The sequence below is a fragment of the Cytobacillus firmus genome, from assembly GCF_023715565.1.
Classification (GTDB): domain Bacteria; phylum Bacillota; class Bacilli; order Bacillales; family Cytobacillaceae; genus Cytobacillus; species Cytobacillus firmus_C.
Genome location: NZ_JAMBOJ010000037.1, coordinates 1 through 46,063 on the forward strand (window position 1 = coordinate 1; position 46,063 = coordinate 46,063).

Here is a 46,063-nt window from a genome sequence, read left to right on the forward strand (position 1 = left end):
TGATCGAGGAATATAACCAGCATCGTTATCAATGGGGCTTAAATAAAATGACCCCGGTGCAATACTGGGGCCATTTACTAGCCGCATAGGCGCTTTTTAAACTGTCCGTAAATCGGGGCACAGTTCACATAACAAAGGGAGGCTCTTTCTTATTATTTTTTTCGCTTTTTTGTCAATCTGCCTAATAGGAAAGCCCCTGCTGCTACACCAATCACAGTATTGGTTTTCTTAGTAAATACCTGCTTGGCCACAAGGTTTAAGTTCTGCGGCCGTTCTGCCAGGCGTCTCATGAAGTAGCCATACCAGTCATGTCCAAAAGGAACATATGTGCAGAAATTATAGCCTTCGCCAGCAAGCTTCATCTGCATATCCTTACGGAAGCCATAGAGCATTTGGAATTCAAATTTATCTTTAGGGATATTGTTAGCCCTTACAAAATCTTTTACATGATTAATTACATTATGGTCATGTGTTGCAATTGAAGTAAATTTGCCATTCACGAGATGCCACTCTATTAATTTTATAAAGTTAGCGTCAATGTCATTTTTGTCCTGATAAGCAATTTCTTCAGGCTCTTTGTAAGCACCCTTAACAATCCGCAGCCGGAAGTTCTGATATTTCTTCAGATCTTCTTCAGCACCCAGGAAATATGCCTGAATAACTGTACCGATGTTATTGTATTCTTTGGATACTTCATCCAAAATGTCAAAGGAAGGCTGCAAGCGCTTGGAGTCTTCCATATCCATGTTCACAAAAATACCATAATGACTTGCTCTTTCTACTATATCCCTGACATTTTCAAGACAGAAAGAGTAGTCAATATCAAGACCTAATTGAGAAGGCTTTAAAGAGATATGTGCATCCACCTGATTTTCATGAATGGCCTCTATCACTTCTATAATTTGTTTTTTCGCTTCTGCCGCCTCTTCCTTTTTATAGACGAATTCACCGAGGTTATCGACAGTACAAGAGATGCCATGAGCATTTAGCTCTTTTATGCTGTGAATTGCTTCATCTAGATTGGTCCCGGCAACTACATTCTGCGCGCCCAGTTTCAATCCATATTTCTTTGCGGCACTATTCAGAAATTCGTTTTGGGAAAGGCCTATAAACAGATCTTTCAACATAGAAATATCCCCTAACTCTTGTAATTTCACAATAAAATTATAGCATAGATTTTCAATAAAAATTATTTTGCGAATATTAATATTTTATCGATTCCCTATCACTATTTGGTTAAAACCTCACGGGAAATCCGGCTCAACAATGAGGATCTCCCGGGATACAAAAAAAACGCCTGGCATTAACAGCCAAGCGCTTTAAGTATGATTCCGACTGGGTTCGAACCAGCGACCTCTACCCTGTCAAGGTAGCGCTCTCCCAGCTGAGCTACGGAATCGTTATGTATATTTCCCTGTAAAGGGGACAATATAAAATATACATCTTTTAGACATAAAAGTCAATACCAATATTTCATCCAAAACTATCAGGTTAGGAACTTTGTAACCAGATTACATTCCCTTTACAAATTAGGCTTTTAAACCTTATAGGTATCTTTTTAAGATTATATGCTTTATAATCCCCACTATATGATTCTTTTGTTAGTTGAATCAAACTATACAGGGTTACGGAAGGAGAATTTTAATGAAGAAACTAATGTACCCCTTTTTACTAGTATTACTATCAGCCGTTTTAGCTGCTTGTGGAGCTGATGATGAAAGCAAGAAGGCCGATAAAAAAGAAGAAACAAAAACAGCTGAAACCGATAAGCAGGATCAGCAAAAGCAAATGGAAGAAATGCAAAAGAAAATGGATAAGCAAAAGCTTGATGAAAACAAAACAGTTGCCATTGTGAATGATCAGAAAATTCTTGGACGCGAGTATAACAGTGTGCTTACTTCATCACAAATGATGTATCAGCAAATGGGACAAGACCCTACTGCAAAAGATGCTGCAGAGAAAATTAAGAAACAGACACTTGACAGTCTAGTGGGACAGACCCTGCTTCTCCAGCAGGCTGATAAAAAAGGCTATAAAGCTTCTGATGAAGAAGTCAAAAAGCAGCTCGAAGAAACAAAAGGACAATTCAAGAATGATAAAGAATTTGAAACAGCAATGAAACAGGCTGGTCTTAATCCCGATTCATTAGAGACGGAAATTGCCAACAATATTAAATATACGAAATACATCGAAGGCGAGATTAAGCCTGAAGAAGTTACAGATGCTGAAATTCAGAAATTCTATGAAGAATACGCCAGCCAGGGTGGTGCTGAAGGACAGGAGCCCCCTAAATTGGAAGAAGTAAAGCCTCAGATCAAACAGCAGCTCGAACAGCAAAAACAGCAGGAAAAGCTTGTTAAGCATGTAGAAGAGTTGAAGAAAAGTTCAAAAATTGATATTAAGGTTTAAAAATATTTGAACAGCTCCTATATCGGGAGCTGTTTTTATGTGGAAATAGAAATTAATGGATGTAATCTTCCCCTTGAGGAATCATTTAAATGCTGTAATATGTATTGGGGAGGATCAACATGATAAAACATACTACATTCATTCAAATATTTGCAGGTTATTTAATACTCACTCTCGGTATCTCATTAATCATCTTATCCGATCTTGGTGCAGGTGCCTGGGACACTGTCTATGTTGGACTTTTTAATCAGTTCGGCCTGACCATCGGAACCTGGTCATTTTTGGTCACTGCATCCCTTATATTTTTCAATGCCTTACTTACCTGGGAAAAACCGCAGTTTAAATCATTCATTGGAACCATATTAGCGAGTATGGGGATTGATTTTTGGATGGAAATTGTTTTTAGCGACTTCACAGTTACACAATTTCCCTATCAGATATTTGCCTTCTTCACCGGCATTATTCTTCTGGGCTTCGGGGTATCAATCTATATCCGCCCGCAATTATTCAGCGGCCCAATTGACGGTTTAATGATCGCCACTGCCAAAAGGCTCAATATCAGCATTAAGTCAGCTCGTATCATTAATGAATTTCTGGCATTGGCCTTTGGCCTTCTTTTAGGCGGACCTGTAGGATTAGGTACATTAATTGTAGCCATATTTTTAGGCTATGCCATACAATATGGAACTGCTTTTCTAAATCACTTAAAAGATAAGGGATTAAAGATTATTTAAAGGCCGTTTGTTGCTATTGGTATACTATTTGCTGAGATGATCGGAGCGGAAGGTCCGAGACTACTGCGTCGAGGAGGCTCATCGCCCGCCCCGCGGAAAGCGGGCAACCTGGAGCTGAAATCAACGGACAACATTAATAGGTGAAAAACAACATGTTATACGAAAAGAACCTATTTCAAAGACTTCATTTATGGAGTCTTTTTTTATGCGAACAAATTTTCGCGTCCCTCTTGATTAAGAACGCACGTTCGTTTACAATGTAAATAAAAGTAAGGAGGGATTTCTCTATGAAAGGAATTCTTTATCGAGCTATGGAAGAGAGAAAGCCTGTGGAAATCATTTACCACTCCAAACGCAATTCATTTACACAAAGAAAAATATTAATCAAAGAACTTCGAGGCAGCACGATTTTAGCCTATTGTTTATATAGAAAACAGATGCGAATCTTTAATTTAAATCATATCATGTCCATTTTACCTGAAAAGCAGGCTCGCCAGATCAGCTAAAGACAATTCCATATATACACCAAGGCTGTATTTCACAGAAGAAGTACGGCTTTTTATTATGCCTCCTTCCCGATTATCCTGCTCCCTTTGGGGTATATATTCTCTAACTGGGATTGGACCCTAAAGTTCTGCATATTTGGGAAAGGATGGATTTTATGAAATCAAAATCATTAATCACTGGTTTGTTTGCATGCAGCCTTTTGCTGGCAGGCTGCAATCAGACTGAAGAGCAAATAGTAGAGAAGGAAGACAACAACAATCCTTCTACTGAAGAACAGCGGGCAGAAACGAAGGAAGCACCGAGAGAAAACAAAAGAATTACTGAAGAAGTTGGCTTAGGAGACACTCGGGAACTTTTTACAGGGGCTTATGGCGAAAATAAAAACAACAAGGAGATAGCACGCTTTAATGGAGACAGTATGCTGGTAGAATTTCAAACCCATCGTGCAGTTAATATGGAACTGCAATTCGAGGATATGGAAAAAGAAATGAATAATGAAGAGGTTCTTGCATTTATCGAAAAAAGGATTCCGAAAGATGCTGAGGAAGTTAACAGAGTTAAAGATGATAGCAATCACAGTGAAATCATTGAGTATAAAAGCGAACTGTTAAAGGAAACCCTTAGTGAAGAAGTCTATGAAGGAGATGAACCAGGTACCTTCACTGTCCTATTAACGAGCAGCGAAGAAAATTACGTCAGTGCCACACTTTCTATCGGCCATAGCGACCAGGGTGCCTGACTGACCAATACCAGAAGTAAAGAGGAAGGAGCTCATAGTAGCATCCTTCCTTTTTGCTATAATATTATTTTAAATTTGGTACTGCCCGGCTCCAGTCTTTAGCTTTTTTTAAGTTAAGCTGTTTGTGGCTTGGCCTGATCATCTTTTTTTATGAAAACCTGCAATGCAATCAACAGGATAAAGATACCTAAACCTACAATATCAGAAACCCCTTCAGGGTAAATAAGCAACAGCCCCCCTGCAATTCCAAGCAGTCTTTCAAGAATATTCAGCTTTCGCAGCCAGTAGCCTATTACACCGGCACCTATGGCCATCATACCTGCCAAAGCGGTGAATACTACCCAAATTAAGTAATACCAGGTGGTATCAATCATCAATAACTCCGGTGAAAGGACAAACATATATGGAATAATAAAAGCCCCGATGGCAAGCTTGGAGGCTGTTACTCCAGTCTTTATCGGATCTCCACCGGATACACCAGCCGCCGCAAATGCCGCCAGAGCAACTGGAGGTGTGACATCTGCTATAATACCGAAGTAGAAAACAAATAAGTGAGCGGATAAATCTGGTACGCCCAGTAGAATAATTGCCGGGGCGGCTATTGTTGATGTAATAACATAGTTTGCCGTTGTAGGCGAACCCATTCCAAGAATAATTGCTGCAATCATTGTCAGCATCAAAGTCGGGATTAACAGCCCGCCGGAAAGATCAAGCAGGCCATTCGCCATCTTTAATCCAAGACCTGTCTTTACAACTACCCCAACAATAATACCTGCTGCAGCTGTGGCTGCAGCAACGCCCAAAGCCGTACGTGCACCATCAACTAAAGCATCGATAGCATCTCTGAATCCAATACGTGTTTCCTTGCTGATCATACTCACTGCAACCGTAATGACAATTGACCAGAGTGCAGCTCGTATTACACTCATTCCGCTCATAAGCAGGAAGATAACTGCCAAAATAGGCAGCAGCAGATAAATCTTTTTCATTACTTCTTTACGGTTAGGCATCTCTTCATCTTTCAGACCTCTAAGTCCTACACGCTTTGCTTCGAAGTGAGTCATGATCCAGACCCCTGCAAAATACAGAAGCGCAGGAATTGCAGCAGCCTTAGCAATATCCCAATATGTAATACCGCCGCCAATAAACTCAACCATCAGGAATGCAGCAGCACCCATGATCGGTGGCATTATCTGGCCGCCGGTGGATGCAGTTGCTTCAACTGCGCCAGCGAATTCCTTCTTATAGCCAAGCTTTTTCATCATCGGGATGGTAAAAGAGCCTGATGTTACTACGTTAGCTACAGAACTTCCGCTAATTGTTCCCTGTAGTGCACTTGAGAAAATGGCCACCTTCGCCGGTCCGCCAGTTCTCTTTCCAGCGATAGAAACAGCCAAATCATTAAAATACTGCCCTACCCCGGTTTTTACAAGGAATGATCCAAATAACAAGAATAAAAATATAAATGTAGAAGATACACCTAAAGGGGTACCCAGGATTCCCTCCGTTGTAAAGAACATGGTCTGAACCAATCTCTCTAAATCCAGACCGCGGTGCGCCAAAAATGCCGGCATATATGGCCCAAAAATCGCATAGGCAAGAAAAACAACAGCAATAATGGTTATTGGAAGTCCAACCGCTCGCCTGGTCGCTTCCAATACTAAAAGCACTGCTGCTAATCCTACATAAAAATCTATTTCAGTCAAACGCCCTGCCCTCATGACTATTTCATCAATAAAAAGCGGCCAATAAGCGCCTACCGCAACACCCAGTATAGCTAAAACTATGTCGTACCAGGCAACTTTATGATTTCGGCCTCTGTCTTTTTTTCTTGCAGGGAATAATAGAAATATTAGGGCCAAAGCAAAACCTAAATGAATCGAACGCTGCAGCTGAGCTGTAAGCATCCCGAATACACCGGTATATAAATGGAACAGAGAAAATGCCAGAAGCCCCAAAAAGACAATCCAGCCCAATAATCCTCCTAATTTCCTTGTACCTGCCTCAGGATCATATTTTTCAAGTAATTTTTGCTGTTCCTCGAGAGATAATGTTTCCCCTTTATGTTCCAAGGATATTCACTCCTTTCACACCTTCGAATAAGTTTATTTTTTTTGCCTTAATTCGTACCCATGTGCCGGGTTCAATATAATTGGAAAGGACGTATTCTTTGTCTTTGAAAATTAACCTGTGATTTGCCCTCACCTTCCCCAGCCTTAAATCAAATGAAGGAAGTACCCTTTTCATATTCTTAATATAATATTTGCCATCCTTTTGCTCGAATATCTCTCCTTCTGAAGCATTCTCAGGCATGCCGATCGAAAAATCTTCATACACGAGTTCAAACAAATTAATATTGCCATCCTCAGTTATCGTATAGCTTTCTACAACATCTGAAAGGTGGATGGAATGGGTATACTTTATTTTAAAAACACTTCCTTCATTAAGCGGAAAGTAAGCAATCACATTTCCTTTGTTTTGATACTCGAAAACAACTGCCTGCTTAATGGGAATGAAAAAAATGATTGCGATGGTAATGGCTATAAGGATTACCAGGCTCAGTATTCTAATCCCCCGCTTTTGAAAACACATGGAAACTCCACCTAAAAAGTATTGACAGTTTTTACATGTCAACGCTGTTTGATATTAAAATTAATTGACCGGCGCAATAACCCTAACAGGTTTTACAGCCGGCCAAATTTCATCCTTTGATTATGTTAGTGAAACATTATTCAGCTTTAAAGCCTTTTTCGTCAAAGTACTTTTTAGCACCTGGATGCAGTTCAATTCCAGTACCTTTTACGGCATTTTCAGCCTTAATCATTTTTCCTTTGGCATGAGTAACTTTATCAAGGTTCTCAAAAATTGCTTTCGTAACATCGTAAACTACATCCTCTGAAAGGTCATTTGAAACAACAAGCATTGCCTGCACTGCCACTGTCGGCGCAGCTTCTGCAAGCTTATACGTTCCAGATGGCACTTCATCCTGTACATAGTATGGATATTTTTCAATTAATGCATCGATTTTATCCTGTTCAAGCGGGACGATTACTACATCTTCAGTTGCAGAAAGTCCTTCAACAGCACCTGTAGGAGTTCCTGCTGTAACGAATGCAGCATCAATATTGCCATCCTGGATTCCGGCAGTTGACTCATCAAAAGAAAGATCCTGCTTTTTAATGTCTGCCAATTTGATGCCATGTACCTCAAGGATCTGTTCTGCATTCGCAGCAGTTCCTGAACCAGGTGCTCCGATTGAAACTTTTTTGCCTTTTAAGTCTTCAACAGATTTAATGCCAGATTTTGCAGTAGTAACAATCTGGATCGTTTCAGGATAAAGTGTGCCGATTGCACTAACATTATCCACAGCTTCACCTTCAAACATTAACTTTCCTTCTTGCGCATATGACGCAATATCTGTTTGAGAGAAAGCAATCTCAGCATTGCCATCTTTCAGTGTATTCATGTTCTCTGCAGATGCACCTGAAACTTCAGCATTTGTATCAATGCCTGTAGCATCTGAAATAATCTCGGCAAATGATCCACCCAGCGGATAGTATGTACCTCCTGTTCCACCAGTCACAATGCTCATATATTTAGGCTTGTCTGCGCCGCCTTCTTTATCGCCGCCGCCTTCATCCTTTCCACCGCCGCAGGCTGCAAGAACCATAGAAAGCGCTAACAGCAGAGCGGTAACCAGAAACATACTTCTCTTTTTCATCCTAATTCCCCCTTTTAATTTTAGAAAATTCTCTATTATATACTACCATAAAACTAATCAGAATTGTTAAATGATACCTAATTACCTTTTCTAAAAAAAGAAATCTACTTACACCATTAAATTGCATTCTGTCTATGAATGATAATGCAAGTAAAAAGCAATTCCTATATATATATGATAAAATCATCATGTAAACTCTTACATAAAGACTAAACGGAGGATAAGACCAATATGGATTACCCTAGAGGATCAATACAGGATATTACAATTCAAAGCAAAGAACTGGGTGAAGAAGTTGAATTGCTCATTTATTTACCCGCTTCCTTTTCACCTCTATATAAATACACTGTTGTTATCGCCCAAGACGGCAAAGACTACTTCCAGCTGGGAAGAGTCGGACGGGTTGCAGATGAATTATTAGATGGAAAAGAAATCGAAAATATCATTATTGTTGGTGTTCCCTATAAAAACGTAAAGGACAGATGGAAGAAATATCATCCGGACGGTGAACAGCATAATGCATATATTCGTTTTCTTGCACATGAATTGGTTCCATACCTTGACCGTGAATTCCCTACTTACCAAATGGGAATGGGACGAGCCCTTATGGGAGATTCCCTTGCTGCCACTGTTTCCTTAATGGCGGCCCTTCAATATCCTAATACATTCGGAAGGTTAATTCTTCAATCACCGTATGTCGATAATTCTGTTACAGAAGCAGTAGAGGAATTTACGCAGCCCCACCTTCTTAATATTTATCATGTTATCGGAAAAGGTGAGACATCTGTAAAAACTACTGGTGGCGATGAGAAAGATTTTCTTACTCCAAATCGGGAACTTTCCAACTTGTTAAAGGAAAAGCAATTTCCTTACTTCTATGAAGAATTCGATGGAGATCATACTTGGACATACTGGCAGCCGGATTTAAAAAACGCGTTAAAGTATATGTTTTAACTTTGAATTGAGTAAAAAGAACTACTCTTCTCAATTAAAAAGATTCCCTAAGCTCACTGCTTTTTATCATGAAAAAAGGTATAATTATATAATGAATTTAGAAAATTGCTATAATGGTTCAACAATGTGTTTTTCATTTATTGCTTACCCTGCCAATTATTAAAAATTAAGAAACATGGAGGTTGTTGTATGAAGACTAATTACGGCATCGTTATTTTCCCGTCAAAAAAGCTGCAGGATTTGGCCAATTCTTATAGAAAGCGGTATGATCCGCATTATGCTTTAATTTCTCCGCATATAACTTTAAGATCGCGCTTCGAAGCAACTGAAGAAGAAACAAAGCAATTGACAGAAACACTAAATGAAATAGCTAAAAAACACGAACCGTTTCAAATAAACGCATCAAAAATCAGCTCATTCCAGCCAGTCAATAATGTCATTTATTTCAAAATTGAGCCTTCAGCGCAGCTCGAGGAGTTACATGTAGAGCTGAATGATCATATTAGCGGAGAGACACCTGAATATAATTTTGTCCCTCATATTACCATTGGGCAAAAACTCTCTAATGATGAGCATTCAGATGTATATGGGAGCTTAAGAATGCAGCCTGTAAATCACGAGGAGATTGTTGACCGTTTTCATCTTCTGTATCAACTGGAAAACGGATCTTGGACCGTTTATGAAACATTCAGGCTAGGAAAGGAATAGTGTAATGGAGGTTAAGGTTGTAACATCAGAACAAGAAATGCAAGATGCCTTATCAATAAGGAAACAAGTTTTTGTCGGCGAGCAAAATGTTCCCCTGGAAGAAGAGATCGATCAATTCGAGGACGAAGCAGTCCATTTTGTACTTTATAATAATGGCACTCCCGCAGGTGCCGGAAGGTTTCGCACCGTTGATGGCAATGGCAAAGTAGAAAGAATCTGCGTATTGAAGGATCACCGCAAAAGCGGATCCGGTAAAGCAATTATGGATAAAATTGAGGAACATGCTATGAAGCAAGGATTGCCTGCCTTAAAATTAAATGCCCAGACTCAAGCCATTCCTTTTTATGAAAAGCTGGGCTATCAGGTAATCTCTGAGGAATTTATGGATGCCGGAATCCCGCATCGTACAATGAAGAAGACTATTTAGCGGAAAAGCTTCTGCCAGGCGGCAGGAGCTTTTTTCGTTTTACAATAATTTTTGGCCTTTATGTAAACACTAATCAGATAAAGTATTAGGAGGAGTGGTTTGAATGGAATATTTAAATATTATAAGCGAGCTTGTGATAGGATATATTTTATTATTCATTATGGCCAAATTGTTAGGCAAGACTCAGATCACACAGATTACTCCTTTTGATTTTATCTCTGCAATCGTCTTAGGGGAACTTATCGGAAATGCATTCTACGATAAAGAAACAGGATTACCTGAAATTTTCTTGGCAGTTACTGTCTGGGGAATTCTCATCTATTTCACAGAATACATAACCCAGAAATTTAAACGCACACGGAAGATGCTTGAAGGAGAGCCCTCCATTGTTATAAAAAAGGGGAAAATCGTTTATGAAGAACTCAAAAAGAATCATCTGGACCTTAATCAGCTCCAGCATCTCCTCCGTTCAAAGGATGTCTTTTCAATCAGCGAATGTGAATATGCAATTCTTGAAACGGATGGAACAATCAGCGCATTGAAAAAACCGGCTTACGCCATCCCTTCCAATAAGGATTTAGGAGTCCCAATTAATACCGTTGAACTTCCAGTAACTTTAATTATAGATGGAGAAGTAATTTGGGATAATCTAAAGAGCATTGGCTGGGACGATACAAAGCTAATGAACGAAATTAAAAATTACGGTGCCAGAAGTATTGAAGATGTCTTATATGCAGAATGGAAAAAAGGAGAGGCTTTGCACGTGCAAACGTACTAAGCCCCTCCTTTTTCATATACATGCACTAACAAACCGACCTTTTCCTGTCAGGTCTTCATATATATCGTCTGCTTTTTTCCCAGCTGTCCGCGTTTTGTTTTCAGTCTGTTCTTGAGTATTTGATTTAGAAAACCTTCTTTGAACATCCAGGGGAAGTGTATGATGGAAAGTTTTCGGATTAGATTGTGCGGATATCCTGGCAACTGGAATTAGCCGAAAAGGGTCATACTTTGTTCCATTCTCTCTTTCTGCATACTGATTATATTGATATGAAGTCACCGGTAAAATGTAGCCCATTATAACTTCCCCTTCCGATTAGGTACTTATCTCATTATTAAGAGAATACGAAATTTTATTGAATTTTATGTACCCGTTTCCATGAATTTTTAAACAGAAAAGCACTTTAGAATCCTTAATTGGTTTGTTATGATTAAGTCTGGCTTATATTTAAGCAGAAAAATAATATTGTTAAACTCGGCAATTTATATATAATGGGGTAGTTTTAATGAAAACAGCAAAGTTACATAATAAAACTGTGAACCTGGAACAATTGAACAGAGAAAGTTTTCAGCATATTTATGAAGAAGGTAAAAAAGGAAAGCTGCACTGCCCTGATTGTGGTGCTGCTGTCCGTTTGTATTTAGGAATTCTTGATGAACCTCATTTTTATCATATTCAGAAAAACAGCAATTCGTGCAAAGATATACCTCTTAACCTGGAACCAGTCAAGATCGAGACTGCAGAATATATAGAAAGAAACGGATTTAAAATCCCTGTATCTAGATCAATAGCTACAGCTGAAGTGATTGAAGTCCAATCAGCCTTTAAAAAAGCTCAGCAAGTAAAAAATATCCCCCCTTATATCCAAGAAAACAATGTCAGTCCTAATTTCCCTGATGAATACTTAAAGTCCCTTTCAGATGCAGGCGTCTTTTTGGATCAGCAACAGGCAGCGGCAGTGTCTCACCTGGATGGGCCACTGCTTGTTCTCGCAGGTGCAGGCAGCGGCAAAACCCGTGTGCTGACAACACGGACTGCTTTTATGCTTCGCGAGAAAAATATCGATCCTAAATCAATTATGCTTGTTACCTTTACTGCTAAGGCTGCAGCTGAAATGAAGGAGCGCCTTACGCAATACCCTGGAATGGATGCCCGAAAGGTCAGGCAAATCGTTTCAGGCACTTTTCACAGCTTATTTTATCGGATACTTTCTTTTCACAATCCGGAAAAATGGGCTTCTGGCAAGCTCCTTAATAAAGAATGGCAGCGGGAACAGATTATTAAAGAATCCAGTAGAGACTTGAAGCTTGATGAAAAGGAATTTGCATTTGACCTTGCACTCCAGCAAATCAGCTTTTGGAAAAATTCTCTTATCATACCTGGAAAAGTTCACCCAAAGAATGAATGGGAGGAACAAGCAGCGATTCTTTATCAAAGGTATGAACAAATAAAAAGAAAAAAAGAATTATTTGATTTTGATGATATGCTCACAGGCTGCCATGCCTTTTTTCTAGAAGAACCAGAGGTCTTGGAACAATATCAAAATCGCTTTCATTATTTCCTTATTGATGAGTTTCAGGATATTAATAATGTTCAATATGAGCTTATGAAAATGCTGTCTGACAAAACCAAAAATGTTTGTGCAGTTGGAGACGATGACCAATCGATATATGCCTTCAGAGGGAGTGATCCCCAATATCTTTTGGATTTCGAAAAAGACTTCCCTGGTGCTAAGGTAATAACATTGAGTCAGAACTATCGCTCTGCTCATGAGATTGTTTCAGCTGCAAATCAAATCATTTCTCAGAATAAATTTAGACGTCCCAAAAGCATGAATGCTCAATTTTCCGGTGAACAGCATCCCTTTCTCTTTTTTCCCTATGACGAGGAAGAAGAAGCAACAATGATCCTGACTGATATCCAAGAAAAAATTGAAGAAGGGTATCATCCGCGGGATTTTGCAGTATTATTCCGTACCCATACCGGCAGCAGGGCTATTTTTGAACGGCTTGCCAATTCCAGCCTTCCGTTTAAATTAGATCAGGATGCTGAATCATTTTATGACCGGTTTATTGTTCGAAGCATGCTTGCTTTTTTAAAGTTATCAGTAAATGAGGATGACCAGAATTCTTTGAAAGATGCACTTCCGTCTCTGTTTATTAAGCAATCCGTCCTACAGGATATTAAGGCCGAAAGTATCTTGCAGGATTGCTCACTGCTGGAAAGCCTGAAGTTTATAAAAACAGGCTTTGCTTTCCAGGAAAGTAAATTAAAAAAAGTGATTCCAGTGGTCCGATCAATCTCAAGGCTTAGTCCCATCATTGCAATTGAAACGGTTGAAAAAGAATTGGGATTTCAGGACTTTATAAAAAAACGGGGCAATGAAGGTAATAAAATGGATAAAGGCTCTGATGATATAAAAGATTTGAAGGTCGCAGCCCGTAATTTCGAGTCACTTAAAGAATTTCTTGAGCATACTGAGCATATGAGAGCCATGAACAAAGAGATCAAGCGCCTGAGCCGAAATAATGATAATGCTATTACATTGAGCACTATCCACCGTGCAAAAGGGCTAGAATACAATGTGGTATATGTAGCTGGCGCAGTAGAAGGAAACCTGCCGCATGATCATGCACTGGAAGCTTACCGTTCAGGAGAGTCGGCGCCGCTTGAGGAAGAACGAAGATTAATGTATGTTGCCGTAACAAGGGCAAGAAGGGTCCTGTATATATCCGTGCCAGAAAAAAGGCGTGGACGGAAGGCTTATTCATCAAGGTTTCTTGCTCCCATCACAAGAGGCGGCAGGAGCAAAGGCAAAAAATAAACAGAAGACCTGGCTTTAATCCGGCCAGGCCCTTCTGTTATTTTTTATTCATCATCTGGGAAATTGTATTAAAATCAAGCTGTTTTCCATCAGCAACGATCGATTTTACAATCTTATCTTCCATCTCTTTTGAAACGGGTTTATTTGCAATTTGCGAAACTCTCTTGATGACATTTCTCACTGTTTTTTCATCTTTGAAATTTGCATTCTGCAATGAGCCGGCCAGTTCAAATACATCCTTCATATTTACGCCTGTTTTCTTTTCGAGGTTCTTAAAAAAGTTGTTATCCATCCTGCTCAATCACGCTCCTTCATTTACTCCTTTATATCTTATGAAGCTGGGCGGAAAACGTGAAATGTATTAATTATTTATCGCAGTCTAAACCAGCAGTAGTACTCCTGCTTCCTGTGGGTCTAGACCCCCACTGATTGAAGTTCACTTTATGTACATTATATGCAAAAAAGCCGACACAAAACCTGCTGCCGGTTCTGAGTCAGCTCTTTACAATCTAGTTGTAGAAACTTGCTCCAACGATAATGAGTAAAATGAAAAGGACGACGATTAAAACAAATGTATTTCCATAGCCCCCGCCATATCCGCAGCCTCCGTAGCCATAGCCCATGCCTCTCACCTCACTTGGATTTCTCCCTACACAATATGTGATATAGAACCATGATGTATGGGCAAGCTCCCATTAGAGGCTTGGTTTATTCATCAGAAATGGATAAGGGGCTTGTTCATATTCCCTATAGTGCGGTCCCTGTATATTTCCCTATAGTCATTTAGCCTTTCGGCTTGAAAATTAATGCACCGATAAAACCGAAAATAATTGCGGCTGAAATACCGGAACTGGTAACTTCGAACATTCCGGTCAATACGCCGACAAGCCCATGCTGATCTGCTTCCTGAAGGGCTCCATGGACAAGGGAATTTCCAAAGCTGGTTATCGGTATAGTCGCGCCAGCTCCTGCAAAATCTGCAAGTGGCTCATAAAGCCCTACACCGTCCAGAACAGCTCCTATTACCACTAGAAGACTTAATGTATGGCCAGGTGTCAGCTTAAAAACATCAAACATTATTTGGCCAAAAACACAGAATAAGCCTCCAATTACAAACGCCCAGAAAAACATAGGCAGCATATAAACTCCTCCTCTAAGTCATTTCGATAGAAACAGCATGGGCAATACAGGGAATACTTTCACTCTGCTGGAATGTCAAAGGGGATAATAGCGCACCTGTTGCGACCACAAGGATTCTTCTGTATGCCCCTTGCTTCATTTGATTCAATAGATGACCGTAAAGAACAGCAGCCGAGCACCCTGCACCGCTCCCTCCTGATTGGACTGGCTGATCTTCTTTATATATCATTAATCCGCAATCTTTAAATTTCTCTCTATCTATTTTCAAGCCATTATTTTGGAGCAGCTCATAAGTGGTTTCCTGGCCAATTCTTCCCAGATCCCCTGTAACAATCAGATCATAGTGCGATGGATCGAGCTGCATATCTTTAAAGTGTGCCGTAATGGTATCTGCTGCAGCTGGCGCCATTGCCCCGCCCATATTAAAAGGATCTGTCAGGCCCATGTCGATTACCTTGCCGATTGTGGCAGATGTTGTAACCGGCAAATTGGGGCCATCTGCTTTCGCGGATACCAGAGCCGCACCTGCACCAGTTACTGTCCATTGGGCTGTTGGAGGCTTTTGGCCACCGTACTCTGTGGGATATCTAAATTGCTTTTCAACAGCGGCATTATGACTGGAAGCACCTGTCAAAACGTGATCAGCCCCATGGTAATTGACAATGAACGATGCCAGAGCAAGTCCTTCCATCGAAGTTGAACAGGCTCCAAAAACTCCAAAATATGGGATTTGAATAGTTCTTGCACTTAAACTTGAGGGAGTGATTTGATTAATTAAATCTCCTGCAATATAAAACTGAACATCTTCCTTTTGAACATTTGCCTTATTTAAGGCCGTTTGCCCCGCCTCTTCCATGAGGACCCTGTGTGCTTTCTCATAAGAATCTTCTCCCATCCATAAATCATCATGGAGAACATCAAAGTCCTCTGACAGATTGCCATTTGCCTCAAAAGGCCCTCCTGAAACACCGGCTGATGCAATGACAGGGAGATTCTGAAAAACCCAGGATTGTTTTCCCTTCAGCATTAAATAACCCCCCAAATAGTTAATAGCGTCTTTATAAGGGCTACAACAAAAGCAGAAAATACGCCAAAAAGTATAACTGATCCAGCCAGCTTGAACATGTTCCCGCCTACACCCAGAACAAAGCCTTCCGTTCTATGCTCAATAGCAGCTGAAATGACAGCATTCCCAAAGCCTGTTACCGGAACGGCACTGCCTGCTCCCGCGAACTGACCTAAACGGTCATATACTCCAAAGCCTGTCAGCAGCATGGAAATAAAAATCATAGTAGCAACAGTTGGATTACCGGCTGTCTGTTCGGTGAAATTAAAGAAATAGATATAAAAATACGTTACTGCCTGTCCAACTGTACAGATAAGACCTCCCACCCAGAAAGCACGAATACAATTTTTCAGGACCGGGCGTTTAAGCTCATGCTTTTGCTCAAGTTTCTCATATTTCATCTGTTCCGGTGTTTTATTTGCCTTATTACTCATACCCATGCTCCCTTCTATGTCATTTCATTTTTAAGTTTAATGATTTTATCAAGCTTCTTTTTAGCCTCTTTGTCTGTAAACTTGGGATCCTTCATTTTTTCCTGAAGTTCTACTGCTTCTATAAAGATTTTATAGTCGCTAGAAACAATAAAGTTTTCATCCGGGTATTTTTCTTCAAGCATTTTTGTCATCTTTTTTTCAATCTTTTTCATGTGGAATCGCTGCAAATGCTTCACTTTATAAGCAACTAGTGTATCCCCATTGCTTTTAACTACAGCAACATCATAAAGTTCTTTCATTTTTTCAACGTCATACTCAATGCTTTGGACTAAATCTAAATTTTCCTTTGTATTCTTATCAATTAATACTGCAGGTGGGTGGGTCGTTTTGAGGAGTGCAAGGTCGCTGTCCGTCACTTTACCATCACCACTGCATCCAGATAATAAGATCATGGAAATAGCATTCATTATTAGGAGTCTTTTCTTCATATTAGTCCCTTCCTATGTAGAATCTTTAATTATATTGTCCTCATAATGCTTTGGATTTATGAACATTAATATCCATCCTATTTTTACCAGAAATATCCCCAAAAAAAATAGCCGGAAAACCGGCTTCAAATCTTTTATTATTTTTTTCCGCAGCCGCACCCCTTTTTCTTTTTCTTTTTCTTCTTGACCGGCTGAGGTTTTTCCATTGGCTGATCTTTATCCTTGTTAATCATTGATGAGGCCCTCCATTAACAAAAATTTTCCTCTGAATAATTTATGCGGAGCCTCAGGAGCTTGTGTTAAACAAACGCCTAAAGAATATACAAATAGATGATTCTAATCAATCAGTTTTTGCACAAGAGTTTCTAAAATAGCCGCAAGTCCGGCAACTGCTAAGATAAGCAGCACCGGGGCCGCAAAAGACGCATAAAAGTAATAGGAGGCATATAAAAATATGGAGCTCCACACACCAGTGCACCAATAACAGCTTAATAGCTCCCCAAAAAAGCTCCGGACTCTTCCTGCTCTTACTACCCAATAAACTTCTATATCGCCATTTTCATTTTTCTCTTCCACATCTTCCAAGAAAGGCCTGCGCAAAAATTCGGTAATTTTATCAAATACAATCAGTCTGGTCAACCTGAAGGAAGCAAGAGCTAAAATCAGCAGCTCCATAGGTGTTATGTCCATCTTTTTCACCTCTATTATAAAAAAATAGCCTATTTTTTGAAAAAACAAGGCGTTTGTCCGTAACCCATAGGGCACTTCGGCAATATGTTAGTAGTGTAGACCACAAGAAACAAACAAGGAGGAAAACAAAAATGGGTTGTGGAAAAAAAGACGACTTCAAAGGCAAAAGCTGTGTATGTGAAGTACTTCGTGCTATAAAAGATATTCAAGATAATGCAGATGATACGTGCGAATGCCCTTCAAACTGTTTCCTGGAGCCGCTTGGAGCGATTTCACCTTCAAACAGAAAGCGCCATAAGCGCCCGGATACACGAGTATTCACACTAAAAACAGCAGATGGGTCACCATTCCATGCATTCTTTACAGGAAATGACTGTGCTTGTGTATCAATCTTCTTTAGAGTAGAAGAAGTATTTGATAACTGCTGTGCAGTGCTTCGTGTTCTTGAGCCAATTAACAGAAAACCTGGTCCGGACACAACAGTAAACCTTGTTGATGACTGCTGCATCGACTTGAAAAAGGTTTGTGAAGTTGACTACTTCCGCAGTACAAATGATTGCGTAACAGTTGATTTAACATGCTTCTGCGCTGTTCAGTGTATTGCAGATGTTGACCTGGATATTTGCGAAGACTAAATAAAAGAAGCCAGCCGAACATTCGGCTGGCTATTTTTTGCCGGCCTGCTGATCTCATGTTATCTTCTTAAGCCGATCATTTTGACTGCATTTAATGATTGTAGATTTAATTTCTCAATTCGTTCATCAAATAACTTTATTTCAATCCAATCTTCATGTTTTGAAACCAAAAAACCCCTTATGGCCTTTTCCCCTGTTTCAAAAATGCATGGTATGGGCGGAAGCTGTTTTGGAAAATCAATTAAATAATCCAGGCGTTCAAGTGTGTTCATTTCCTTAAAACTTTTTACACGATTGAAAGATGGTTTCCTTTTTTCAGTCGTAAAAGCATAGGATGCACCTTTTTTCTCCTCTCTCCCGGATTCAAACTCTTCAATAACTTCCTGCACCTCTATTTGCCCTGCGGTATTTTCGATTTTTTCTTCCGGAGCTTTTTGTACCTCTTTAGGGACTGCAGAATCAAGCACGTTTTCATTTTGTTTTCGTTCCTTTTCTGCTTTTCTGCTGGAATAGATCGTTTGCATCCTGTTTTCAGGAATTTGAAAATTCGGCTGTTGTATATAGAATAAGGGTTCTTTTTCTCTTTTTTCAGTCACTATGCACACCTCCTCAATCAATATGGTTCGTCGTATTATATGTATGCAGAAAGTGGGCTTTCGTTTCTGATGAAATAAAAAAAGCCCGCTCACATCGGAGCGGACAAATTCTATTAAAGGATATGGTAACCGGAATCAACGTGAATATTTTCACCTGTTATTCCTCTGGACAGGCTGCTGAATAAAAATAAAGCAGTATCTCCTACTTCTTCAGGAGTCGTGGTTTTGCGGAGCGGTGCTTTTTCTTCAATTTCTTTAAGGATAGCATTAAATTCGCTTATTCCTTTAGCAGAAAGAGTCCTGATTGGGCCGGCTGAAATGGAATTAACCCGAATTCCATCTTTCCCAAGGTCATTAGCCAAATATTTGACACTTGCATCAAGGGAAGCCTTTGCTACACCCATAACATTATAATTCTTCACAACCTTTTCTCCGCCAAGGTATGTGAGAGTGACAATACTTCCGCCTTCTGCCATTAATCCTCTCGCTTCCTTTGCAACGGCAGTCAAGGAATAAGAGCTTATATTATGAGCCAACAGGAATCCGTCTCTAGTTGTGTTCAGGTACTCTCCCTGAAGTTCTTCCTTATGGGCAAAGGCGATGCAATGGGCAATCCCATGAATTTCGCCAGCTTCTTCTTTAATTGTGCTGAAACATTTAGCAATGTCCTCATCACTTGTTACATCACACGGAAGCACTAATGAATGTGCATCCTCCAATGATTCAGCCAATTCACGAACACTTTTCTCCAGTCTTTCTCCCGCATATGTAAAGATTAAACGGGCACCGGCATCATGAAGGGATTTGGCTATTCCCCATGCAATGCTTCTTTTATTAGCTACACCCATTACGACGAATGTTTTTCCATTTAAAGAAAGAGTCATTATTAAATCCCCCTGAGTTATTATCACATGTTATTAGTACCTAGTACTAATTGTACATCAATTTTGCGCAAAAGAAAAGCCGAAAAAAATCCTGTTGTCTTTTGAAGGATTTTTTTCGGCAGGTTGAAGTCACTCAGACCCTAACACCATTCACAAAATTCAAGTTCCCGTTTTAATTCATCAACATATTCCTTAGATCCAGTAACAATCAAGCGGTCATTGACATGCAGTTCAGTATCTCCGTGAGGAACAATGGAATCCTTCCCTCTAAATATCCGGACGAAAATCACATCCCCTGTAAACGGGAATCTCCGAAGCATCATGCCTTCAAACTGCTCATTCTTTAATCGAATTTCATATAGAGCCGTCTCCTGGTTCGTTAATATGTTCACCACGCTTGGTGACTCGATTAATGCACGAAGCAGAGCCTTAGAGGAAAGAATAGTTGAAAACAATTCAATGTTATGCTCCCGAAGCGTTTCTTCCATATCAGGGCTTTCCATCCGGCAAATAACCCGGTCCACTCCCTTATCTTTAAAAGCAATGGATAATGTAGCATTTGTCTCTTCATCTCCTGTGGAGATTACAACAATATCCGATTCAAAAGCCTCTGTGCCTTCGAAATTCTCAATATCAAAATCATTCACTTCAATGATATCGAACAACGAGTCCGCTATCTGCTTTTCCGCCTTTTCCTGCTTCTTATGATATAAAGACGGCTCGTAAAGGGATGACTTAAGCTCATTATAGATAGGCATAGTCATTTGGTTTGCACCAATAAAGGATACTTTAAGCTTCTTCTCCTCAGCAGTTTCCTGAGGAAATAGCTTTTTAAAGACAACAGGTGTGAATATACTTGTTATGACAGCAACTAAAATTAATGTGCCGCTCATTTCGGCAGTTATAACACCCATTCTTTCGCCTATTGTTGCTGCAGCGATAACAAGGGAAAGAGTTGATGTCAACAAGAAACCTGAGGCAATAACCGTCTTAATGTCATACCATCTTTTCAAGATATAAATCGGTATAAGCTTTGACAGCAGCAGAGCAATCAGCAGCAATGGTATAAGCATAAGCATCTTCGGATCTCCGAACAAAGTCCATACGTCCAGCCCAACCCCAACCATTACAAAGAAAATCGGTATAAGGAACCCGTAGCCAAAAGAATCCAGCTTATGGATCATTTCCTGATTTGGCGCCAGCAGCGATACAAGAACCCCGGCAAGGAATGCACCCAGTATATTCTCAGCCCCGACTGTTTCTGATAATGCCACAAGGAAAATAATTAGTGCAAATACTGCTCGTGTTCCAATCTGAACGGTCCCTGTCGACATCGCCTCAAGAAAATTAAGGTTCTTAAATCTTCTTCCGAGGAAATACAGCAATACGCCTACACCAAATAAGATGAGAAGGAGCCATGTATTTCCTCCGCCTTTGTCATTTAGAGATACAAATACCGCCAGTAAGATCATTGTTGCCAAATCTGCAATAACTGCGATTAAAAGAATAATTTGGCCAATCCCTGTTTTCATCAAGTGTGCTTCCTTAAGAGTCGGAACTACAACTCCCAAAGAGATGGTGGAAATAATTAGAGTCATTAAAAAGGCATTATCAATGAATCCTGCCCAGACAAATAAATACGATAGTCCTAATGATACAAAGAATATTCCTATAAAAACAATTGAAGAAACTGCAAATGAATTTGGCTCGAGTTTACCGCTCGGCAGCTTTTCTCTTTTCTTTGAAGAAGAAAAAGCTGTAAAGTCAATCTCAAGTCCGCTCAGGAACATTAAAAATATAAATCCAAGTGTTGAAAGAGTTTCAAGCCACATATCCTCATGGACGATATCAAAGCCGCTTTTTCCGATAATTAAACCAATAAGAATTTCTGCCACCACTACCGGAATAAAATTAATTTTCAGCCGGTGCAGTAATATTGGTGTTAGAAAAGCAGCTATAATAACAATGACAAGAGATGCAACAGATGCCCCATGTTCCATAAAATAACCCCCTTAACCTGTTAAATAACTCATAAATAATGTCGCCATTCCAAAATAAATTAAAATACTGATTAGATCATTGATGGTTGTAATAAATGGACCTGACGCTACAGCCGGATCAATTTTCATCCTGTGCATTATTAAAGGGATCAGGGCTCCTGCAAGGGTGGCTACGATCAATGTAAACAATATTGAAACGCCAACTAAAACGCCCAGAAAAAAATTCCCTTTCCAGAAGTAAACAATGAATGTAACAAGAATACCGCAAATGCTGCCGTTAATTAAGCCGGTTCCTGCTTCCCTTATCACCAGTTTCCATTTGCTTTCTTTCTCAAGGTCTCCTGTAGCAATTCCCCGGACAGCAACGGCCAATGCCTGTGTCCCGGTATTTCCAGCCATCCCTGCAATAAGAGGGATGAAAACAGCCAGTATGGCCACCTTATCCAATGTTTTCTCAAACCTTCCGATCAGGCTTGCAGTTAACATACCCAAAAACAGCAGGATAATAAGCCATGGAAGCCTTTTTCGCGCAGCAGAAACCGGATTCCGGTCAATATGATCCATATCCGATACAGCAGCTAATTTGGAGTAATCATCAGATGCCTCTTCTTCCATGACATCCATAACATCATCAACGGTTATAATGCCCAGCAAGTGATTTTGAAAATCGACAACCGGAACAGCCAGGAAGTTATAATCCTTAATTTTTCTTGCAACTTCTTCCTGGTCTTCACCCACAGATACGGAAACTACTCTGTCATTGGTGATTTCTGAAATCATCGTGTCATCATCACTTACTATTAAATCCCTTAATGAAATGACGCCTATAAGTTTTTTTTCGTCATTTACAACGTACACATAATAAATGGTTTCGGCCCTAGGCGCTTCATTCTTTAAAATATACATAGCAGAACGAACCGTCTGAATGGCTGATAGAGAGACAAATTCGGTTGTCATAATACTTCCTGCTGTATATTCTTCGTAATGAAGTAAATCCTTAATTTCTTTTGCCGACTCATCATCCATAATGGTTAAATAGCTGACAACCTGGTCTTTATCCAGTTCGTTTAAAACATCGACGGCATCATCGGCATACATTTCTGAAAGCATATCTGCTGCATAATGGGGATTCATCTCAGCAAGAACGTCTTTATAATCTTCTTCTTCAATTTCCAGATTTTCAAAAAGAGCGGCCATTTCTTCCGGAGATAGATAAAGATAAATTTTCGCACGAATGTCTTCATCCAGATCTTTAAAAAATGAAGCCTGATCATATGGGTGCATATCAAGAAATTCATTTCTGAAGATATCAATTTCTTCATTTTGTAAAGATTGGATTAAAAGACTGGCATTGATGTGGGAACCTGATTTTTCCTCTGTATGACCTTCCATATCAGTTAACCTCCTCTCATTCCATTAAGCCATCCATACTCTGTTGGATAACAGGAAAATGTACTTCCCTATACTAGCAAAACTTTGTTTTTTTGTCGTCTCTGAGCAATTTGTAAATTTAATTTCCCCATTCCCCGGACTTTACAATCGTCATGGCTTTATATGCTGCTAAAAAATAATGAGTTATGATAATTATTATGAAAATTGATATGATAACAGTAGAACTTTAAAGGGAGCTTTAAAATGAAACTAGATATTATCGGTGATATCCACGGCTGCTTTGCTGAATTTAAAGAGTTGACTTTAAAACTGGACTATAGCTGGAAAAATGGATTTCCTGTTCATCCAAGCGGCAGAAAACTTGCATTTGTGGGAGACCTTACTGACAGAGGCCCACAGTCCCTTGCAGTCATTGATGCAGTGTATAACCTTGCAGCAAACAACTTGGGATACTATGTCCCGGGCAACCATTGCAATAAACTTTACCGCTTCTTTTTAGGGAATAAAGTGCAAATTACACATGGACTTGAAACGACTGTCGCTGAATTTGAGCAGCTGTCTCCCAAAGCACAAAATGAGGTCAGACAGAAATTTATAGAGTTATATGAAAACGCACCTCTATACCGTGTAATCGATAATAACAACCTGGTTATAGCCCATGCTGGTATTAAGGAAGACTATATTGGGAAACATTCTTCAAAAGTAAAAACCTTTGTTCTGTATGGTGATATTACAGGAGAAAAAAATCCTGACGGCACACCTGTAAGACGTGATTGGGCAAGCGAGTATCAGGGTGATGCTGTAATCGTCTATGGCCATACTCCCATTAAGGAAGTAAAGAGCGTAAATAACACATATAATATTGATACTGGTGCTGTATTTGGCAATAAATTAACCGCGCTTAGATATCCGGAAATGCAATTTCAATCTGTCCAGTCACGCATGCCTTATGCGGAAGAGAAATTCAGGAAGATGTGACTAAAAAAGGCCGGCAAAGGCCGGCTTTTATAAAAGGCAATTCATGTCTTCAGGAAGCTGTTGTTCAAATTTAAGGGTTTCGTGCAGGATTGGATGTTCGAAGGAAAGGCTACAGCAGTGCAGTGCCTGCCTCTTGATGAATTGTCTTGTTCCACCATATAATTCGTCACCTGCAAGGGGGTAACCAAGCCAGGCCAAATGAACTCTTATCTGATGAGTTCTGCCCGTATCAAGTTTCAGTTTTAGATGCGTAAATTCATTATTCCGGCTGATGACCTGATAATGTGTACATGCGTATTGACCATCCTCACTGACTTCCCGCTCAATGATACTGTCTTTCTTTCGCGCAATCGGCTGTTCTATTGTTCCCGCATCCGGGCAGATTGAGCCTCCAGCAAAGGCGTCATACATGCGATGGATTTTTCGTGAGCGCTGCTGTTCGCTAAACAAATGATGTACATGCCTGTTTTTAGCAATCAGAACCAGGCCAGACGTGTCTCTGTCCAGACGTGTCACAATATGGGCTGCAGCCTTTAAACCGATCCGCTTATAATATCCTATCAGCCGATTAGCCAGGCTTCCGGAAGGATGTTCTCTCGACGGAATAGTGTTCATACCTGCCGGTTTGTTTACTACAAGAAGATAATCATCTTCATAAAGAATATCCAGGGGCAAGTCTTCCCCCTTCATGCCTGCACTTGGAACTTCTTCAGGGAAACCAACCTGAAGAACATCACCTTCTCTTAACACATAGCGGACATTGACTTCCTGATTATTCACCTGAATAAATCCGCCGGCAAATTTTATATCTGTCAGGGCAGTTTTAGAAATATGATTGTCTTTTAAAAATTCTCTGATTAACAAGCCCGCATCCCGGGCTGTAATTTTCCATTGTAATTCAAAATGCGCCATGAGCTGTAGGCTCCTGTTCTGTCAGATGATGACTTTTCTTCAATCAGCAACAAACGAATCGTGGACCCTTTTCCAGAATGGAAATGGCCTGAACCTCGCAAAGCGGATCTTTTCATCTGCCACTCTGAATTGAATTGATTTTACATCTTTATGAAGAAGTGTCAAATGATCAATAGTAATTTGAAAATCCGGTTCATTCACCGGCTTCAGCATACATGTATGGTGAGCCGGCAATACGAGAGGCGAGCCCACTGTACGGAATACCTTATTATTAATGGAAGCCATTTCAGCAAGCTGGATGGCAGGCAAAGATGGGTGCAGAATTGCCCCTCCAAGCGCTTTGTTATATGCTGTGCTTCCTGATGGTGTAGAAACACACAGGCCATCTCCACGGAACCGTTCAAAATGCTGTCCTCGAATTTCCACATCCATAACTAAAGTACCTTCAACAGCCTTGACCGTAGATTCATTTAATGCAAGATAACGGGTCTCTTTACCGCCATGCTGGTAGCGGATAATCACTTCAAGGAGCGGATATTCAATTACCTGATACGGGGTTTTTGCAATTGCAATGACAAGCTTTTCGATTTCCTCCGGAACCCAGTCTGCATAAAAGCCAAGATGGCCTGTGTGTATTCCTACAAAGGCTGTCTTATCCAGGCGGCTGCTGTATCGGTGAAAGGCATAGAGTAAAGTGCCATCCCCGCCTACCGATATGACTATATCAGGCTCTTCTTCATCATATGTAAGCTCGAAATCCAATAAATAGGTTCTCATTTTGTGCATGAGTGTATTAGATTTTGAATCTCCTTTTGAGGTAATGGCAAATTTCATCTTATCCAAGCTCCTCTTTTATACTGTTAGTTTTCTCCCTTTTGCTGTTTTTCTTTTTTTCTTGTAAAGAATGCCTGGGCATCCTGGATTTCACCGCGAATGAGTGACATTTCTTCATCCAGCCTAAAAGCAGCCTCTGCCGCCCTCTGGAGCCGCATCTGAATATCTTCAGGGAATTGGCCCTTATATTTATAATTCAGGGAGTGTTCCACCGTGGCCCAGAAGTTCATAGCAAGAGTTCTGATCTGAATCTCTGCGAGGATTTTCTTTTCTCCATTGATAGTCTGTACAGGATAGCGGATCACGACATGGTATGAGCGGTAACCGCTTGCTTTTTTATGAGATATATAATCTCTTTCTTCTACGATTTCAAAGTCATTTCTTTGTCTTAATAGTTCAACCACTCTCTTAATATCATCAACAAATTGGCACATCATTCTTACACCGGCAATATCCTGCATTTCTGATTCCAATCTGTCGAGTGGAATGGCTTTTTGATTTGCTTTATCCAGAATGCTGGCAATTGGCTTTACCCTTCCGGTAACAAATTCAATCGGAGAATGGGAAGAATCCATTTCAAATTGACTTCTCATGCCTTTTAGCTTAATTTTCAACTCTTCTACCGCCTGCTTATATGGCGCCAAAAATAAGTCCCAATGCTTCACCTGCAACACCACCAAATATCCGAAATAAAAAAGACGGCAACTGCACCTGCTCGCAGGTGCTTACATGCTCCTGTAAATCAGCAAATAAATCTCTGTACAAATACATAGCGTATCTCTATATCCGAGTATTAAGCCGCTTAAACATTTAACTGGAATACATTCTCGACTTTTTCTACCATTTCATCTCCATAATTGCTGTTCCCGCGGATATTTTCTATTAAGTCTCCTAATTCCTCATGAAATCCTGCAAGCTCAAGGCGAGCTTGATTAGTGTCAGAAGCATAAACCGGCAGACGGCCATCAAGTGCCTTTTTTAATTCCGGCCAGACTGTTTCCGGAAGGGAGATATATGTATAGTCATCGTTTTTCTCTGCTATATAAATAAATGAAAGATTATCGGAATCAGCTAATACTTGCTGCATAGCGGTTAAGCCTGAAACGGTCCTAGACTCTATTCCCAAGATTAATTCATTTCCTACCCATTCTGCATTTACAATTGTAAGTTTCTGTTTCATTTTTCTACCTCCATTGTCATTAACTATTCTATCGCAGATTTTATGGACAGTAAAACCCCAGCTGCAATTTTTAAAGCCGCAGGAACCAAACTCCCCTGAATGAATTTATCACAAACTTAAAAAACTCTTCAAAGGATTGAAGTCCATGCTTAATAAGGAGATAATACAGATAATTTCTTATAGCTGAGGTGTGAAGCTTGTCTAATAAAAATATTGAAATCGAATTTAAAAACATGATCACCAGAGATGAATTTACCGCTTTAATGAATTTTTTCAATATAAGAAGTGAAGATTTTTCCGAACAGGAGAATCATTATTTTGATACACCTGATTTTTTCTTGAAGGAACAAGGAAGTGCCTTAAGGATCAGGCAAAAAAACGGCTCGTTTGAATTGACTCTAAAACAGCCCCACCCTGATGGGCTGCTGGAGACTAATGAAGATCTTTCTGAATCTGAAGCAGCAGAGATGATTCAGACAGGGAAAATCCCTACGGAACAGATTAAAGAATCCTTAGAAGAGCTTGGCATAAAGACAGATACCCTTCAATACTATGGCACTCTCACAACAAAACGTGCAGAAAAAGAATACAATAAAGGGTTGGCTGTTCTTGATCACAGCAGATATTTAAATAAGGAAGATTTCGAATTAGAATTTGAAGTAGATGATCGGAAAGAAGGACAAATGGTTTTTCTTAATTTACTTCAGCAACTTAACATTCCTGTCAGGAAGACCGAAAATAAAATTAAGAGGTTTTATAACGAAAAATACAGACAGCAATAGGCTAATAGAAACTGAGCCTTTTGCCAAGGAGCAATACAATGAACATAGATCAACTAAAACTATTGATGGAACTGCAGGCACTGCAAGGCTTCAATAACTCTAAACAAACAAATACTTCTAACCCTCTGTTTCAAGAGCTGCTTGCAGGGATAGTTTCGGAAAACACTGATTCATCACTTCAAACCACCGGCGGACTAGGCTCAATTGCGTCTTTAAAGGCTTATGTTAGTGCTTTACAAACCGCATCTCCTGCAGCGGCTTCTCTACCGCCAGTTAAGCTAACCAAGTTAGCCGAATCCTCAAAAAGTGATTTTGATGATCTGATTCAAAAAGCATCAGATCAGTTTAATGTGCCTGTAAATCTGATTAAGTCAGTCATTAAGCAGGAATCAAATTTTAATCCGAATGCCGTCAGTCATGCAGGTGCTTCCGGCTTGATGCAGCTAATGCCGGAAACAGCCAGGGGGCTTGGTGTTAATAATATCTTCGACCCTGCAGAAAACATTTTTGCAGGAGTCAAATATTTACGGCAAATGATGGACAGATATGGTGATAATGTAGAACTTGCACTGGCAGCCTATAATGCCGGACCTGGAAATGTAGATAAATACAAGGGGATACCGCCTTTTAAAGAAACCCTAAATTACATAAAAAAAGTTACCACTTCATTTATGGCTTAAGCTTCAGAACGGCCGCCCGATATACCGGGCGGCTTTTTTATGTTTTTTCACCAAATGTTCCGGATTGACATCATCGGCTTAATCCATACTAAAAAAATAAGCTTGCAAAGGAGACGTTAAAGGGTACAGTAAGCTATTTGTTTGAGATATAAACCCCTCATTGATAAAATATAAAGAGATTACAGCAATTGATATTAAATAGGTAGTTTTTTTACAATGATTAACTCATAAAAAGGAGTTTTAAATATGGCCGAGAAAATGCACACTCCCTTCGACGCTATTGGTGAGGAAAAGCTTCACCAGCTAATTGACGCTTTTTACCTGCGCGTAGGACAACATCCTGATCTCGTTCCTATTTTTCCAGATGACCTGACAGAGACAGCCAGAAAACAAAAACAATTTATGACTCAGTATTTAGGAGGACCTCCTTTATATACTTCAGAACATGGCCATCCTATGCTTCGTGCGCGGCACATTCCTTTTCCTATAACAGAATCCCGGGCAAAGGCCTGGCTTTCATGCATGAATGAAGCGATGGACCATATCGGGCTGGATGGACAATTGAGGGAAGACTTTTTCTCCAGGCTTGTGCTTACTGCTCAGCATATGATCAATACACCTGAGACCGGAGTGAAAGGTGATAGCCCGTGAATATGCCAGAATCCAATGAAATCAAGTTCACGTCACCACATTGCTATGGCAGTGAAAAAAAACCCATAGAAGTCTACATGTTTGTTGACCCACTTTGCCCTGAATGCTGGGCACTGGAGCCAACCTTAAAAAAACTTCTGATTGAATATGGCCGCTATTTCTCTATAAAGCATGTATTAAGCGGCAGGCTGGCAACTTTAAATATGGGGAAAAGACAAAACTACGAAAACATTGCGGATTTGTGGGAAAAGACAGCAAGCCGTTCTGGAATGTCATGTGATGGAAACCTCTGGTTCGAGAATCCTATTTCTTCCCCACATTTGGCTTCAGTTGCAATTAAAGCGGCTGAATTACAGGGGAGAAAAGCTGGCATCAGATTTTTACGCAAGCTCCAGGAAGTTTTATTTCTTGAAAAGCAGAATGTGTCAAATTTTGAGGTTCTAAAGGATTGTGCTAAGGAAGTCGGTCTTGATGTAGTAGAATTTGTTTCTGATATTCACTCGGATAGTGCAGCCAAAGCTTTTCAATGTGATTTAAAAATAACTTCTGAAATGGATGTTCAAGAAATACCAACACTTGTCTTTTTCAATGAAAACATAGAAGAGGAAGGCATCAAAGTAACCGGGTATTATCCTTATGAAATTTATGAACAGATTTTGGAAGAAATGCTGCCTGCTAAACCTGAGCGTGCTCCTCTTCCTCCTCTGGAATATTTCTTGAAATATTTTAAGCTGGTGGCAAGTAAGGAGATAGCCGTAGTATACGATATGACAGACAGTGAAGTGAACAAGGAAATGAAAAAGCTTCAGTTAAAGCAAATCGCTGAATATGTACCTGCTAAATACGGTAATTTCTGGAGATATTCCGGGTAAGCTCAAAGCTGTGCAGACTGCACAGCTTTATTTTTTCATGAAAAAACCATGCAGTCCTATGCACGGCTCTTTCACAGTTTATTTTTTTACGAACAAAGGGGATGGGAGAAATTTCTCACGTCCAAACAAAAGGGGTAAATGCTTGCATGTGATCAACTTCACATCTGTACTATATCATGAAGAAAATGAACAAGGCAATTAGTTTGTGCTCCTTTTCACAATATTGTCAAAATCATGTCATGACACTCTGGACAACCGCATAAAATAGTTGTAACAATGCCCCAGGAGGAGACTGCAATATGAAAAAGCTGCCTGTATTTCTGATGCTGATGCTCATTTTAGTCTCCTTTATTTTGAATATTTTTGGCCTTATGAAACTTATCCCCCTTTTCATCACGTCGCCTATTCTCTTTATTTCACTTCTGATCTTATGTTTATATTTGAATGACCGAAGGAGATTTAAGGGGTTTTGAACATCAAAAAAGGTGCCTGGCAATTTAGCCTGGCACCTTTCCTGTTAAGAAAGCAATTTTTCCATTTCATTAAGCTTTTCTTCAAATACTTTGCAGGCATCTTCAATCGGCTTGCTGCTCGTCATATCTACACCGGCTTTCTTCAGCACTTCAATTGGGTAGTCCGAGCTCCCGGATTTCAGGAACTCAATATATCTGTCAACTGCAGGCTGGCCTTCCTGGAGGATTTGCTTGCTTAATGCCGTAGCCGCACTGAAGCCTGTGGCATATTGATAAACATAATAATTATAGTAGAAATGCGGGATTCTGGACCATTCCAGGCCGATTTCCTCATCAATTATGATATCTTCATCCCCAAAATACTTCTTATTAAGTTCATAATATTCTTTAGTCAATGAATCAGCAGTAAGGGCTTCATTGTTTTGCGCCTTTTGGTGAATTAGATGTTCAAATTCTGCAAACATGGTCTGACGGAAAACAGTGCCTCTAAAGCCTTCAAGATAGTGGTTCAGCAAATACAGCCGCTTCTTATCATCATCAATTGTTTTTAGCAGATAATTGTTTAAAAGGGCTTCATTACAAGTAGAGGCAACCTCTGCAACAAAAATTGAATAGTTTCCATAAGGGTATGGCTGATGCTTTCTTGTGTAATAGCTGTGAACCGAATGCCCAAATTCATGAGCAAGAGTAAATAAGTTGTTCACATTATCCTGCCAGTTCATTAGTATATAAGGGTTTGTGCCATATGTTCCCGAAGAATAAGCTCCGCTCCTTTTGCCTTTATTCTCATGAACATCCACCCATCTATTTTCAAAACCCTCTTTTAAAATATTTAAATAGTCTTCACCAAGCGGCTTTAATCCTTTTAGAATCATATCTTTTGCTTCATTATAAGGTATCTCCATTTTTACTTCTTTTACTAAAGGAGTGTAGAGATCGTACATATGAAGCTCCTCAACCCCAAGAACCTTCTTGCGGAGTTTGACATAGCGATGCAGCAAATGCAGGTTATCGTTAATAGTATTGACCAGATTTTCATAAACACTTTCAGGAATATTGTCCGCAGAAAGGGCAGCATGGCGTGCGGAATCATAATTCCTGATCTTTGCGTTGAAATTATCTTTCTTTACATTTCCACTTAGAGTACTTGCAAATGTATTGCGAAACTTCCCATAAGTTTCATATACAGCTTTGAAGGCATCATGCCGGACACGCTGCTCATCACTTTCAAGAAAACGGATGAATCGTCCGTGAGTAATTTCAACTTCTTCCCCATTTTCATCTTTAATGGACGGAAATTCCAAATCAGCATTATTCAGCATGCCAAAGGTATTATTGGAAGCCCCAAGCACCTCGGAAGCCTGAGCCAGCAGGGATTCCTGCTCAGCAGATAATACATGAGGCCTTTGAAGATTAATTTCCTCCAGCGAATGTTTATATAATTGCAGCTCGGTTTTTTCCTTCAAAAAGCCTGCAATCTTCTCTTCATCTTCAGCGAGCAGCTCAGGAACAATATAGGCAAGCGCACTAGCAGCTTCAGAATACAAGTTCTTAATTTTGTCATCCATTCCCTGATAAAATGAATTTGTTGTATCCTGGTCATAACGCATATGGGCATATGTATAAAGCTTCCCAAGGCGCGAAAGTAAATGATCCTGGAACTGAAGAGCTGAATATAATGTTTCAGCACTTTCCCCGAGCCTCCCCTGATACTTACCTGCATCAGGAATCAGCTTCTGTACCTCACTGTATTCCTTGTTCCATTCATCATCAGAAGAGAATATATCCTCCAAACGCCAAGTATCTTCAGGTGAAATCTCATTCCTTGCCGGCAGTTTCTTTACAGTTGTTTCATTAGTCATACATTCATCCTCCATTCAAAAGTCCCATTACACTATCTTCTCTTTGAAGAAAAAAATTCCTGCTTTTTTAAAGAGCAAAAGTGGAAGTCTTTGATTATTTTATGTTAAATAATATTTTTCATTTATTTTCCTTGCAAATTTCTTTGAATGATGCCTCTATAAAAATCGTCCTCTATCTGGATTAAATGGGAGTAATGATCAGGCTCACCGGTTATTTCTGTTTTTTTATATAAACCTTTTTCTACTTGTTTAACAATGTTTAAGTTGATTAGGACATTAAGATATTCTTTAATCGCATGGATTTCGGAGCCTGTTTGAACGAGTGGGATTGACCTTATTTTGATATCGTTATACTTTACCCTGTTGCGAAAGGCTCCAATCACCTGCTGAAGCGAGAAGTGCCCCTCTATGCCGATAATATCCATAAACAAATAACTCTGCCACTGTATAGGTGAGGTTTCTATATATGGAGAATAACGTACAGGAAGGCCAATTTCAGGCGGGAGAAATGCAGGAGCAATTGAGCGGGAGTATAAATCCCGAAGAAAGTTATTTCTAATAGCACTGCTATTTTGTGAAAGGGAATTCTTTATTTTCCGAACTTCTCTTTTCCATTCTTCTAAATAAAAATCATCTTTAAAATATGGATTAAATAATATAGATGGATTTGCCTGGAAGATTGGTTTTACATCATAGTGCGCGAAGGCATTTCTGACTGTAAGGGGGTGGATATGGTGGATATTAATAAAAGACTTTGTAGTGGGGCAAAAAGATAAGATTACCCAATGACCTGAAGCTGCTTGCCGAAGAAATAGGTATTGAAAACCAGATAAAGTTATTTTTGTTTTTCCCGTACGCTTAATACTTTTCCCTGCCAGTATCCAAATTGGAACGATATCTGACTTAAGATAGGCTTCTGTCCGCTTTACAAATAACTCCTCCGAAATACTTGAACATTGATATTCAAGAGCATAATGAACACCTTCATAATGGACACTAATATCGGGCCGCTGTGAAATTTCCGGATAATATGGTTCCAGAATTGGATTTAGACCTTTTTTCTTTAGCCATTGAAACAATAGCACCTTTCCGGACATATGGTATTCTGATTCCCTTTCATACCTTTGCTGACATTCAGAACCCTTACTGTGGCTAAAATGCGGGATTCTTTTCTTACCGATTTTCATGATCACTTTCTCTTTGCATTCCGGGCAGTAAAAGTTGTGATTTTCCCTGTACTGCTGTAGAACTGGGATGCTGTGTGAACCTATAAGGCTTATTCGCACTCCATTAACTGTTGAGGCAACTAACAAATGATCATCTCCTTCCTCCTTAATTGTTCTATTATTAATGGCTAATTTCCTTTTTATCTGATGGATTCTCTTACAAGATTTTTCTATGCTAATCTTATATTTAAAAGGCAGTTCACGTACAAAAAAGCCGATTTCATAATGAAGTCGGCTTTTCCTTACTATTTAAAATGTTTTCGCAGAATTTCAAAAACATCATTTTCAATAATCAATTTACCATATTCCATTACACGGTGAATAGTTGTACTTGTTTCGTGCCCGTATTCAAGAAGAATACTCAGCATGTTATCTATGTCATCCTCTTCAAAGAGCTCTTCAGGGAATTCTGCGAACAAATAGTATTTCCCTTCAAAGGAATATAGCCTCGTAGTAACGGAATCAAGAATTGACCGCTTTGATAATGAAATAATGTCTTCAAAATCTTTAAATGTTAATAGAAACTCAAGATCTCCTTCATATCCGTTATCATTGTCATCATCGGATTTACGGAAATGATGATCAAGCATTTCCTCTATATGTTCGTCCACAGGCAAATCTTTCACTTTTTCATCCGGGACAGGAAGCTCAAACTTTTGACCATCCTTTGATAGCTGAGCTTTTGTTACAAGAACCTCCAAACCCTTATCCAACGCTTGAACCTGGATCCATAAAGGACCTTCAACAAGAAATTCTTCCTCCTGATGGACCTCATCCATCATTTCCCAAAAGAGTTCCTCACTCCGCTCACGATTGTACCAAATCTCTTCACGGTCAAAGCCTCTTTCTTCTATATCAAGATAAGAAATATAAAATTTAACGGTATGATCATTAATACGTTCGATTTCCATGCAGCAACTCTCCCTTCTGGCTATGAATGAAGGGACTAAATACCCCCAGCAGTCATGTGTTATCCATTTACCCGTAAATCAATTGGTTAATCCCCGATTAAATTGAAGGTAAAATGTATTTTGTACCTTGTACTTTTATTTTATGACAAATTGAGCATAAAGGGAATTAAAAAGTCATATGTTTAAAAAAACCGTTAAATGCCTATATTATCCCTGTTGGTCCTTCTTTTCTCAATGGCATATCTAAATATTCTCTTATTATATCCATTTTCCTTTTTCTTTTTCACACAAAAGACAAAAAGACCTTCTTCTGTTACACAGAAAGAAGGCCACTCAATTTTAAGTATATTGGTTAATTAACCATACGCTGTGCTTCACGCAACTGGTAAGTACGAACTTTTCTTGGAAGGAAACGTCTTATTTCGTCCTCATTATATCCAACTTGCAAACGTTTTTCATCAAGGATGATTGGACGTCGAAGCAGCCCAGGGTTTTCCTTGATTAGCTCAAATAAATCTTGGAGAGGCATTGATTCAAGGTTTACATCAAGCTTTTGGAATGTCTTCGAGCGAGTTGAAATAATTTCATCTGTTCCATCTTCAGTCATTCGAAGAATTTCTTTGATTTCATCAATCGATAGAGGTTCTGAAAAAATATTTCGTTCTTTATAGGCAATTTCATGCTCTTCCAACCATGATTTAGCTTTCCTGCAGGATGTACAACTTGGTGAAGTGTATAATGTGACCATTTTACAAATTCACACTCCTTAAATTTAGACATATATGAAACTATCAGAGATTATATTTGTTTAATCAAATATTTCTAGAGTATTCTAGATTAAAATAACTTTAATCAAGGAATTTATATTATTTATTATACACTAAACAATATCTCTTTGGTATAACTTTTTATAAATATGATAAAAGTATTAAACATTCATTAAACAAACGGATTGAGAATTAGAATCTACTTAATAAGACGAATGAACAAGCAAAAAGTTTCATTTTTTTATATGTTTTTTGTTATAATTCCTTCCATAAAGTTTCTTAAGACTACCTTAAGGAAAATTTATGTATGAATCTTTTTAGCTCAATACTAAATTATTCTTTATATACCCCTGTTAATTTTTAATAAACCAAAATACTTACAATTATTTTCTCAATTAATTAATGAAAATGAAAACACAGCCATTTACAAAAATGGCTGTGCTTTTCCAAATCTTTATAAATCCTCTAAGACATCCGTTCCATTTTTATCTTCTTCATAAGTCAGTACCTCATCTACTGGCTGGTATGACTTTCCATAAAAATGCGAATCCTTATAAGTGTGAATCATTTCATAGGTTTTTTTCATGGCTTCATAAATGATTTCTTCACTTTCGTTCTTAGGGGACCAATATAGGATTTCCATTGTATTGATTTCATTGGTCGCAAGAGACCGGCGGCTGTACCCGATTGATTGAGCGTGCTCAAACCCTTCTCTTTTATAGAACTTGAGGCGCTTTTCAGTATCCGTGTCTTCATAATCAACCGGCTCCACTTCCAATATGATCGGTTTGCCTTTGGCTTTAAGCTTTTGAAGTAATTTGTGGCCAAGTCCCTGCCCTCTGGATTCCTTTGAAACAAATAGATAATCTATAAACACAAAGTTATCCAGTTCAACATACATAAGTACATGATGCGGACCTTCATCTTTATGATAGATGTCTGGCCGCTCCTTTAATAAGGTTTCCATATGCTCTCTTGATTTCATTTCTTCAATCGGGAAATATTGATTCAATTTCTCATACCAATGCATGGATCTTCTCCTTTTTTGCCCGTAAACAAAGTATTGTTTGATGAGCATGAATATTTATTCCAGCATGATAAGCTCCCAGCTTTCTTTTCCACTTACTTAGGCGATATTATTTCTAATCAGATTAAGTATTTGTGGAATTTCCCCTTTTAATACTGGAAAATTTCGAATAAAATATGTTTAGGGATGTTTAAACACTAACTAATCACAGGAGACTGTGAAAAGAAAGATGGAGGTTTATCATGGTTGGTTACATAACTGATTTAATGATTGTTGCATTGCTTATAATTGGATTTACTGCCTTGTTAGGTGTACTAACTAATGGAATTGGAGAAAAGATTTTTGGCGGTAAAAATAAATCCGAATTCGTGGATCAATCCGCTAGAGTGCAGACTGGATGGAAAAACGTAGGCGGACATAAAAAGCAGTAGCCCATGCCTCTATACTATGATACCGTATACAAAATTTGTGTCAAATAATATGTCACTTAATTAATGGATAAACAAAGCAAAAAGTGGCCGAAATAATCGGCCTCTTTTTGCTATTAAGGTGTATAATCCACATTTTGTGTATACGAATTACCTGCATTCCATAAAAGGAATTCATCAATTCCCTGTTCCTTCAGTGCCTTTATCTGGGCTTCAACTTCCGCTCTTCCATACTTCTTATAGTTTCCGGCTCCTAAATAAGAGGCTGTAAAGTCCTGAAGCCATGGTCTGGATACAGGAGGACTATCCAACTCTCCCAATTTTCGATTCTCAAGCTTAGCATATTCAGAAACCAGCTTATAAGGTTCCAGGTCCGGCTTGGCTATACCGAAATAAGAGGTCCAGTGGCTTGGATAAATCATAGAAGAAATTACATCCACATGTTCTGAAATCTTAGAGAAATTTTGGCCAATTCCCGGAGCCTCTGGAAGGGTCGCCGTGTAGCCAAAGATATCGACCGAGACCTTTACCCCATATGGCTCTAACTGTTTCCTGGCATATTCGACAAAGTCAGTAACCGCACTTACACGCTTTTGTACATCTTCAATTTTAAGATTTTCGTATTCACCCATACTGTATTTTAAAGAGCTAGCACGGTGTTCAAAGCCCTCAGGAAATCGGACATAATCAAATTGAATCTCCTGGTACCCCATTTTTGCAGCTTCAATTGCAATTCCAATATTGTAATCCCAAACCTCTTTTAAAAATGGATTTACAAACGACTCACCTCGACCATTCTTCCAAACTGTTTCCCCTTCTTTATATGACCATTCCGGCTTTTTATTCGCCAGAACAGAATCCTTGAAAACGACCACCCGGGCAATCGGATAAATTTGCTTTTCTTCCATGGTCTTCAAGAGTTTTTTTGGATCATTTATGTAAGGCTTGCCGATATCGGCATATGGTGATTTTTTTTCTGGAACATACGTCAGGTTCCCCCAATCGTCCTTAAAATCGATAACCATCGCATTCAAATCAGTTTCATCCATCAAATTCACTAATTTATTAAATTTTCCTCCCCCTGCTGAGTGGCCCGTTACATAAATTCCCCTTACTGCATCTGGATATTGAAAATGATAGCCGGAATCAAATTGAAAACGGCTTACTTTTTCCGGGAGGATTTTCATAAGTGAAACATGTTTCCTTTGGGGATTCTGCCCTGCTTCCTGATTTTCCTGCTCTTTTGCCTCACTTGGGTTAGCTGACATAAATGAAGCTGACACTATCATTAAGGCAGCAGCTAACTTTAATGACTTATTCACATGTTATGCCCCCTTTTTCTGCTACCAATTTTACATTTTTTCAAAGAATTAAAACTGTCTTTATACTAAATTATCTTTTAAAGTAATCTTTAAACCAATTTAATAAAACATGTTTAAATAAACAAAATAACGGAAAAATATAAATAATTGAAAATTCTCATAGTAAATTTTCAGAAAATAATGTATTATATAAAAAAGCGATCATTAGTGAATAAAAGTGTTAAAGAGAATTCCACTCTTTCTATGTTTGACTGGACAATTTACATCTTGGTAATTCCTTTATAGCGACGTTTACTTTTCCAGGATGTAAAAAACGATCTCAGTCGAGATCGTTTTTTGTTATTTTCCACTTTTAGCTTTTAATTCGTTGTACTCTTTTTCAGAGCAATAAACAAAATGACCAGGTGTTACCTCGCGCATTTCCAGCTTTTCATTATCAGCATAATTGTGAACTGCCGGATCATATGATTTTCTTCTGCGGGACCGTTCCGTTTCTGGATCTGGAAGCGGAATAGCTGACAACAGTGATTGAGTATATGGGTGCATAGGGTTATTATATAAATCTTCAGCTGGTGCAAGTTCTACCAGTTTACCGAAGTACATAACTCCGATGCGGTCACTGATGTATTTAACCATTGATAAATCATGTGCGATAAACAGATATGTTAATCCTTTTTCTCGCTGCAATTTTTTCATAAGGTTTACTACCTGAGCTTGAATGGAAACGTCCAATGCAGAAATGGGCTCATCGGCAATAATAAAATCAGGGTCAACTGCAAGCGCGCGGGCAATCCCGATACGCTGTCGTTGTCCGCCAGAGAATTCATGAGGGTAACGGTTAGCATGTTCTTTGTTAAGACCAACAGTGTCTAAAAGTTCGTAAACCCTCTCCATACGTTCCTTTCTGCTTTTTACCAATCCGTGAATATCGATTCCTTCAGCAATAATATCAGCAACCGTCATACGCGGGTTTAAGGAAGCATAAGGATCCTGGAAGATCATTTGCATTTTTCGGTTAAACTTTTTCAGTTCTTTTGCAGATTTTTTGCCGTGAACATCTTCACCTTCAAAAAGAACCTGCCCATCTGTGGCATCATATAATCTGATGATAGTTCGTCCAGTAGTTGATTTACCGCAGCCAGACTCACCAACAAGCCCAAGGGTCTCTCCCTTATAAATGTCAAAAGTAATCCCATCAACTGCTTTTACCATATTCGGACGGCCAACATTGAAATGCTGTTTTAAGTTTTTAATTTCAAGCAATTTTTCTGCCATTGTTATTTTCCCTCCTTCACTATTACAGGCTTTTCAAAAGTGGAGGATAATTGGCGTATACGTTTTTTGACTGCCTCCGGGGGCTCAACCTTAGGAGCATCCGGGTGAAGAAGCCATGTTTTCGCAAAATGTGTTTCTGAGATTTGGAACATCGGCGGCTCTTCTTCGAAATCAATAGCAAGAGCATATTTATTTCTGGCAGCAAATGCGTCACCTTTTGGAGGATTCGTCAGATCCGGTGGTGTTCCTGGAATTGCAGCTAAATCTGCTTTATCATCGTTTTCTAGACTTGGCATGGATGCAAGCAATCCCCATGTATATGGATGACGGGGGTCATAGAAAATTTCATCTACCGTACCCATTTCAACAATCTGCCCGGCATACATTACTGCTACTCTGTCAGCAACATTTGCAACGACACCCAGATCATGTGTGATAAAAATAATGGACGTATCCATTTTGTTTTGCAGATCTTTCATAAGCTCCAGGATTTGCGCCTGAATAGTAACGTCAAGTGCTGTTGTAGGCTCATCAGCGATAAGCAGTTTTGGATTAGCTGCAAGAGCAATGGCAATCATCGCCCGCTGCCTCATCCCTCCTGAAAATTCATGAGGATACTGATCTACCCTTTTTTCAGGCATAGGAATACCTACAAGTCTCAGTAATTCAATTGCCCTATTTTTAGCGTCAGTTTTAGACATATTCTGATGTTTAATCAGCACTTCCATTATCTGAGTTCCAACTCTCATTGTTGGGTTTAATGAGGTCATTGGATCCTGGAAAATCATACTGATTTCTTTACCGCGGATCTTTTCCATTTGTTTTTCTGTTTTTGGTACGATGTCGTCACCACTCAACAGGATCTGCCCGCCTGTAATACGGCCCGGCGGCATAGGTATTAACTTCATAATAGATTGGGAAGTAACACTTTTACCCGACCCAGATTCGCCAACAATCGCAAGCGTCTCTCCTTTATGAAGGTCAAAGCTGACTCCTCGGACTGCTTTTACTGTACCTCCATATGTTTGGAATGAGACCTCTAAATTTTTTACTTCAAGCAATTTTTCCATGTTCTCACTCCTTATTTACGCATTCTAGGATCTAGAGCATCACGCAAACCGTCGCCAACAACGTTAAATGCAAAGATCGTTAAGCAGATAAATATTGCAGGGAAGAATAAGCGCCATGGGTAGTAACGCATAGCTGCAAGTCCATCATTGGCCATCGTTCCCCAGCTCGCAATCGGCGGTGTTAATCCCAGACCAATAAAGCTTAGGAATGCTTCTGTAAAAATGGCAGAAGGGATTGTAAGTGTCATTGTGACCAATATAGGTCCCATTGAATTTGGAATTAAGTGTTTGCTCATTATCCTGCTTGTATTGGCACCAAGCGTTTTGGCAGCCAGTACATATTCCTGATTTTTAAGAGACAATACCTGTCCACGGACGATACGCGACATATTGATCCATCCAGTTATAGACATGGCAATAATCATAGTCGACAAGCCCTGGCCAAGTACAACCATTAACAAGATTACTAATAATAGGTAAGGTACACCATATAAAATATCTGCAAAGCGCATCATACCTTCATCAGTGCGTCCGCCTTTATAACCGGCAATACCGCCCCAAAATACACCAATAATTAAATCAATTACTGCTGCAGCAACTCCAATGAAAATAGAAATTCTTGCACCTTCCCAAGTACGGGCAAACATATCACGGCCAAGATCATCTGTGCCAAACCAGTGTTCTGATGAAGGTGGCTGATTTTTATTTCCAAGATCATTTGATGCATAATCATATGGTGTCATATATGGTCCAAAGATTGCCATGAAGATCAGCAGTCCTAATAATACTAATCCAAACAGGGCAAGCTTGTTTTTTCGAAATCGGATAAATACATCTTTCCAAAATGAAAGGCTTGGTTTTGAAATTCTCTCAGCTTCGCCGAGCTGTGTCCCGACTACCTTAAACTTATCTTTCGAAATCTGCATAATTACTCTCCTTTCTTCCCGCCGGCAAGTTTGATGCGTGGGTCGATGATTCCGTATGCAATGTCAACAAGGAGAATAGATACAAGCAACAGAATACTGTAGAAAACGGTTACACCCATAATTACCGTATAGTCACGATTGTTGATACTTGTTACAAAGTGTGCACCAAGTCCAGGAATCCCAAAAATTCTTTCAATTACGAAGCTTCCAGTTAATATACCTGCAGTTAATGGCCCCATATATGTTACTACTGGTAAAAGGGCATTACGAATTGTATGTTTTACTGTAATTACTCCTCTGCTTAAACCTTTTGATTTAGCAGTCTTAATATAATCATTTGCAAGAACTTCAAGCATGCTTGAACGGGTTAACCTCGCGATAAATGCCATTGGTGTTGAAGCCAAGGCAACAGCTGGCAAGACGCTGTGCATGAAAGATTCCCAACGTGCTACAGGAAAAATACCCATTTTTATTGCCAGGAAATATTGCAGGAATGAAGCCATGATAAAAGAAGGTACAGAGATGCCTAATACAGCTACAATCATAGCTGTGTAATCCGGCCATCTATTGTGTTTTAATGCTGCAACAATACCTAAAATAACTCCTATGGCAACGGCGATAAAGATGGCTTCCATCCCAAGAAGAAATGAAACAGGGAAACCTTCATTGATTAAGTCGTTAACAGTCTGGCTTTTATATTTAAAAGACGGACCGAAATCCCAATTTACAATACGAACAAGATATTCCCAATATTGTGCATACCAAGGCTTGTCTAAGCCAAAATGAGCATTCAGGTTAGCTTCAATTTCGGGAGGAAGTTTTTTCTCAGATGCAAAAGGGTTTCCGGGTGCAATGCGCATAAAGAAAAATGTTGCTGTTACAATCATCCATAGTGACAGGATCATGTAGAGCAAACGTTTTCCAATATATTTCGCCATTGTCAAACACCTCCATTTTATTACAATGCCTTAATCAGAAACGAAGGTATATGGGACAAGGAATCCCATATACCTTTCGTCTTAATCACTATTTTTTATTCAAAGTGTGCCCACTTGTACTGAACATCGCCAAGGCCAGAAACAACAACATCTTTTAAGCCTTCAGCCTGTACCCAGTTATTAGTGTAGAAATAAATTGGTGCAACCGGCATATCTTCCATGAAGATTGCTTCTGCATCCTTTAATAATTGCTGGCGAGCATCAGCATCTGTTTCAGTTGAAGATTTCGCAAGAAGGTCTTGGAACTCTTTGCTTTCCCATCCAGTACTGTTGTTTCCGCCATCGGCGTCACGATACATTTCAAGGAAGTTCATAGCATCATTAAAGTCACCTAACCAGCCTAGACGGCCAACTTGGTAATCCATTGTATTGATTTTATCAAGATAGACGTTCCACTCAGCATTATCAAGATTTACTTCGACTCCAAGATTTTGCTTCCACATATCTTGAACTGCCTGTGCAATCTTCTGATGTGCTTCGGAAGTGTTGTAAGATAGTGTTACAGCTGGAAGCTCAGAAGCATCTTTGTATCCAAGCTCATCTAAACCTTTTTGTAAAAATTCTTTTGCTTTTTCTACATCATTATCAGGGAAATAGCCTTTTTCGTTCTCTTCAAACATTGTCGGAGGAACGATTGCCATCGCAGGAAGCTGTTCACCCTGAAGGATGTTATCAATGATTTCCTGACGATTGATAGCATGTGCAAATGCTTTACGGATATTAACGTTGTTGAATGGTTCAACAGTTGTATTGAACTTATAGTTATAGATACCAGCGATTGGCTGTGTCGTCAGGCGGCCTTCATCTTTAAGTGCCTGCATAGCGTCAGTTGGAAGGGCACCAGTCGGAGCTCCAGCCCAATCTAATTCACCATTGTCAAACATTGATAATTCAGTGTTCGGATCGTTAATCATGATCATTTCGATGCTGTCAAGCTTAACTGATTCAGCATCCCAATAAGTTTCGCTCTTTTCAAGGACGATCTTATCGCTGTGTGACCATTCTGTTAAATGGAAAGGTCCGTTAGTTGTATAGTTTTCACCAGCATCAGTTGCCCATTCTGGATTAGCTTCTGCAACTTTGCTGTTAACCGGTAAGTAAGTATAGAAAGCTGTCAATTCCAAGAAATATGGAGTTGGGTTTACAAGCTTAACTTCAAGAGTTTTGTCATCTAAAGCTTTAACTCCTACATCATCAAGTGAGCCTTCGCCATTATTGGCCGCTTCAGCACCTTCAATGTAGTAAAGCTGGTATGCATATGTTGAGTTGTTCGCTGGATCAAGCGCCCATTTCCAAGCATATACAAAGTCATTAGCAGTTACAGGGTCGCCATTTGACCACTTTGCATCACGAATTTTAAAAGTGTAAGTCTTTTGGTCATCAGACATATCTACATCTTCAGCCATTGCATTTTCAGGCTCTCCATCTTGACCAATACGAGTTAATCCTTCAAGGATTTGACGAAGAACAGTCCCAGATGTAGCATCCTCTGCTAATCCTGGATTTAAAGATGGTGGTTCAGTGTTGATATTTACTCTTAGCTCTTGCGGCACATCAGACTTTCCGCCGTCATCTCCGCCTTTTTTGTCGCCATCCGCATTGTCTCCGCCGCCGCTGCACGCAGCAAGGAACATACTTAGCACAAGCAACATGCTAAAAAAGATCGATAATCTTTTGTTCACGGTATTAACCCCCTATTAATTTCCTCAAACAACCTCTTTACCATTTGCCTTTCATAGAAAACACAACTGTGCGCTCCAGATGTATTACTTAAATAGTCTGTTAATTAAATTTAAAAAATTTGCAGACTATTTAAAAGGCAACAAAAAAAGCAAGTTTATATTCTCTTAAAGATAGATTATCCTTATATTCTGATAATTCAGATTAAATCGGGTAATCTATAATATGTAAGCTATAAACTTACTCAATATGTACCATATTCTCGCAATCTGGAGTGATATAGTTTTGTTTTAAATGTAACAAATTCGTAAAGATTATGTTTGTTACGTTTATTATAAATAGTTTAAAAACTTATTGCAAGAGGCTTTTTGTACATGCAATTCCTTGAAGTACGACATTTTTTGTCAAAAAGTCTTATAAATTAAGATTTTCGAGATAATAAAAAATTTTTCTTTTCAAAGATATTTTGTTATTTCACTAGTAAATTCCATCCATATACTGGTAAAATAAGCGCTTGATATGAAAGATACATATGCCCTTAATTTCTTATTCTAAGCTTGATTTTTGTATCCGAATGGTTTACCTTATAGTATAATACGATAAAATTAAATTATCTGTCGGCAATGAAAAAAGAGTAGTACATTTACCCAGGGTTCAGCAGAGAGTCTGTGGATGGTGCAAACAGGCAGCCCGGTAAATCGAATGGACTTTTGAGCCTCTGATTGTTCAGGCGCTTCCCTGCGTTATCGGGGGACCTATGTGTTTTTCTGCATAGGGCAGAGTGACTCAGTTTTTGAGTAATTAGGGTGGCAACGCGGACCATTCGTCCCTATTTTATAGGGATGAATGGTTCTTTTTTATGTCCTTTTTATGATTACATGAAAAAAAAGTGTACTCTCACGCCTGGCAATTCATGATCTTTTAAGCCGATTAAAGGAGGAAAAACATGAAAACTATATTTTCCGGCATTCAGCCGAGCGGCACAATTACTCTTGGCAATTACATTGGTGCCATGAAACAATTTGTTGAATTGCAGAATGACTACAACTGCTATTTTTGCATTGTTGATCAGCATGCCATAACTGTTCCTCAGGACAGACTGGAATTAAGGAAGAACATTCGAAGTCTTGCTGCCCTCTATTTGGCTGTTGGAATCGACCCTGAGAAATCCATTCTGTTCATCCAATCTGAAGTTCCAGCCCATGCACAGGCAGGCTGGATGATGCAATGTGTTTCTTACATCGGTGAGCTCGAGCGCATGACCCAGTTCAAAGACAAATCCGAAGGTAAAGATGCCGTATCTGCAGGACTGCTGACCTATCCCCCATTGATGGCTGCAGATATTCTTCTATATAATACTGACCTGGTACCAGTTGGAGAAGATCAAAAACAGCACCTGGAATTAACCCGGGATCTTGCCGAGAGATTCAATAAGAAGTACAACGACATCTTCACTGTTCCAAATGTAAGAATCGCCAAAGAAGGCGCAAGGGTAATGTCACTTCAGGATCCATTAAAGAAAATGAGCAAATCTGATCCCAATAAAAAGTCCTTTGTTTCATTATTAGATGACCCTAAACAAATTGAAAAGAAAATAAAAAGTGCCGTAACAGATTCTGAAGGCATTGTTAAGTATGATAAAGAAAACAAACCAGGAGTATCCAACCTCCTTTCCATTTACTCAATCCTTTCAGGAAAAGCTGTTGCAGAAATCGAAGGAGAATATGAAGGCAAAGGCTACGGTGAATTTAAAGCAGGCCTTTCTGAGATTGTAATTGGAACACTTAAACCTATTCAGGATAAATATTATGCATTAATGGAATCAGAAGAGCTTGATCTTGTACTTGATCAAGGAGCAGAAAAAGCTAATAGAGTCGCATACAAAATGATTAAAAAAATGGAAAGCGCCATGGGACTTGGCCGAAAGAGAAAATAAAAAACAGCCTTTGGCTGTTTTTCAGTTTGTAGACAAAAGGGGTTCGGAATAGTCTCATTCCGGACCTCTTTTTTGAATTTTATTGGCTTTGAAGCATTTTCAGATGATGATAGACCTCTCCGAGGTCATCTTCTAGGCCATTTCTGG

General features: G+C 39.3%; 50 protein-coding genes, 1 tRNA gene and 1 other annotated feature. Of the genes, 18 read left to right on the forward strand and 33 right to left on the reverse strand.

The features are described 5' to 3' along the window. Positions 1-2: 2 nt before the first annotated feature. Complete coding sequence (locus M3205_RS25940; RefSeq protein ID WP_396105855.1) at positions 3-89, forward strand: IS3 family transposase; 87 nt, start codon at positions 3-5, stop codon at positions 87-89. A gap of 63 nt (positions 90-152) precedes the next feature. On the opposite strand, the gene M3205_RS15360 is transcribed toward M3205_RS25940, so the two are convergent. Together M3205_RS15360 and M3205_RS15365 are read right to left on the reverse strand one after the other, a co-directional pair. Beyond that, positions 153-1,127, reverse strand: coding sequence for a proline dehydrogenase family protein (locus M3205_RS15360; RefSeq protein ID WP_251170731.1), 975 nt, complete (start codon positions 1,125-1,127; stop codon positions 153-155). 199 nt (positions 1,128-1,326) lie between these two features. Next, positions 1,327-1,399 (reverse strand) — tRNA-Val (locus M3205_RS15365). A gap of 245 nt (positions 1,400-1,644) precedes the next feature. Between M3205_RS15365 and M3205_RS15370 the strand changes: the two genes are divergently transcribed. From M3205_RS15370 to M3205_RS15385, 4 genes are all read left to right on the forward strand, one after another. Then, complete coding sequence (locus M3205_RS15370; RefSeq protein ID WP_251170732.1) at positions 1,645-2,409, forward strand: SurA N-terminal domain-containing protein; 765 nt, start codon at positions 1,645-1,647, stop codon at positions 2,407-2,409. Positions 2,410-2,528: 119 nt separating this feature from the next. Next, a complete protein-coding gene (locus M3205_RS15375; RefSeq protein WP_251170733.1) occupies positions 2,529-3,143 on the forward strand; it encodes a YczE/YyaS/YitT family protein in 615 nt (204 codons plus the stop codon). 287 nt (positions 3,144-3,430) lie between these two features. After that, complete coding sequence (locus M3205_RS15380) at positions 3,431-3,649, forward strand: WYL domain-containing protein (protein WP_251170734.1); 219 nt, start codon at positions 3,431-3,433, stop codon at positions 3,647-3,649. A gap of 155 nt (positions 3,650-3,804) precedes the next feature. Then, positions 3,805-4,389: a hypothetical protein gene (locus tag M3205_RS15385; protein ID WP_251170735.1), complete on the forward strand. Its 585-nt coding sequence runs from the start codon at positions 3,805-3,807 to the stop codon at positions 4,387-4,389. A 113-nt stretch (positions 4,390-4,502) separates the two neighbouring features. Here M3205_RS15385 and M3205_RS15390 read toward each other — a convergent pair whose 3' ends face one another. The 3 genes from M3205_RS15390 to M3205_RS15400 form a co-directional block, all read right to left on the reverse strand. Next, entirely contained in the window at positions 4,503-6,461 is a 1,959-nt protein-coding gene (locus M3205_RS15390) for a TRAP transporter permease (RefSeq protein WP_251170736.1), read from the reverse strand. Further along, the gene (locus tag M3205_RS15395; protein WP_251170737.1) at positions 6,451-6,981 is read right to left on the reverse strand and encodes a DUF1850 domain-containing protein; all 531 of its coding nucleotides are present in this window, start codon (positions 6,979-6,981) and stop codon (positions 6,451-6,453) included. The genes M3205_RS15390 and M3205_RS15395 overlap by 11 nt, the downstream gene beginning before the upstream one ends. 136 nt (positions 6,982-7,117) lie before the next feature. Beyond that, entirely contained in the window at positions 7,118-8,110 is a 993-nt protein-coding gene (locus tag M3205_RS15400) for a TAXI family TRAP transporter solute-binding subunit (RefSeq protein WP_251170738.1), read from the reverse strand. Positions 8,111-8,341: 231 nt separating this feature from the next. On the opposite strand from M3205_RS15400, the gene M3205_RS15405 reads away from it, so the two are divergent. The 4 genes from M3205_RS15405 (at position 8,342) to M3205_RS15420 (ending at position 10,977) form a co-directional block, all read left to right on the forward strand. Further along, positions 8,342-9,064, forward strand: coding sequence for an alpha/beta hydrolase (locus tag M3205_RS15405; RefSeq protein WP_251170739.1), 723 nt, complete (start codon positions 8,342-8,344; stop codon positions 9,062-9,064). A 189-nt stretch (positions 9,065-9,253) separates the two neighbouring features. Further along, complete coding sequence (locus tag M3205_RS15410) at positions 9,254-9,772, forward strand: YjcG family protein (protein WP_251170740.1); 519 nt, start codon at positions 9,254-9,256, stop codon at positions 9,770-9,772. Between the two features lie 4 nt (positions 9,773-9,776). After that, positions 9,777-10,199, forward strand: a complete 423-nt coding sequence (locus M3205_RS15415; protein WP_251170741.1) for a GNAT family N-acetyltransferase — start codon at positions 9,777-9,779, stop codon at positions 10,197-10,199. A 103-nt stretch (positions 10,200-10,302) separates the two neighbouring features. Continuing rightward, complete coding sequence (locus M3205_RS15420; RefSeq protein WP_251170742.1) at positions 10,303-10,977, forward strand: DUF421 domain-containing protein; 675 nt, start codon at positions 10,303-10,305, stop codon at positions 10,975-10,977. Positions 10,978-10,989: 12 nt separating this feature from the next. Here the strand turns inward: M3205_RS15420 and M3205_RS15425 are convergent, their stop codons facing one another. After that, entirely contained in the window at positions 10,990-11,274 is a 285-nt protein-coding gene (locus M3205_RS15425; RefSeq protein WP_251170743.1) for a hypothetical protein, read from the reverse strand. A 208-nt stretch (positions 11,275-11,482) separates the two neighbouring features. Between M3205_RS15425 and M3205_RS15430 the strand changes: the two genes are divergently transcribed. Beyond that, positions 11,483-13,801, forward strand: coding sequence for a UvrD-helicase domain-containing protein (locus tag M3205_RS15430; protein ID WP_251170744.1), 2,319 nt, complete (start codon positions 11,483-11,485; stop codon positions 13,799-13,801). A gap of 37 nt (positions 13,802-13,838) precedes the next feature. Here the strand turns inward: M3205_RS15430 and spoVIF are convergent, their stop codons facing one another. The 7 genes from spoVIF to M3205_RS15465 all read right to left on the reverse strand — a co-directional run bounded on the left by spoVIF (position 13,839) and on the right by M3205_RS15465 (position 17,619). Then, on the reverse strand, positions 13,839-14,093 hold the full coding sequence (gene spoVIF / locus M3205_RS15435) for a sporulation-specific transcription regulator SpoVIF (protein ID WP_251170745.1): 255 nt from the start codon (positions 14,091-14,093) through the stop codon (positions 13,839-13,841). A 217-nt stretch (positions 14,094-14,310) separates the two neighbouring features. Next, on the reverse strand, positions 14,311-14,424 hold the full coding sequence (locus tag M3205_RS15440; protein WP_019381501.1) for a YjcZ family sporulation protein: 114 nt from the start codon (positions 14,422-14,424) through the stop codon (positions 14,311-14,313). 160 nt (positions 14,425-14,584) lie between these two features. Next, entirely contained in the window at positions 14,585-14,941 is a 357-nt protein-coding gene (gene spoVAE, locus M3205_RS15445) for a stage V sporulation protein AE (protein ID WP_035327302.1), read from the reverse strand. Positions 14,942-14,954: 13 nt separating this feature from the next. Next, positions 14,955-15,968, reverse strand: a complete 1,014-nt coding sequence (gene spoVAD, locus M3205_RS15450; protein ID WP_251170746.1) for a stage V sporulation protein AD — start codon at positions 15,966-15,968, stop codon at positions 14,955-14,957. Next, complete coding sequence (gene spoVAC / locus M3205_RS15455; protein ID WP_251170747.1) at positions 15,968-16,441, reverse strand: stage V sporulation protein AC; 474 nt, start codon at positions 16,439-16,441, stop codon at positions 15,968-15,970. The genes spoVAD and spoVAC overlap by 1 nt, the downstream gene beginning before the upstream one ends. Positions 16,442-16,455: 14 nt before the next feature. Continuing rightward, positions 16,456-16,929: a YhcN/YlaJ family sporulation lipoprotein gene (locus M3205_RS15460; RefSeq protein WP_251170748.1), complete on the reverse strand. Its 474-nt coding sequence runs from the start codon at positions 16,927-16,929 to the stop codon at positions 16,456-16,458. 336 nt (positions 16,930-17,265) lie between these two features. After that, positions 17,266-17,619: a DUF1360 domain-containing protein gene (locus M3205_RS15465; RefSeq protein WP_251170749.1), complete on the reverse strand. Its 354-nt coding sequence runs from the start codon at positions 17,617-17,619 to the stop codon at positions 17,266-17,268. A gap of 131 nt (positions 17,620-17,750) precedes the next feature. Between M3205_RS15465 and M3205_RS15470 the strand changes: the two genes are divergently transcribed. Beyond that, complete coding sequence (locus M3205_RS15470) at positions 17,751-18,254, forward strand: CotY/CotZ family spore coat protein (protein ID WP_251170750.1); 504 nt, start codon at positions 17,751-17,753, stop codon at positions 18,252-18,254. 59 nt (positions 18,255-18,313) lie between these two features. Here the strand turns inward: M3205_RS15470 and M3205_RS15475 are convergent, their stop codons facing one another. From M3205_RS15475 to mgtE, 4 genes are all read right to left on the reverse strand, one after another. Next, the gene (locus M3205_RS15475; protein ID WP_251170751.1) at positions 18,314-18,850 is read right to left on the reverse strand and encodes a CotO family spore coat protein; all 537 of its coding nucleotides are present in this window, start codon (positions 18,848-18,850) and stop codon (positions 18,314-18,316) included. A gap of 113 nt (positions 18,851-18,963) precedes the next feature. Then, positions 18,964-19,734, reverse strand: coding sequence for an enoyl-ACP reductase FabI (gene fabI / locus M3205_RS15480; RefSeq protein WP_251170752.1), 771 nt, complete (start codon positions 19,732-19,734; stop codon positions 18,964-18,966). 140 nt (positions 19,735-19,874) lie between these two features. Beyond that, on the reverse strand, positions 19,875-21,734 hold the full coding sequence (locus M3205_RS15485; RefSeq protein ID WP_251170753.1) for a monovalent cation:proton antiporter family protein: 1,860 nt from the start codon (positions 21,732-21,734) through the stop codon (positions 19,875-19,877). Positions 21,735-21,746: 12 nt separating this feature from the next. After that, positions 21,747-23,126 (reverse strand): magnesium transporter, encoded by a 1,380-nt coding sequence (gene mgtE, locus M3205_RS15490; protein ID WP_251170754.1) that lies wholly within the window; start codon positions 23,124-23,126, stop codon positions 21,747-21,749. 243 nt (positions 23,127-23,369) lie between these two features. Between mgtE and prpE the strand changes: the two genes are divergently transcribed. Then, complete coding sequence (gene prpE / locus M3205_RS15495) at positions 23,370-24,104, forward strand: bis(5'-nucleosyl)-tetraphosphatase PrpE (RefSeq protein ID WP_251170755.1); 735 nt, start codon at positions 23,370-23,372, stop codon at positions 24,102-24,104. 27 nt (positions 24,105-24,131) lie between these two features. Here prpE and M3205_RS15500 read toward each other — a convergent pair whose 3' ends face one another. Genes M3205_RS15500 through M3205_RS15520 form a run of 5 tightly spaced genes read right to left on the reverse strand, consistent with a single transcriptional unit; the run spans position 24,132 to position 27,030 of the window. Further along, positions 24,132-25,016 (reverse strand): RluA family pseudouridine synthase, encoded by an 885-nt coding sequence (locus M3205_RS15500; RefSeq protein WP_251170756.1) that lies wholly within the window; start codon positions 25,014-25,016, stop codon positions 24,132-24,134. 39 nt (positions 25,017-25,055) lie between these two features. Beyond that, positions 25,056-25,850, reverse strand: a complete 795-nt coding sequence (locus M3205_RS15505; protein WP_009331194.1) for an NAD kinase — start codon at positions 25,848-25,850, stop codon at positions 25,056-25,058. 26 nt (positions 25,851-25,876) lie between these two features. Further along, a complete protein-coding gene (gene yjbM / locus M3205_RS15510; RefSeq protein ID WP_311315737.1) occupies positions 25,877-26,515 on the reverse strand; it encodes a GTP diphosphokinase in 639 nt (212 codons plus the stop codon). Beyond that, positions 26,481-26,621 (reverse strand): hypothetical protein, encoded by a 141-nt coding sequence (locus tag M3205_RS15515; RefSeq protein ID WP_251170775.1) that lies wholly within the window; start codon positions 26,619-26,621, stop codon positions 26,481-26,483. Before M3205_RS15515 ends, yjbM begins: the two co-directional genes overlap by 35 nt. Positions 26,622-26,652: 31 nt before the next feature. After that, positions 26,653-27,030 carry a UPF0738 family protein gene (locus M3205_RS15520; protein ID WP_251170757.1) on the reverse strand — a complete coding sequence of 126 codons (378 nt, stop codon included), beginning with the start codon at positions 27,028-27,030 and terminating at the stop codon, positions 26,653-26,655. Between the two features lie 197 nt (positions 27,031-27,227). On the opposite strand from M3205_RS15520, the gene M3205_RS15525 reads away from it, so the two are divergent. The 4 genes from M3205_RS15525 to M3205_RS15540 all read left to right on the forward strand — a co-directional run bounded on the left by M3205_RS15525 (position 27,228) and on the right by M3205_RS15540 (position 30,015). Further along, a complete protein-coding gene (locus M3205_RS15525; RefSeq protein WP_251170758.1) occupies positions 27,228-27,812 on the forward strand; it encodes a CYTH domain-containing protein in 585 nt (194 codons plus the stop codon). Positions 27,813-27,850: 38 nt separating this feature from the next. Continuing rightward, entirely contained in the window at positions 27,851-28,492 is a 642-nt protein-coding gene (locus tag M3205_RS15530; protein ID WP_251170759.1) for a lytic transglycosylase domain-containing protein, read from the forward strand. A 246-nt stretch (positions 28,493-28,738) separates the two neighbouring features. Continuing rightward, positions 28,739-29,143: a globin domain-containing protein gene (locus M3205_RS15535; RefSeq protein ID WP_251170760.1), complete on the forward strand. Its 405-nt coding sequence runs from the start codon at positions 28,739-28,741 to the stop codon at positions 29,141-29,143. Positions 29,144-29,145: 2 nt separating this feature from the next. Then, complete coding sequence (locus tag M3205_RS15540; protein ID WP_251170774.1) at positions 29,146-30,015, forward strand: ClpXP adapter SpxH family protein; 870 nt, start codon at positions 29,146-29,148, stop codon at positions 30,013-30,015. Between the two features lie 517 nt (positions 30,016-30,532). Here the strand turns inward: M3205_RS15540 and pepF are convergent. The 5 genes from pepF to M3205_RS15565 all read right to left on the reverse strand — a co-directional run bounded on the left by pepF (position 30,533) and on the right by M3205_RS15565 (position 36,284). Then, positions 30,533-32,350 (reverse strand): oligoendopeptidase F, encoded by a 1,818-nt coding sequence (gene pepF / locus M3205_RS15545; RefSeq protein ID WP_251170761.1) that lies wholly within the window; start codon positions 32,348-32,350, stop codon positions 30,533-30,535. Positions 32,351-32,472: 122 nt separating this feature from the next. Continuing rightward, positions 32,473-33,663 carry a competence protein CoiA gene (locus M3205_RS15550; RefSeq protein ID WP_251170762.1) on the reverse strand — a complete coding sequence of 397 codons (1,191 nt, stop codon included), beginning with the start codon at positions 33,661-33,663 and terminating at the stop codon, positions 32,473-32,475. Positions 33,664-33,821: 158 nt separating this feature from the next. Beyond that, positions 33,822-34,487, reverse strand: coding sequence for an adaptor protein MecA (mecA, locus tag M3205_RS15555; protein WP_251170763.1), 666 nt, complete (start codon positions 34,485-34,487; stop codon positions 33,822-33,824). Between the two features lie 352 nt (positions 34,488-34,839). Further along, positions 34,840-35,235, reverse strand: coding sequence for a transcriptional regulator SpxA (gene spxA, locus M3205_RS15560; RefSeq protein WP_009331204.1), 396 nt, complete (start codon positions 35,233-35,235; stop codon positions 34,840-34,842). Positions 35,236-35,708: 473 nt separating this feature from the next. Further along, a complete protein-coding gene (locus tag M3205_RS15565; RefSeq protein WP_251170764.1) occupies positions 35,709-36,284 on the reverse strand; it encodes a GNAT family N-acetyltransferase in 576 nt (191 codons plus the stop codon). 239 nt (positions 36,285-36,523) lie between these two features. Between M3205_RS15565 and M3205_RS15570 the strand changes: the two genes are divergently transcribed. Then, positions 36,524-36,712: a hypothetical protein gene (locus M3205_RS15570; protein WP_251170765.1), complete on the forward strand. Its 189-nt coding sequence runs from the start codon at positions 36,524-36,526 to the stop codon at positions 36,710-36,712. A 113-nt stretch (positions 36,713-36,825) separates the two neighbouring features. Here the strand turns inward: M3205_RS15570 and M3205_RS15575 are convergent, their stop codons facing one another. The 6 genes from M3205_RS15575 to M3205_RS15600 form a co-directional block, all read right to left on the reverse strand. Beyond that, positions 36,826-37,998 (reverse strand): putative glycoside hydrolase, encoded by a 1,173-nt coding sequence (locus M3205_RS15575; RefSeq protein WP_285886442.1) that lies wholly within the window; start codon positions 37,996-37,998, stop codon positions 36,826-36,828. Between the two features lie 372 nt (positions 37,999-38,370). Then, positions 38,371-39,306: an ABC transporter ATP-binding protein gene (locus M3205_RS15580; RefSeq protein WP_251170767.1), complete on the reverse strand. Its 936-nt coding sequence runs from the start codon at positions 39,304-39,306 to the stop codon at positions 38,371-38,373. 2 nt (positions 39,307-39,308) lie between these two features. Then, on the reverse strand, positions 39,309-40,376 hold the full coding sequence (locus tag M3205_RS15585; RefSeq protein WP_251170768.1) for an ABC transporter ATP-binding protein: 1,068 nt from the start codon (positions 40,374-40,376) through the stop codon (positions 39,309-39,311). Between the two features lie 11 nt (positions 40,377-40,387). Continuing rightward, positions 40,388-41,305: an ABC transporter permease gene (locus M3205_RS15590; RefSeq protein ID WP_396105858.1), complete on the reverse strand. Its 918-nt coding sequence runs from the start codon at positions 41,303-41,305 to the stop codon at positions 40,388-40,390. Then, a complete protein-coding gene (locus M3205_RS15595; RefSeq protein ID WP_251170770.1) occupies positions 41,305-42,240 on the reverse strand; it encodes an ABC transporter permease in 936 nt (311 codons plus the stop codon). Before M3205_RS15595 ends, M3205_RS15590 begins: the two co-directional genes overlap by 1 nt. Positions 42,241-42,335: 95 nt before the next feature. After that, positions 42,336-43,982, reverse strand: coding sequence for a peptide ABC transporter substrate-binding protein (locus M3205_RS15600; protein ID WP_251170771.1), 1,647 nt, complete (start codon positions 43,980-43,982; stop codon positions 42,336-42,338). Between the two features lie 612 nt (positions 43,983-44,594). Further along, positions 44,595-44,814 (forward strand) — a binding site (T-box leader). A gap of 112 nt (positions 44,815-44,926) precedes the next feature. Here M3205_RS15600 and trpS point away from each other — a divergent pair. After that, positions 44,927-45,916, forward strand: a complete 990-nt coding sequence (gene trpS, locus M3205_RS15605; protein WP_251170772.1) for a tryptophan--tRNA ligase — start codon at positions 44,927-44,929, stop codon at positions 45,914-45,916. Positions 45,917-46,063 lie beyond the last annotated feature (147 nt).

What these genes read in the sequence shown, in the direction of transcription:
- M3205_RS15360 (WP_251170731.1), bottom strand. Translation starts at nt 1,127, where the DNA reads ATGTTGAAAGATCTGTTTATAGGCCTTTCCCAAAACGAATTTCTGAAT.
- M3205_RS15370 (WP_251170732.1), top strand. Translation starts at nt 1,645, where the DNA reads ATGAAGAAACTAATGTACCCCTTTTTACTAGTATTACTATCAGCCGTT.
- M3205_RS15375 (WP_251170733.1), top strand. Translation starts at nt 2,529, where the DNA reads ATGATAAAACATACTACATTCATTCAAATATTTGCAGGTTATTTAATA.
- M3205_RS15380 (WP_251170734.1), top strand. Translation starts at nt 3,431, where the DNA reads ATGAAAGGAATTCTTTATCGAGCTATGGAAGAGAGAAAGCCTGTGGAA.
- M3205_RS15385 (WP_251170735.1), top strand. Translation starts at nt 3,805, where the DNA reads ATGAAATCAAAATCATTAATCACTGGTTTGTTTGCATGCAGCCTTTTG.
- M3205_RS15395 (WP_251170737.1), bottom strand. Translation starts at nt 6,981, where the DNA reads ATGTGTTTTCAAAAGCGGGGGATTAGAATACTGAGCCTGGTAATCCTT.
- M3205_RS15400 (WP_251170738.1), bottom strand. Translation starts at nt 8,110, where the DNA reads ATGAAAAAGAGAAGTATGTTTCTGGTTACCGCTCTGCTGTTAGCGCTT.
- M3205_RS15405 (WP_251170739.1), top strand. Translation starts at nt 8,342, where the DNA reads ATGGATTACCCTAGAGGATCAATACAGGATATTACAATTCAAAGCAAA.
- M3205_RS15410 (WP_251170740.1), top strand. Translation starts at nt 9,254, where the DNA reads ATGAAGACTAATTACGGCATCGTTATTTTCCCGTCAAAAAAGCTGCAG.
- M3205_RS15415 (WP_251170741.1), top strand. Translation starts at nt 9,777, where the DNA reads ATGGAGGTTAAGGTTGTAACATCAGAACAAGAAATGCAAGATGCCTTA.
- M3205_RS15420 (WP_251170742.1), top strand. Translation starts at nt 10,303, where the DNA reads ATGGAATATTTAAATATTATAAGCGAGCTTGTGATAGGATATATTTTA.
- M3205_RS15425 (WP_251170743.1), bottom strand. Translation starts at nt 11,274, where the DNA reads ATGGGCTACATTTTACCGGTGACTTCATATCAATATAATCAGTATGCA.
- M3205_RS15430 (WP_251170744.1), top strand. Translation starts at nt 11,483, where the DNA reads ATGAAAACAGCAAAGTTACATAATAAAACTGTGAACCTGGAACAATTG.
- spoVIF (WP_251170745.1), bottom strand. Translation starts at nt 14,093, where the DNA reads ATGGATAACAACTTTTTTAAGAACCTCGAAAAGAAAACAGGCGTAAAT.
- M3205_RS15440 (WP_019381501.1), bottom strand. Translation starts at nt 14,424, where the DNA reads ATGGGCTATGGCTACGGAGGCTGCGGATATGGCGGGGGCTATGGAAAT.
- spoVAE (WP_035327302.1), bottom strand. Translation starts at nt 14,941, where the DNA reads ATGCTGCCTATGTTTTTCTGGGCGTTTGTAATTGGAGGCTTATTCTGT.
- spoVAD (WP_251170746.1), bottom strand. Translation starts at nt 15,968, where the DNA reads ATGCTGAAGGGAAAACAATCCTGGGTTTTTCAGAATCTCCCTGTCATT.
- spoVAC (WP_251170747.1), bottom strand. Translation starts at nt 16,441, where the DNA reads ATGAGTAATAAGGCAAATAAAACACCGGAACAGATGAAATATGAGAAA.
- M3205_RS15460 (WP_251170748.1), bottom strand. Translation starts at nt 16,929, where the DNA reads ATGAAGAAAAGACTCCTAATAATGAATGCTATTTCCATGATCTTATTA.
- M3205_RS15465 (WP_251170749.1), bottom strand. Translation starts at nt 17,619, where the DNA reads ATGGACATAACACCTATGGAGCTGCTGATTTTAGCTCTTGCTTCCTTC.
- M3205_RS15470 (WP_251170750.1), top strand. Translation starts at nt 17,751, where the DNA reads ATGGGTTGTGGAAAAAAAGACGACTTCAAAGGCAAAAGCTGTGTATGT.
- fabI (WP_251170752.1), bottom strand. Translation starts at nt 19,734, where the DNA reads ATGACTCTTTCTTTAAATGGAAAAACATTCGTCGTAATGGGTGTAGCT.
- M3205_RS15485 (WP_251170753.1), bottom strand. Translation starts at nt 21,734, where the DNA reads ATGGAACATGGGGCATCTGTTGCATCTCTTGTCATTGTTATTATAGCT.
- mgtE (WP_251170754.1), bottom strand. Translation starts at nt 23,126, where the DNA reads ATGGAAGGTCATACAGAGGAAAAATCAGGTTCCCACATCAATGCCAGT.
- prpE (WP_251170755.1), top strand. Translation starts at nt 23,370, where the DNA reads ATGAAACTAGATATTATCGGTGATATCCACGGCTGCTTTGCTGAATTT.
- M3205_RS15500 (WP_251170756.1), bottom strand. Translation starts at nt 25,016, where the DNA reads ATGGCGCATTTTGAATTACAATGGAAAATTACAGCCCGGGATGCGGGC.
- M3205_RS15505 (WP_009331194.1), bottom strand. Translation starts at nt 25,850, where the DNA reads ATGAAATTTGCCATTACCTCAAAAGGAGATTCAAAATCTAATACACTC.
- M3205_RS15515 (WP_251170775.1), bottom strand. Translation starts at nt 26,621, where the DNA reads ATGTATTTGTACAGAGATTTATTTGCTGATTTACAGGAGCATGTAAGC.
- M3205_RS15520 (WP_251170757.1), bottom strand. Translation starts at nt 27,030, where the DNA reads ATGAAACAGAAACTTACAATTGTAAATGCAGAATGGGTAGGAAATGAA.
- M3205_RS15530 (WP_251170759.1), top strand. Translation starts at nt 27,851, where the DNA reads ATGAACATAGATCAACTAAAACTATTGATGGAACTGCAGGCACTGCAA.
- M3205_RS15535 (WP_251170760.1), top strand. Translation starts at nt 28,739, where the DNA reads ATGGCCGAGAAAATGCACACTCCCTTCGACGCTATTGGTGAGGAAAAG.
- M3205_RS15540 (WP_251170774.1), top strand. Translation starts at nt 29,146, where the DNA reads ATGCCAGAATCCAATGAAATCAAGTTCACGTCACCACATTGCTATGGC.
- pepF (WP_251170761.1), bottom strand. Translation starts at nt 32,350, where the DNA reads ATGACTAATGAAACAACTGTAAAGAAACTGCCGGCAAGGAATGAGATT.
- mecA (WP_251170763.1), bottom strand. Translation starts at nt 34,487, where the DNA reads ATGGAAATCGAACGTATTAATGATCATACCGTTAAATTTTATATTTCT.
- spxA (WP_009331204.1), bottom strand. Translation starts at nt 35,235, where the DNA reads ATGGTCACATTATACACTTCACCAAGTTGTACATCCTGCAGGAAAGCT.
- M3205_RS15565 (WP_251170764.1), bottom strand. Translation starts at nt 36,284, where the DNA reads ATGCATTGGTATGAGAAATTGAATCAATATTTCCCGATTGAAGAAATG.
- M3205_RS15570 (WP_251170765.1), top strand. Translation starts at nt 36,524, where the DNA reads ATGGTTGGTTACATAACTGATTTAATGATTGTTGCATTGCTTATAATT.
- M3205_RS15575 (WP_285886442.1), bottom strand. Translation starts at nt 37,998, where the DNA reads ATGATAGTGTCAGCTTCATTTATGTCAGCTAACCCAAGTGAGGCAAAA.
- M3205_RS15580 (WP_251170767.1), bottom strand. Translation starts at nt 39,306, where the DNA reads ATGGCAGAAAAATTGCTTGAAATTAAAAACTTAAAACAGCATTTCAAT.
- M3205_RS15585 (WP_251170768.1), bottom strand. Translation starts at nt 40,376, where the DNA reads ATGGAAAAATTGCTTGAAGTAAAAAATTTAGAGGTCTCATTCCAAACA.
- M3205_RS15595 (WP_251170770.1), bottom strand. Translation starts at nt 42,240, where the DNA reads ATGGCGAAATATATTGGAAAACGTTTGCTCTACATGATCCTGTCACTA.
- trpS (WP_251170772.1), top strand. Translation starts at nt 44,927, where the DNA reads ATGAAAACTATATTTTCCGGCATTCAGCCGAGCGGCACAATTACTCTT.